The sequence below is a fragment of the Nostoc sp. genome (assembly GCF_036917155.1).
GTDB lineage: Bacteria > Cyanobacteriota > Cyanobacteriia > Cyanobacteriales > Nostocaceae > Nostoc.
Map to the genome: position 1 here is coordinate 1 of NZ_JBALDZ010000218.1, position 57671 is coordinate 57671.

General features: G+C 42.6%; 39 protein-coding genes and 2 pseudogenes (1 of these 41 running past the window's edge). 26 read left to right on the plus strand and 15 right to left on the minus strand.

What is annotated here, in order from left to right; genetic code table 11:
* Positions 1-278: 278 nt before the first annotated feature.
* Positions 279-1550, minus strand: coding sequence for an ABC transporter permease (locus V7K67_RS28845; protein ID WP_334730841.1), 1272 nt, complete (start codon positions 1548-1550; stop codon positions 279-281).
* A gap of 426 nt (positions 1551-1976) precedes the next feature.
* On the opposite strand from V7K67_RS28845, the gene V7K67_RS28850 reads away from it, so the two are divergent.
* On the plus strand, positions 1977-3122 hold the full coding sequence (locus V7K67_RS28850; protein ID WP_335169463.1) for a malic enzyme-like NAD(P)-binding protein: 1146 nt from the start codon (positions 1977-1979) through the stop codon (positions 3120-3122).
* Positions 3123-3366: 244 nt separating this feature from the next.
* Here V7K67_RS28850 and V7K67_RS28855 read toward each other — a convergent pair whose 3' ends face one another.
* The 3 genes from V7K67_RS28855 to V7K67_RS28865 all read right to left on the minus strand — a co-directional run bounded on the left by V7K67_RS28855 (position 3367) and on the right by V7K67_RS28865 (position 6829).
* Positions 3367-4929, minus strand: coding sequence for an efflux RND transporter periplasmic adaptor subunit (locus V7K67_RS28855; RefSeq protein WP_335169465.1), 1563 nt, complete (start codon positions 4927-4929; stop codon positions 3367-3369).
* A gap of 510 nt (positions 4930-5439) precedes the next feature.
* Entirely contained in the window at positions 5440-5976 is a 537-nt protein-coding gene (locus V7K67_RS28860; RefSeq protein WP_334730826.1) for a hypothetical protein, read from the minus strand.
* Positions 5977-6196: 220 nt separating this feature from the next.
* The gene (locus V7K67_RS28865) at positions 6197-6829 is read right to left on the minus strand and encodes a TetR/AcrR family transcriptional regulator (RefSeq protein WP_334730827.1); all 633 of its coding nucleotides are present in this window, start codon (positions 6827-6829) and stop codon (positions 6197-6199) included.
* Between the two features lie 145 nt (positions 6830-6974).
* Here V7K67_RS28865 and V7K67_RS28870 point away from each other — a divergent pair, with 145 nt between their 5' ends.
* The gene (locus tag V7K67_RS28870) at positions 6975-7868 is read left to right on the plus strand and encodes a tetratricopeptide repeat protein (protein WP_334730828.1); all 894 of its coding nucleotides are present in this window, start codon (positions 6975-6977) and stop codon (positions 7866-7868) included.
* A 429-nt stretch (positions 7869-8297) separates the two neighbouring features.
* On the opposite strand, the gene V7K67_RS28875 is transcribed toward V7K67_RS28870, so the two are convergent.
* Positions 8298-8696: a response regulator gene (locus tag V7K67_RS28875; RefSeq protein WP_069073372.1), complete on the minus strand. Its 399-nt coding sequence runs from the start codon at positions 8694-8696 to the stop codon at positions 8298-8300.
* A gap of 283 nt (positions 8697-8979) precedes the next feature.
* Between V7K67_RS28875 and gyrA the strand changes: the two genes are divergently transcribed.
* Positions 8980-11466: a DNA gyrase subunit A gene (gene gyrA, locus V7K67_RS28880; RefSeq protein ID WP_334730829.1), complete on the plus strand. Its 2487-nt coding sequence runs from the start codon at positions 8980-8982 to the stop codon at positions 11464-11466.
* 458 nt (positions 11467-11924) lie between these two features.
* Positions 11925-12110, plus strand: coding sequence for a chlorophyll a/b-binding protein (locus V7K67_RS28885; RefSeq protein ID WP_179067968.1), 186 nt, complete (start codon positions 11925-11927; stop codon positions 12108-12110).
* Positions 12111-12236: 126 nt separating this feature from the next.
* Here V7K67_RS28885 and rpoD read toward each other — a convergent pair whose 3' ends face one another.
* Complete coding sequence (gene rpoD / locus V7K67_RS28890) at positions 12237-13406, minus strand: RNA polymerase sigma factor RpoD (RefSeq protein WP_094353188.1); 1170 nt, start codon at positions 13404-13406, stop codon at positions 12237-12239.
* Positions 13407-14606: 1200 nt separating this feature from the next.
* A complete protein-coding gene (locus V7K67_RS28895; protein ID WP_334730830.1) occupies positions 14607-15794 on the minus strand; it encodes an RNA-guided endonuclease InsQ/TnpB family protein in 1188 nt (395 codons plus the stop codon).
* Between the two features lie 86 nt (positions 15795-15880).
* Here V7K67_RS28895 and V7K67_RS28900 point away from each other — a divergent pair, with 86 nt between their 5' ends.
* Positions 15881-16159 carry a hypothetical protein gene (locus V7K67_RS28900; RefSeq protein WP_335169468.1) on the plus strand — a complete coding sequence of 93 codons (279 nt, stop codon included), beginning with the start codon at positions 15881-15883 and terminating at the stop codon, positions 16157-16159.
* A gap of 56 nt (positions 16160-16215) precedes the next feature.
* The gene (locus tag V7K67_RS34610; RefSeq protein ID WP_442943957.1) at positions 16216-16602 is read left to right on the plus strand and encodes a hypothetical protein; all 387 of its coding nucleotides are present in this window, start codon (positions 16216-16218) and stop codon (positions 16600-16602) included.
* 661 nt (positions 16603-17263) lie between these two features.
* Here V7K67_RS34610 and gyrB read toward each other — a convergent pair.
* Entirely contained in the window at positions 17264-19201 is a 1938-nt protein-coding gene (gene gyrB, locus V7K67_RS28910; RefSeq protein WP_334710415.1) for a DNA topoisomerase (ATP-hydrolyzing) subunit B, read from the minus strand.
* A 320-nt stretch (positions 19202-19521) separates the two neighbouring features.
* On the opposite strand from gyrB, the gene miaA reads away from it, so the two are divergent.
* Complete coding sequence (gene miaA, locus V7K67_RS28915) at positions 19522-20481, plus strand: tRNA (adenosine(37)-N6)-dimethylallyltransferase MiaA (RefSeq protein ID WP_335169471.1); 960 nt, start codon at positions 19522-19524, stop codon at positions 20479-20481.
* A 113-nt stretch (positions 20482-20594) separates the two neighbouring features.
* Here miaA and V7K67_RS28920 read toward each other — a convergent pair whose 3' ends face one another.
* Positions 20595-23807, minus strand: coding sequence for a glycoside hydrolase family 15 protein (locus V7K67_RS28920; protein ID WP_334730833.1), 3213 nt, complete (start codon positions 23805-23807; stop codon positions 20595-20597).
* 305 nt (positions 23808-24112) lie between these two features.
* Here V7K67_RS28920 and V7K67_RS28925 point away from each other — a divergent pair, with 305 nt between their 5' ends.
* From V7K67_RS28925 to mgtE, 4 genes are all read left to right on the plus strand, one after another.
* Positions 24113-24298 (plus strand): ribbon-helix-helix protein, CopG family, encoded by a 186-nt coding sequence (locus V7K67_RS28925; protein ID WP_094328789.1) that lies wholly within the window; start codon positions 24113-24115, stop codon positions 24296-24298.
* On the plus strand, positions 24298-24480 hold the full coding sequence (locus tag V7K67_RS28930; protein ID WP_094328788.1) for a DUF6888 family protein: 183 nt from the start codon (positions 24298-24300) through the stop codon (positions 24478-24480). Before V7K67_RS28925 ends, V7K67_RS28930 begins: the two co-directional genes overlap by 1 nt.
* Complete coding sequence (locus V7K67_RS28935) at positions 24477-24674, plus strand: DUF6887 family protein (protein ID WP_334730834.1); 198 nt, start codon at positions 24477-24479, stop codon at positions 24672-24674. The genes V7K67_RS28930 and V7K67_RS28935 overlap by 4 nt, the downstream gene beginning before the upstream one ends.
* A 237-nt stretch (positions 24675-24911) precedes the next feature.
* Positions 24912-26264 (plus strand): magnesium transporter, encoded by a 1353-nt coding sequence (mgtE, locus tag V7K67_RS28940; protein WP_334730835.1) that lies wholly within the window; start codon positions 24912-24914, stop codon positions 26262-26264.
* Positions 26265-26339: 75 nt separating this feature from the next.
* Here the strand turns inward: mgtE and V7K67_RS28945 are convergent, their stop codons facing one another.
* Positions 26340-27929: an SDR family NAD(P)-dependent oxidoreductase gene (locus tag V7K67_RS28945; RefSeq protein ID WP_335169474.1), complete on the minus strand. Its 1590-nt coding sequence runs from the start codon at positions 27927-27929 to the stop codon at positions 26340-26342.
* Positions 27930-28978: 1049 nt separating this feature from the next.
* Between V7K67_RS28945 and pabB the strand changes: the two genes are divergently transcribed.
* A complete protein-coding gene (pabB, locus tag V7K67_RS28950; protein WP_335169476.1) occupies positions 28979-31267 on the plus strand; it encodes an aminodeoxychorismate synthase component I in 2289 nt (762 codons plus the stop codon).
* 776 nt (positions 31268-32043) lie between these two features.
* Positions 32044-33768 (plus strand): iron uptake porin, encoded by a 1725-nt coding sequence (locus V7K67_RS28955; RefSeq protein ID WP_334730838.1) that lies wholly within the window; start codon positions 32044-32046, stop codon positions 33766-33768.
* Positions 33769-33861: 93 nt separating this feature from the next.
* On the opposite strand, the gene V7K67_RS28960 is transcribed toward V7K67_RS28955, so the two are convergent.
* A complete protein-coding gene (locus V7K67_RS28960; RefSeq protein ID WP_334730842.1) occupies positions 33862-34221 on the minus strand; it encodes a Uma2 family endonuclease in 360 nt (119 codons plus the stop codon).
* Between the two features lie 704 nt (positions 34222-34925).
* Between V7K67_RS28960 and V7K67_RS28965 the strand changes: the two genes are divergently transcribed.
* Positions 34926-40385 (plus strand): trifunctional serine/threonine-protein kinase/ATP-binding protein/sensor histidine kinase, encoded by a 5460-nt coding sequence (locus V7K67_RS28965; protein WP_335169478.1) that lies wholly within the window; start codon positions 34926-34928, stop codon positions 40383-40385.
* A 290-nt stretch (positions 40386-40675) separates the two neighbouring features.
* Entirely contained in the window at positions 40676-45514 is a 4839-nt protein-coding gene (locus V7K67_RS28970; protein ID WP_334729834.1) for a non-ribosomal peptide synthetase, read from the plus strand.
* Positions 45515-45663: 149 nt separating this feature from the next.
* On the opposite strand, the gene V7K67_RS28975 is transcribed toward V7K67_RS28970, so the two are convergent.
* Positions 45664-46131 (minus strand): Crp/Fnr family transcriptional regulator, encoded by a 468-nt coding sequence (locus tag V7K67_RS28975; RefSeq protein WP_334708451.1) that lies wholly within the window; start codon positions 46129-46131, stop codon positions 45664-45666.
* 393 nt (positions 46132-46524) lie between these two features.
* Here V7K67_RS28975 and V7K67_RS28980 point away from each other — a divergent pair, with 393 nt between their 5' ends.
* The 10 genes and pseudogenes from V7K67_RS28980 to V7K67_RS29025 all read left to right on the plus strand — a co-directional run bounded on the left by V7K67_RS28980 (position 46525) and on the right by V7K67_RS29025 (position 55555).
* Positions 46525-47151: a pentapeptide repeat-containing protein gene (locus V7K67_RS28980; protein ID WP_335169480.1), complete on the plus strand. Its 627-nt coding sequence runs from the start codon at positions 46525-46527 to the stop codon at positions 47149-47151.
* Positions 47152-47519: 368 nt separating this feature from the next.
* Positions 47520-48107, plus strand: a complete 588-nt coding sequence (locus V7K67_RS28985; protein WP_334708449.1) for a Uma2 family endonuclease — start codon at positions 47520-47522, stop codon at positions 48105-48107.
* 127 nt (positions 48108-48234) lie between these two features.
* Positions 48235-49098: an alpha/beta fold hydrolase gene (locus V7K67_RS28990; protein ID WP_334729832.1), complete on the plus strand. Its 864-nt coding sequence runs from the start codon at positions 48235-48237 to the stop codon at positions 49096-49098.
* 348 nt (positions 49099-49446) lie between these two features.
* Positions 49447-49821 carry a PspA/IM30 family protein gene (locus V7K67_RS28995; protein WP_334733718.1) on the plus strand — a complete coding sequence of 125 codons (375 nt, stop codon included), beginning with the start codon at positions 49447-49449 and terminating at the stop codon, positions 49819-49821.
* Between the two features lie 188 nt (positions 49822-50009).
* Positions 50010-50228, plus strand: a complete 219-nt coding sequence (locus tag V7K67_RS29000; RefSeq protein ID WP_335169483.1) for a hypothetical protein — start codon at positions 50010-50012, stop codon at positions 50226-50228.
* Positions 50191-50505 (plus strand): J domain-containing protein, encoded by a 315-nt coding sequence (locus V7K67_RS29005; protein ID WP_334733720.1) that lies wholly within the window; start codon positions 50191-50193, stop codon positions 50503-50505. The genes V7K67_RS29000 and V7K67_RS29005 overlap by 38 nt, the downstream gene beginning before the upstream one ends.
* 57 nt (positions 50506-50562) lie before the next feature.
* Positions 50563-51181, plus strand: a pseudogene (locus V7K67_RS29010) (Uma2 family endonuclease).
* Between the two features lie 644 nt (positions 51182-51825).
* Positions 51826-53283, plus strand: coding sequence for a glycoside hydrolase 100 family protein (locus V7K67_RS29015; protein ID WP_334708453.1), 1458 nt, complete (start codon positions 51826-51828; stop codon positions 53281-53283).
* Between the two features lie 283 nt (positions 53284-53566).
* Positions 53567-55075: a 16S rRNA (cytosine(967)-C(5))-methyltransferase gene (locus V7K67_RS29020; protein ID WP_335169485.1), complete on the plus strand. Its 1509-nt coding sequence runs from the start codon at positions 53567-53569 to the stop codon at positions 55073-55075.
* 57 nt (positions 55076-55132) lie between these two features.
* Entirely contained in the window at positions 55133-55555 is a 423-nt protein-coding gene (locus V7K67_RS29025) for a tellurite resistance TerB family protein (protein WP_334708442.1), read from the plus strand.
* Positions 55556-55602: 47 nt separating this feature from the next.
* Here V7K67_RS29025 and psb35 read toward each other — a convergent pair whose 3' ends face one another.
* The 3 genes and pseudogenes from psb35 to V7K67_RS29040 form a co-directional block, all read right to left on the minus strand.
* Positions 55603-55833, minus strand: a complete 231-nt coding sequence (gene psb35, locus V7K67_RS29030; RefSeq protein ID WP_334708441.1) for a photosystem II assembly protein Psb35 — start codon at positions 55831-55833, stop codon at positions 55603-55605.
* Positions 55834-56014: 181 nt separating this feature from the next.
* Complete coding sequence (gene ruvA / locus V7K67_RS29035; protein WP_265269913.1) at positions 56015-56647, minus strand: Holliday junction branch migration protein RuvA; 633 nt, start codon at positions 56645-56647, stop codon at positions 56015-56017.
* Positions 56647-56997, minus strand: a pseudogene (locus V7K67_RS29040) (sucrose-phosphate phosphatase); the annotation flags it as partial. The pseudogene V7K67_RS29040 and the gene ruvA, both read right to left, overlap by 1 nt.
* 21 nt (positions 56998-57018) lie before the next feature.
* On the opposite strand from V7K67_RS29040, the gene V7K67_RS29045 reads away from it, so the two are divergent.
* Positions 57019-57671 carry the 5' portion of a sucrose-phosphate phosphatase gene (locus V7K67_RS29045; RefSeq protein ID WP_334733723.1) on the plus strand. 160 nt of this gene lie beyond the right edge of the window, so 653 of the gene's 813 nt are visible here — the first part of the coding sequence; the start codon lies at positions 57019-57021; its stop codon lies beyond the right edge, outside the window.

Below are 57671 nucleotides of genomic sequence, written 5' to 3' on the forward strand. Positions count from 1 at the left end.
GAGTTAGGAGTTAGGAGTTAGGAGTTAGGAGTTAGAGTTAGGAGTTAGGAGTTAGGAGTTAGGAGTTAGGAGTTTGGAGTTAGGAGTTAGGAGTTAGGAGTTAGGAGTTAGGAGTTAGAGTTAGGAGTTAGGAGTTAGGAGTTAGGAGTTAGGAGTTTGGAGTTAGGAGTTAGGAGTTTGGAGTTTGGAGTTTGGAGTTAGGAGTTTGGAGTTTGGAGTTAGGAGTTAGGAGTTAGGAGTTAGGAGTTTGGAGTTTGGAGTTTGGAGTTTGGAGTTACTCAGTCACTTCTTAAAGCGTTAATTGGATCTAATTTAGATGCGTTCCGTGCTGGAATTACCCCAGCAATTAAGCCAACGGTTAACGAGAGTCCAAAGCCAGCAATGATCGACAAGAAAGAAATTATAAACGGAAATTTGAAAATGCTTGAAGCTATAAAGGCTAATAAAATACCAGCCGTCATACCAATACATCCGCCGACAATGGAAATCACGATCGCTTCGGCTAAAAATTGATTCAGTATTGCCGAATTAGTTGCTCCTACAGCTTTGCGAATCCCGATTTCTCGCGTCCGCTCAACTACGGAAACTAGCATAATATTAGCAATACCAATGCCACCAACCACCAAGGAAATTCCAGCGATCGCTACCACCATTACTGTAAACAAACCCACAACACTGGTGAAGGTACTAACGATATCAGCTTGATTAGTCAGCCGAAAATCATCAGCTTGTGGTGGATAAATATTATGACGCAGCCGTAAGAGATTGGTAACTTGAAACTGAGCGGCTTCTAACTGCTCCTGATTAGCGCCTTTGACTAAAATTCCATTTACAGAAACGCCTACCAGGGCATTGTTCCCAACTAGTCTCTTTGACATAGTAGTGAGAGGGATAAAAATCTGGTCATCTCGATCCATCGGCCCCTGAGAACCTTTAGGTTCCATTACCCCAATTACTTCATAAGCCTCTCCCTGAATGCGAATTTTCTCGCCGATGACATTGGCACCCTGGTCAAAGAGTGTTTTTTGGACTGTGGGACCAAGAATGGCCAGCTGTGCGGCAGTATCTAGTTCTTCCTGAGTAAAATATCTCCCTTGTTGGGGGTGAGTATTTCTGACTTCTGGGTAGTTCAAATCTGTGCCATAAATGGTTGTTGAGGTGTTCTGTCCGGCATAGACAACTTGGGCGCTGCGTTGGAGATAAGCAGAAACCATCTGTGCTGATGGCGCTTGTGTAGCGATCGCCTTAGCGTCTTCCCAAGTCAAGGTACTGCTAGAACCGACTCCTTGACGGACATTCCCACTTCTAGCCGCACCTGCCAAGATTTGGATCACATCTGTACCCAGTGCTTGTATCTGTTGCTCAACCCCCTTTTGCACCCCCTGACCAACAGAAGTAATGGCAATGACTGAGGAAATCCCAATAATTACACCCAACATAGTTAGACTTGTGCGTAATTTGTTACTCCACAGAGTCTCTGCCGCCATTGTCAAGATTTCCAGCAATGGTACTGTGCGGGTATTCTTAGCTTTGTAGAAGCCCTTGAACATCTTAAACATAAGTTTTATTTAAAGAAGAATGCAGAATGCAGAATTCAGAATCAACGCATTCAGGTGTTATTTAGTTATGTTGAGTATGTGAAATTGCTGTAAGAATAACATCAAGATGAGTTGACAAAAGTTTTTTCAATTCTTGTACAGCTTGTTCTTGAGTAGGTGCTTCAACCTGAGTGTTGGGAAATTCCAGAACAGAAGCTATTACATTTCCTTCATTATTACGTTTCAGTAGTATATGTAGTTTTAAACTCTCAGGCTTAAGTATTATTATTTAGAAAAATTGATAACCATATTTGATTTTTTTTGCCAAGGCTTGAACAATTCCACAATTACTACTCTAACTAATCTATAACTGTTGCAACAAATGCCCTCAAAACACTATGAGGGTTTTCTTTATCGAATTTAGCACTACCAATGCTAATGCTTGATCAATCGCGCGGTAACAGCCCAAAGAACGTCTACAAATATACCAACAAGGGTAATCTGGTGGGGGTCATCTCCAACGGCACTGCGATTCTGGGTCTGGGGAACCGTGGTGCTTTGGCTTCCAAACCGGTAATGGAAGGCAAGGCGGTGCTGTTTAAGAAGTTTGCCGATATCGACGTATTTGATATCGAGATTAATGCTCTCGATAGCGAAGACCTGATCAAGATAGTGGCAGCAATAGCCCCTACCTTTGGTGGCATCAACCTCGAAGATATCCGTTCGCCAGAGTGCTTCGTGGTAGAGCAGACATTGCAGGATATGCTTGACATCCCGGTATTTCACGACGACCAGCATGGTACGGCGGTCATTGTGGGGGCTTCGCTGCTCAATGCGCTGGAAATAACGGGGAAGAAGCTCGACCAGATCAAGATCGTATTTTCAGGAGCTGGGGCTGCGGCGATCGCCACAGCTAACCAACTTAGATCGCTAGGAGTGCCGTGCAGTAACATTTGGCTGACCGATATAGAGGGTTTGGTGTACGAGGGGCGGCGTGAGCTAATGTTTCCTGAAAAACTGGTGTATGCCAAAGGCGATCGCCCAGCCAGTCTGTGCGATGTCATTAAAGATGCGGACGTGTTTATCGGACTTTCGGCAGGGAACCTGGTGACACCAGAAATGCTCATGACAATGACCGACAAACCGATAATCTTTGCTATGGCCAATCCTGACCCGGAGATCAAGTACGAACTTGCAAAATCCACCCGACCGAATGCAATTGTGGCGACTGGACGATCAGACTATCCCAACCAAATTAACAACGTGTTATGTTTCCCGTTTATCTTCCGGGGTGCCTTGGATGTACAAGCACGGAAGATAAATCAGGAGATGAAGCTGGCTACCTCAAAAGCCTTGGCTGCCCTAGCCAAAGAGCCAGTACCAGCCGAAATACTGAAGCTTTATGGGTTGGAATCACTGGAATTTGGAATAGACTACATTATTCCCAAACCACTAGACAAACGGATTTGCCAGTGGGTAGCTCCAGAAGTCGCCAAGGCAGCGTTCAATACGGGATTGACGGAGATCCAGATTGACCCAGAAGAATACAAACGTCAGTTGGGGGCACGATTGCAAATAAAATAAGGGACTGACAAATAAAAAAATACTCAACTACTTCTTGTGGGGTGGGCATCCCTGTCCGCCCGATTGTGCAAATTATAATCACAACAGCTAGCCCTTTCAAGGTAGTGTAATTCGGAACGGAAATTGGTTATTTGAACCTTTAAAAAGCTCAAAATCTGAGCGGAGAACTTAGGATGATAGCACTGAAACAACGTATTTTCGTTGAACACCTTGAAAGGCTAGTCCTAACAGCTTAAAACTAACTTTAGGGGGAACCACCACCGGAACGACCGCCACCACCACCACCAGTTCTGCCTCCGCCTCCTAGACCAGGGAAAACTCCTCCTCTTGGTGTTGATTGTGGGCGCGATCCTGGTGGGAAACTGAGTAGTACTCTTTCGTCTCCTGTCAATCCAGATTTAACTTCGGTAAAGTTATTCGCGGTAACGCCAGTCTCAATGCGAGTGAATACAGGTTTGTTATTCTTTCCTGCCACAAACACACCTGTGGAATTTTCTTGGCGCACCACTGAGGCTGTTGGCACTACTAGAACATTTTCAACTTGACCGACTTGAAAATCTACTTCCGCATTCATCCCAGACCGCAGTAGTCTTTGAGGGTCTGAAAGCGATACTCTTACTTCAAAACTGGTAACGTTTTGCTCTACTATTGCTTGGGCAGCAATTTGGCTGACTTTACCTTCAAAGGTCTTTCCTGGGTAAGCATCTGCTTGAATCGAGACTTTTTGATCAAGGCTGATTTTAGAAATATTTGTTTCCGCTAAATTGGCGACAACTTCATTTGTGGAAGCTAGAGACAAGATTGAAGAAGAAGAAGAAGAGGCTACATCACTACTGGCGGTTGTGGGTGTCACGAAAGCACCTGGATCGGCATACTTCTTTGTCACTACACCATCAAAAGGTGCGCGAATCACCGTATCACTGATTTCGGCTTGGATGTTTTGCAAAGAGCCACGAGCAGATGTTACCTGGGCGCGGGCTGCGTCAATATCTTCTTGGCGCGTTCCGGCTTTCACAAGTGCCAAAGCTTGCTGTCTCTGTTTGACTACAGCTTGTGCTTGGTCAATGTCTTCTGGACGTGACCCAGCTTTTTGTAACCCCAGTGCTTGCTGTGCAGCATTTACATTGGCTTGGGCGCTATCACGATCGGCACGGCTTTGGTTGAGAGTCTGAAGGGAAATACCGCCTGCTTTGTAAACTTGTTGATTGCGGAGAAAATTATCTTCTGCTTTACTTAGAGCAGCTTGAGTATTTTGTAACTGTGCCTGTGCTTGGGCAATATCTTGAGAGCGATTACCTGCTTGTACTTTTTGCAGATTGGCCTGGGCTTCGTCTAATACTCCCTGTGCTTGAGCAATATCTTGAGGACGATTACCTGCGATCGCTTTTTGCAAATTTGCCTCAGCTTGTGCCAATTGTCCTTGAGCAGAGGTAAGTTGCCCCCGCAGGTTGGAATCATCCATGTAGGCGACAATCTGTCCTTGTTTGACGAGATCCCCTTCTTTCGCCAGCAGTGTTTTCAAGATCCCGGAATTTTTCGGGCTGAGGTTAATTGCTCGCTCAGGTTTCACCGTTCCGTTCGCTGAAACTGTGATTGTTAAACTCTGCCTTTCTACAGGCTTTGTTAGCACCCGGCGTCTAGCTTCTTGACCGGGAGCAACTGTTACTTGGTAATAAATGGTATAGCCAATTCCACCCAAAAGGCAAAGAGCAATTAACCAAGAGAGCCAATTACGTCTGCCCTTTTTTTTCTTTACCTCTGGAAGTGGAACTGGGGAATCTACGGTATTTGGTGTATCGACTTTCATGTCCATGCTTTCTATAAAGAACGGCTACCGAGCTAGTTATTTACGCCTAAAACTATAGCCTGGTAGCCATATACTGGCAATTCTTTGGAGTTTTTAGTATTTCCACAAAAAAGAATTCAGGAGCGGAGCGTCTGGGGTTTCCCTAAGTAGAGCAACTGGCGTTCAGAATTAAGCATGAATTGGAGTCTGACTGGCTCCCGAATCAAGGATGAAAGGGAGTAGGGAGTAGGGAAACAAATCAGGCTTAACATCGGGCGGGGTTTCAACCAATATGCGATACAAGGATTTTATCGCGCCACTTGCGGGCGTTAGCGTAGCGGGACGAAGTACGGCTTTAAACCTAAATCGAGGGCTAATTTCTTCCCCTACTCCCTACTCCCTACTCCCTACTCCCTACTCCCGCCCGAAGAGGTAGTGAAAAACTATACTAAATCTTGGATTTAGTGGTCAATTCTTGCAGTCGCAGGTCTGACTCCCCAAGGAATTACATTCAGCAATTCTGACTTCTTTTTAGAAAAGGTGTATATTGATTAGCGATGGTCTCTCAACAGGAATGACGTAGCCAGGAGCATAGAATTCCAGTCGGGGGCCAATAATCACCCCGTCGGGAAGTCTGGAGTAACCATTACGAAGTCTAACTACGTCTCTAGCAGGAATAATTCTCCCATTAGCCAATCTGAGATCACCATTACGAAGTCTGGCTGCTCTGCCACTGTATTGGTTGTCACGGTTCCAATTATCCCGATCTCTAAGGTTTCTGACTTCTCTAGAATTGGATCTGCCGTCGCGGTTCCGATCTCTAAAATTGGATCTGCCGTCGCGGTTCCGATCTCCAGAATCGGATCTGCCGTCGTAGTTCCGATCTCCAGGATCGGATCTACCATCACGGTTCCGATCTCCAGGATCGGATCTGCCGTCGCGATCTTGATCCCTTTGAGCAACAACCTGGACTTTCGTCTGGGCATTTGCAGGCGCAGTCAAGAGAGTGGGAACAATGATCAAGGCAGCAGCAGCTAAGACTATCGATACACGGTTTGGTTTCAACATATAATTGACTCCTTATTCACATTAAAGTTCTATTCTGATTAGGTTCCGATTCAGCAATTTAGACAGTTGTTTTTGTTTTGGCATCAAGATGTCTAATATTTACCTCTTCGTATAAATTCATACATATTAATTATTACTCAAAAACTCTAAACCGATGTATGACCAAAGTCATTAGTAATTCCAGACTGGTATATGACTAAAGTCATAAGTTTTCCTAATCCTAACTTGTTGCAATTCCTTGCCAGACAATATCCACAAGACTCAATACAAATACTGATACTTCCGTGGCAGGATCTCTAGAATTTAAGTAAGTTCCTATTGGTGATTCCGCAGTTGGCATACTGACTTGGGACGACATCTGCTCTAAGAAAACGTAGTTCATCAACGATCCTAGTAAGATATGAGCCACTGTCTGGGGATCACAAGAGCGAAGACGATCTTGGTTAATCTCACACTCTAGGAAAGCAGTCAATACTTTCACATCTCGCAGAGGCCTTGGTTCTTTACCTCCAAGTTCTGGGAGGGCATTGCCTCGCGATCGCAGCATCATCACACGAGGCAACACCTCGCGATAAAATTCCATAATCTGGAGGCAAATAGTGATGAGGTTTTCTTTGAGATTGCCTTTGCCACAAAGAGATTCCAACTCGTTTACCCAGAGGGGTTTTTCGGGAATTCCCATCGCCGCAAAAAATAATTCTTCTTTGGTTGAGAATCGTTTGAAAATTGAAGCTTCAGAAATACCTGCTTTTTGAGCAATTTCTAAGGTTGAAGCCCCAAATCCTTGTTGCAGGAAAATTTGACGAGCTGCTTCTAAGATTTGCTGATTGGTGATTCTGGGTATACGAGCCATAAATAAGTATTCACTTACTTATTAATATATTGCTTTTGTGATGGGGATGTCAAGAACTAATGACGTAAGATTTTGCTACCGTCAACAGCGGAGATCGTTTAAGCTAGCTGAAAGATTCTTTGATTAGTGGCTTAAAGGCGGTAGTGTGCCTAAACATGTACGTTTGATTTCTTTTCTAATGATCTGTAGTTTGTGGAGTATGCCAAAAGCCGCTAACGCGCAGGCATTAATACCCCATACACTGCAATTAGATGCGACAAAGTTAGAGAAGCAGGGGTTGAGCCTAGCACAAGAGGCGGCTCAACTAGCTCAGTTTCAACAGGTTGACTTAGCTTTGCCACGAGCGCGGCTGGCTAGTCAGCTGGCTCCTGGCAATGATAAGGTATGGTTGCTGTTAGGTGGATTGCAGTTGCAAACTAAAGAGTTTGACGGGGCGATCGCTAGTCTAAAAAAAGCGCAATCTATCAACCCCAAAAATGGTGATATTTTGTTTGCTTTGGGTTCAGCTAATTTTCAGCAGAAAAATTACCAAGCTGCTGTTGTCAATTACCAAGATGGCTTGAAGTTAAAACCCAACGATCCAGAGGGGTTATTTGATTTGGGTAATGCTTACTATTTGCTGGGTAAATTGCCAGATGCGATCGCCCAGTACGATAAGGCAGTCTCCCAAGATAAAAAATTCTGGCCAGCGCTCAACAATATTGGCTTAATCAACTACGAACAGGGCAATACCCCCGAAGCGATTAAGCGATGGCAATCGGCTGTAACCCTTGATAAACAAGCCGCAGAACCTTTATTAGCCTTGGCAGTAGCACTCTATACTAAAGGCGATCACCAACAAGGACTAAGCTTGGGAGAAGCTGCACTCCGTATCGATTCGCGCTATGCTAATTTGAATTTCCTCAAAGAAAATCTTTGGGGCGATCGCCTCCTGTCTGATACGAAAAAATTCCTAGAATTACCCCGTATTCAAGCAGCCCTACAGCAACGAGAAAACTCATCATCAGTGCCTACGCCTAGAAAACAGCCTACTCAATAGGAGTGCTGAGTTAAAAGTTAGGAGTTATGAGTTAGGAGTTAGGAGTTATGAGTTAGGAGTTAGGAGTTATGAGTTAGGAGTTAGGAGTTATGAGTTAGGAGTTAAAAGTTAAGAGTTAAAAGTTGGGAGTTAAATATTTCAACTCCTCACTCCTCACTCCTCACTCCTCACTCCTCACTCCTCACTCCTCACTCCTCACTCCTCACTCCTCACTCCTCACTCCTCACTCCTCACTCCTCACTCCTAACTCCTAACTCCTCACTCCTAACTCCTAACTCCTAACTCCTCACTCCTCACTCCTAACTCTCTTATCACCACTTGCATAACAGTACCTTTTCGTAGTACATATATACTAACAAAATACAGGAACTATTCGCCCAAAAACATTGGCGGGCGAGTATTCCTGAAATAAGTCGTTAATTCTCAGTGTTAGTCTGTGGGTAGAAGTGCGATGATTTGGTCAACAAACTGTTGATGGTCAACAACTGGCTTAGAAATGTAGCCATCAGCACCGCTTTGCTTGAGAAAGTTCTCGCGATCGCCTTCCATAGCATGTGCCGTCACCAAAATCACAGGTAAGTTTGCTGTTTTTGGATCGGATTTTAACATCTGTGTAATCTTGATTCCATCAACAGACTTACCTTGGTAAACACTTCTGGACAAAGAAACATCCATCAAAATCAGGTCGGCTTCTCCTGATTGGGCAATTTTTATGACTTCTTCGACATTTTCAGTGTGTTTCACACCCAAGCCGCCACGCTTGGACAAAATTTTGGAAAAAACACGAGCATTGATTAGATCGTCTTCGACAATTAAAACAGTTTTCATGAGAATTTTAGTTATAGAGGTGAGGAGATTCAAGAATTCCAGAATTCAAAATTAACAAATGCAATCATTGTAAGTATCATGGCTACTAAGTTTATGTAGATTATACTCGTGTGCATCCTTTTTAATAGTCAATTGCATCTTCGTCATCAAGGATGATACTACTGCTTTTTCTTCTGTGACTATCAAAATTTTGTTATGAATCTCATTTCATCCGTTATGCTGTGGTTGCCACAGTGTTGAGTTCCATCGGCTTTTGTGTAGTTAAATTTCAGGGAAAAAACTCATGGCAAAACAGTTAAACCTTCTCTCAACGGGACAGGTAATTCCAACAGCCCTGCACACCGAGATGCAACGGTCTTATCTAGAATATGCCATGAGCGTAATTGTCGGGCGAGCGCTACCAGACGTGCGTGATGGCTTAAAACCAGTGCATCGCCGCATTTTGTATGCAATGCATGAACTTGGTTTAGTACCAGATAGACCCTATCGAAAATGTGCCCGTGTAGTGGGTGATGTGTTGGGTAAATACCATCCCCACGGCGACCAATCAGTTTACGATGCTTTAGTCAGGCTGGTGCAGGACTTTTCTAGTCGCTATCCCTTGCTAGCAGGACACGGTAACTTTGGCAGCGTCGATAATGACCCGCCAGCGGCGATGCGCTACACAGAAACGCGTCTCGCACCCATCAGCCATGAGGGAATGCTGACAGAAATTGGGGAAGAAACTGTGGAATTTGTCGGGAACTTCGATAATTCCCAGCAAGAACCAACGGTGTTACCTGCTCAGTTGCCGTTTCTGTTGCTTAATGGCTGTTCTGGTATTGCCGTGGGCATGGCAACGAATGTACCACCCCATAATTTGGGGGAAGTTGTCGATGGGTTAATTGCTTTAATCGACAACCCAGATTTAGCAGATGAAAAATTATTTGAGCTAATTCCAGGGCCAGATTTTCCCACTGGTGGGGAAATCATTGGTGAGGCGGGAATTCGGGAAGCATACACCACAGGTAAAGGTGGAATTCTGCTGCGGGGAGTCGCAACTCTGGAAGAAATTCCAGCCAGCAGGGGAAGCAAACGACGGACGGCAATTATCATTACAGAATTGCCTTATCAAGTGAATAAGGCTGCCTGGATTGAGAAGGTAGCGGACTTAGTAAATCAAGGACGCTTGCAAGGAATTTCCGATCTTCGGGATGAGAGCGATCGCGAAGGGATGCGGGTGGTAATTGAACTCAAACGCGATACCAATCCCCAAGAAATTCTCCAGCATTTATATCACCAAACTGCTTTACAGATGACTTTTGGGGCAATTCTCCTCGCAATAGTGGATGGACAACCCCGCCAATTAAGTTTGCGTCAACTGTTGCAGGAGTTTTTGAGTTTCCGGGAAGAGACGCTGAACCGTCGCTACAATTACGAGTTGGGTAAGGCTCAAAGTCGCGTGCATTTGGTAGAAGGTTTGCTGAAAGCGCTGTCTAATTTGGATGAGGTAATTCAAATTTTACGCCAAGCTCCCGATGGCAGTACGGCAAAAATTACTCTTTGTAGCCAACTAGATTTGAGTGAGGTACAAGGAGATGCAATTCTAGCGATGCCGTTGCGTCGCCTCACTAGTTTAGAACAGCAAAATTTGCAGCAAGAATTTGAGCAGATCAGCGGACAAATTAGCTTGTTGGAGCAATTACTCAACGATCGCCGCGAATTACTCAAAGCGCTGAAAAAAGATTTGCGATCGCTCAAGCGCAAGTACAATGATCCCCGGCGGACGAAAATTGGAGAGGAACAAAAGTCTAGGGTAGAGGAGCAGAAGTCTAGAGCAGAGGAGGAAGAAGAACTTAAATCTTCTGAACCAGTAGAAGAAGCGATTTTAGAATTTACCCAACGGGGTTATGTTCGCCGCACTCAACCACCTGGGAGAAAGTCAAAAGCTGAAAATGGTCTGCACGATAATGACTTCATTATCCAAACTGTGTTGACCGACACCGGGAAAGACTTGCTAATACTAACCGCTGGCGGCAAAGTCTATCCGGTGAATGTGGGGGAAATTCCCCCAACTACTGGGCGTTCTCCACGAGGAAAACCTTTGATTACGATGCTGAGTAGTACTGCTCAAGGCGCTCAAGAAGCTGTGGTCAGCCGCTTTTCGCTGCCGGAAAATCTCGAAACTAGGCAGATGATTCTCCTAACAAAACAGGGAAGAATTAAGCGCCTGTCTTTGGGAGAATTTACTAACCTGACTCGGCGCGGAATCACGATTTTGAAGCTCAAAGACGATGATGAATTGTCATTTACCCAGTTCACCGCTCCAGGGGAGCATCTGATTTTAGCTAGTTCTGGTGGGCGAATGTTGCGCTTTGCAGTCAATGATGAACAATTGCCAGTCATGGGACGCACAGCGATGGGTTTACAAGCATTTCGGTTATTGAAAAATCAGCAAATGGTTGGCTGTGTCACTGTCGGTAAAGATGACCAACTGCTGCTAGTTACTCAAGAAGGATATGCCAAGCGGATGGCTGCGAGTCAGTTAAGAGCGGCTAATCGCGGCGATTTAGGCACGCAAGCGCTGAAATTTGCTAGCAAAACTGACAACTTAGCTGGTATGGTCATGGCGATGGCATCTGGCGAGGTAGCTTTAGTGACGAATAAGGAACGGGTAGTGCGAATACCTGTGGAAACAGTGCCGATTTTAGGTAGAGATGTCAAAGGTGAAAGCATCCTCCAACTCAGCCGTGATGAAAAAATTATTACTGTTGCCGAAGTGCGATCGTAAATTATGTAGGGCTGATCTCGTTCCCAGTCTCCGACAGACTGATTATTGTAGAGACGGCGATTCATCGCGTCTCTTGCCATAACCGAATAGTATTAGCCCCGATTTCTTGAAGAAGTCGGGGTTATGGGCAGTATTTTGATTCCAATATCTCCATTAATTATCAATAATTTTTAATTTCAAATAACAAACTCTATTGAAAATCAAGCAATACAAAATATTAATTGATAATTAATCTTAATAAGACTAAAATTATCTATGACAGTAGAAATCTAGATAACATCTCTTCTATCTCAGTAAATCTCACTGAAGGCAGATGCTTAAATCTGTATAAATAGCTATTTCTATTTATGTCAAGCTATGAAGACAAAAGTATAAAAAATGTTGTCTTTCTCAAAATATTTGTTATATTAGTTTACATAAGGCAATAAACCTTAAAAATTAAGTTTGGAGTCTAAACCATGACAAATGCAAGCACAACAAAAGTCACCACTCCTATAATTGAAGACCGCAACGCTTGGCGTTGGGGCTTTACCCCACAAGCAGAAATTTGGAATGGTCGCTTGGCAATGATTGGCTTTTCAGCAGCCATTTTAGTCGAGGTTTTTTCTGGTCAAGGCTTCCTACATTTTTGGGGCATCCTGTAAGTTTTAATATCTAAGATGACCTATAAATAAAAAAACCTGGAGTGCTAATTCACTACCAGGTTTTTTATTTGTTTATCATTTGTCCTTAGTCATTAGTCATTTGTTTATTCACTAATGACTAATTAACTACCGAATATATTCCTTGAGAACGCTGTTACGATTTGGATGGCGTAACTTGCGGAGTGCTTTCGCCTCAATTTGACGAATCCGTTCGCGGGTGACGTTGAAAATCTGGCCGATTTCCTCAAGGGTTTTCATCCGACCATCATCCAAGCCGTAACGTAATCTGAGAACATCACGTTCACGTGGGCTGAGACTGTCGAGGACTTTTTCAAGGTCTTCGCGCAGAAGATTTTTGGAAACTTGGTCTTCTGGTGTCTCACCATCGGATTCAATAAAGTCGCCCAATCGAGAATCTTCTTCTTTACCAATTGGCGTTTCTAGTGAAATTGGTAACTGAGCCGATTTTGCAATGAACCGCAACTTCTCAATGGTCATTTCCATGCGAGTGGCGATTTCTTCTTCAGTGGGTTTGCGACCCATCTCTTGAGATAGTAACTTGGTAGTTTTCTTAATCCGAGAAATGGTTTCGTAAAGGTGAACTGGAAGACGAATGGTGCGGGATTGATCTGCGATCGCACGGGTAATTGCTTGACGAATCCACCATGTAGCATAAGTGGAGAACTTATAACCTTTTTCGTGGTCAAACTTTTCAGCGGCACGAATCAAACCGAGACTGCCTTCCTGAATTAAGTCCTGGAACGACAAACCACGATTCATGTACTTCTTAGCAATTGAAACTACAAGACGGAGGTTAGATTGCACCATCTTGTCTTTCGCTCTGCGACCAACATGGAGGCGATAACGAAAGGCTGGTAGTGGCAGTTGTACTGCTTCTGCCCATTCACTATCTCGAGGATCGCGATCTAACTGTTCACATAGTCTTTCGCGTACCCTCTCTAATTCGAGCAAATCGGCGATTTTACGCGCCAATTCGATTTCTTCGTCTGCCCGCAACAGCCGAATTCTACCAATTTCTTGCAAGTAAAGCCGAATTGAATCTTCTGTGTAATGCTTTTTCTTGCTTTGTGTCCGACGACGCGATTTAGCGGCTTTTCCAGACTTTGCGTCGTCCTCATCAGACTGAGGCTCTAAAAATTCCTCGTCACCTTCATCGATGATCAGCAAGTCCTCTTCATCGTCTATTAAGAGTTCTTCTAACTCGAGCTCAGGCTGATTCATTATTTCTAGGTCAGGCTGATATATGCTTTCGAGTACGTTGTTAGCCTGGTTCATGCCGCGTTCCTCATGCTCCTTGCAGAATCAATTACTCAAGATGTGTTTACTGCTCTTTTAAACGAGCCAATTGCCAACCGAAAATAAGCTTATTGGCAGATTTGCCAGAGATATTTTCGGACGTTTTACTCCTCCGGTAGGAGGGTTTTTACTTTAGTTTCAGCAATTACTAAAGGTGACTTGCTCACTTTCGTAAATGTTATATGTGTTGCTATCACATATTGCTTTCAACTAGCTGGTCAAATAAATACTTGCCTTTTTCAAAAAACTTGCCACTCTATACAAATGAGTTCAGACTGTTGGCAGATTTTCCTATAAAGACTCTTCCGATTGTAGCCTGTTTCACAGAAATTGCACTCTTTTTGTGTATTAATCATGAATTCATTAAGCAACTGTTAGCCACTTTCACCAAAAAGACATTAAAAACGGGATTAATACCCTGAAATTTTTTTTCACTTTTCGGAATTGCAGTGACGTTCTTATTACATTACGAAGTAAGTACGTTTGCTTTTGCCGAATTCAATGTATTTTACACAACATTAATTACTGAGGAAGAGTGCATTTTATGTTAACTCAGACTATTGATCTTAACCTACCCATTTTTACATTTCCTTCATAAATTACGCATCCCTTAGACTCAAGTGGGTCTTGACCTTGGGTAAATACAACAACGGTGGTGGTGCTTGCCTTAAAGCAGTTAACCTTCTGCGTACTAACTACCTTAACTGAGGAGTTAAGGCGGTGACAGAATCGACCCGATTGGAGATCAATTTAGGTTTCACTAATTCGGCCTTATTCACACGTTAGCGCACTGTGGCGATTTCAGCCCTATGAAAGTTGACAAACTCTTCTTATTGTATACAAGGATATTTTAATCAATTCAAAAACATTTTGTCCTGCGAATTCGCCAATATAGTCCTATCTTAGGCAAAAGTACATTAGATACATACGATACAATCGCGATCGCCATGACTCTACATGAAGATATTAACAAGTTTTCAGCCTTCTGGTGTGTACTTCCCACAGCCATCACTCCGAACACACAGAACCCAGAAGATTACTTGATGATTTTAGTTACAAAGCTTTTTTGCGTAACTTAATTGTAAATTTAAATACTTTTATTTCGGTGAGTTTCTGTCATCTTATGATGAGAAATCGTGACATACTCCCCGCGCCGCCCTCCGGGACGGCGGGGGCTTCTCAGTGACTCCCGGCAACCCGTCGGACATTTCCTGAGCTTTGAAGGACGGGATGACCCTCCGCCCTGTATTTTATATTTCGCGCGGCATTATGATCACGGCAATAACTAGCACCACATAAGCAGTTGTGCCACCTATCGGCCAATGTTTTTGGAACAGTCGCGCCACAATCGGAACACTCTTGGCTTGTGCCATTGGGATTTACCGCTACTACCAAACACCCAGCACTTGCAGCCTTGGTATTTAGAATTTGCAGAAATTGACCCCAGCCGGCATCATTTACGGACTTGGCAAGCATGGACTTTGCTAGTCCTTTGATATTTAGGTTTTCATGTGCAATAACTTGGGATTGATTTATTAACCATAAGGCAGTTTTATAGTGAAAATCTTTGCGCTGATTAGCGACTTTTAAATGAGCTTTGGCAACACGTTTAATTGCTTTCTTGCGACGATTTGACCCCTTGTGTTTTCGAGACAGTTGACGTTGCAGCCGCTTTAGTTTTTTCTCGCTTTTACGGTAATGTTGGGGAATTTCTATTTCTTGGTTGTCACTCGTTACCAAGAATGATTTTAATCCCATATCAACGCCCACAGTATTGTCTGGTGTGGGAATGACATCGGAATTGATGCTAGGCACAGCTACATCTTCCAAGCTAAGACTGATGTAATAGCCGTCAGCTTTACGGGTAATCGTGGCAGTTTTGATTTTAAAGCCGTCCGGGATTGGACGATGCAAAATCATCTTGACTTTGCCGATTTTGGGTAACTGGATGAATTTACCCGTTAGGTGTTCTGGTTTGATAGGGTCAGGAAACGCCAATGAATGATAGCGCCCTTTGCCCTTGAACCTGGGACGACCAGAGCGCTTACCATTGCTATCACCTTTTAACCAACGGTCAAACGTTTTTTCAACCCGTGCAATTACGTCCTGTAGCGTATGGGAGGGTAGTTCTTTGTATTCCGGGAAGAAAGCTTTGCTATTAGTTAAATCGCGCTTCTGACTATAGTAATCAGGTTTGTCCTTAAGTGGTGCGATACCGCAAGAAACAATAGAGCATCGATTGATATCACAGCGATTATTTTCCCACCAGTTAAACCGTTCTGCCAACCTGTAGTTATATTGACGGCGACACAATTCTAACCAGTTTTCAAAGGTGGCTATCTGTTGTGATGTAGGGCGTAAAGTCAACTTTCTAATCTAGGTATAGAGAAAGCACCCTGTCTCGCAAACGTAAAGCGCCCTCTCTATCCACATAATTTATGGAGAACTCCATTATGACATTAGCAACGATTGAAGTTCAAGCTGTAGCACAATCCCAGCTAAACCTTTACATCCAGCAGCAATCACAAGAATCCGCCTACTACGAAATAGACTCTGTAGATGATGTGTTCGGCAAGCTCTACCGAGTTTGGGGTAGCGAAAAAGGAATCAACTTACTCGGCACTTTCTACCAAAGCTTAGACGGCTTTTGGATATCCCAACCATGCTGCACCACACAACGCAGTAGTTGGGCAGCTGACGGACAAGCGATAAACGCAATTCTAGCAGCATAAATTTTCTCCTATTCACCTTAGAGCCGCAGTGCGGCTCTAAACAATTTTTTTTAGCTATGAAACTGAAAGCTTTTTTGGCAGATATGCTGGCTGCTTTGTGTAGGCATTTTCGTCCACAACAAAACAAATCACGTCGGTACAGCCGCCTAAGTCACCATCAAAAAGACCGTAAACGTCCACACTTGATAGCCAAGTACGGGATGAAGTGTTTTTGGTGTGGGCATAACCTGAAGCCAGAAACACGTGCTTACTTTGTCGCCTCTTGTGGTGGAGTGACTGTCGAAGTGCTAAAACAATACGTGCAAAACCAAGATTCTCCGAGTAGTGCCGATAAGAGAGTGGCGGTTCCGACGCTCGTTCGCCTTTGGCGTCTCCCCTTGGGAGAAGACTCGCTAACGCTTCGCTATCACCCACCCCACTCACTCCGTCAACCTAGCGGTTGACATCAGTTCGGGGGTGGGATTCGTCAGCGCCCCGACATTCTTCCCATCGCCGCCCTTCGGGACGGCGTGGGGCTGCTGTCGGAAATAGCTCAAAATACTTATTAATTGCTGTTTGATAGACGATATTCAGTTATTTTCTGAGGTATAACAAATGTGTTTCTAGTTGGTAGGCGAAATTAATCAGCGCGTCAGAGTAAAGAGTATTATCTAGACTCTGGCTTCTAACGAAGTTGGTAATTTTGCTAGCGCTCAAACATTAATTTTTGGGAAAATATTGACAATATGCAAATTTTATGTATTTGACTAGCGGAGAAATTTAGAATTTTTGTAGTTATGTAGTGCTGAACTACCACTTGTGTGACAAGTCAACCTAAATAGGACTTACGCAAAAATCGCCAAAAAGCTTAATTTATCGAACCGTCTTCTCTACGAGACGCTGCGCGTTGGCGTCAGCCTCTCGAAGAGAAGACGCCAAGAGCGCCGAGAATTCATAGAGTGTGCGTAAGTCCTACTAAATTTTTTTAATTGTTAGCGTCTAGTTCAAAGTTAGGGTGGCTTTCAAACCTACGCCTAACGGGGCATCACTTCAATGCGACAGATCCCCGACAACTTTTACGAAGTCGGGGATCTTGTTTTTACGAATGATTTAGGAATGCTGGTATTAGATATCTAGATCGGTGAAGTTGAGCTTAGAACCATAGGTTTCGATGAATTCTCGTCTGGGTGCAACCCGATCGCCCATTAAAATTGTGAAGATGCGATCGGCTTCAGCAGCATCCTCAATTTCAACTTGCTTCATTTTGCGAGTTTCTGGGTTCATAGTGGTGTCCCAGAGTTGTTGTGGCATCATTTCACCCAAACCTTTGAAGCGTTGGATGGTGTAGTTGGCGTTAGCAGGAAATTTGGCGATCGCTTGATTTTTTTCGCGATCGCTATAGCAATACTCATGATTACGTCCCCGTTCTACTTTAAACAGTGGGGGACAAGCGATATAAATAAAGCCCTGTTCGATGAGTGCCCGTTGATATCGATAGAAGAATGTTAACAACAAAGTCCGGATGTGCGCTCCATCTACGTCAGCGTCCGTCATGATGACTATCCGGTGATAACGCAGTTGAGTGGAATCAAATTCATCACCTTTAACACCTAAACCAAGTGCTGTAATTAACGATTGAACTTCGTTATTTTTATAGATTTTAGCGTCGTCGGTTTTTTCAATGTTGAGGATTTTACCACGTAGAGGCAAGATTGCTTGAGTGCGGCGATCGCGTCCTTGTTTTGCACTGCCACCTGCTGAGTCCCCTTCCACGATGAATATCTCAGACTCGCTAGGGTCACGAGAACTACAATCAGCCAGTTTACCAGGTAATGGCGAAGATTCTAGTACCGATTTACGCCGAACTAATTCCCGCGCATGACGGGCTGCTTCTGCGGCTTTGAAGGCTTGGATAGCTTTATCTAAAATTGAGTCTGCTATGGCAGGATGAAATTCTAGATACTCAGTGAGGACTTCTCCCACTAAAGAATCAACAATTCCCCGCACTTCGGTATTACCGAGTTTGGTTTTGGTTTGTCCTTCAAATTCTGGGTCTGGGACTTTAACAGAAATTACGGCTGTCAAACCTTCGCGGACGTGTTCGCCACTGAGGTTAGTTTCATTCTCTTTAATTTTATTGCGCTTGCGGGCGATCGCATTTAATGTCCGAGTTAGAACCGCCTTTAACCCTTCTAAGTGCGTACCACCATCCACTGTGCGAATATTGTTAGCAAAACCTAGTACATTATCCGTATAAGCATCAGTACACCATTGCAATGAAACTTCCACTTGTACATTATTTCGTTCCCCCTGCACATAGATAATTTCTTCATGCAGTGGTTGCTTCTCGCGGTTCATGTAGGCGATATATTCTTTAATACCACCCTTGTACTCGTAGGATTCTACCTTAGATGTATCGCTTTTTAGTAATTCCAGACGGTGGTCAGTAAAGGTAATTTTGACACCAGCATTCAGATACGCCAATTCCCGTAGGCGACCTGATAAAGTGATGTAATCAAACTCAATACTGGTAGTAAATATTTGGGTATCTGGTTTAAAAGTAACAGAAGTTCCGGTTCTAGCTTCTTTGTAAGGCTTGACTTGTAGTTCGGTAACTGGTACACCCCGTTCATAGCGCTGGATATGAACTTTTTTATCTCGCCAAACTGTAACTTCTACAACTTCAGAGAGGGCATTAACAACAGAAATACCAACCCCGTGCAATCCTCCCGAAACTTTGTAGCCACCACCGCCAAACTTACCACCAGCGTGCAGTACCGTCATCACGGTTTCCAAAGCCGATTTCCCGGTTCGCGAGTGAGTATCGATGGGAATACCGCGACCATCATCTGTTACAGTAACGGAACCATCAGCGTTAATATCTACCTCTATATGAGTGCAATAACCCGCCAAAGCCTCATCAACTGAATTGTCCACCACCTCGTAAACTAAATGGTGGAGTCCTCGCGGCCCGGTAGTACCAATGTACATTCCTGGTCTTTTGCGGACGGCTTCCAGACCTTCCAGAACTTGAATCTGATCGGCACTGTAACTGCTCGTCATGTAAACTCTCCTGATGTGTGGGGTTGAACTCGCCAAAAGGCAAATAAAAGTAAAAACACTCCAAAATTGTAACACAAAAGCCTTGTTGGCGTCTGTAGGGCATTTTCAAGAGAAGTTTATACAGGGGTTGCAGTCCCATTAGAGAGAGGCAGAGGAGTCGGAAGCAGGGGAGGCAGGGGGAGAGAAACAAGTTAAAAGTTAAAAGTTAAAAGTTAAAAGAAATATTGAATTTATCTTTCTTTTTACTTTTTACTTGGTTCTTTTTACTTGTATGCCCAATGCCCCATGCCCCATAACCAATGACCAATGACTAATGACTAATGACTAAATTAATTGTGATTTGTGGGGCAACTGTGACGGGTAAATCGGGTTTGGCTTTGGCTTTGGCAATGCGCTTGGGTTCTGTAATTATCAGTGCTGATTCTCGTCAAGTTTACCGTGAGTTTGATATCGGGACGGCGAAACCAACTGTGGCGGAACAAAAATTAGTGCCGCACTATTTAATAGATATCTGCGCTCCCACAGACACAATGACGGTAGCAGACTATCAACAACAAGCACAAGCCTTAATTAATTCTCCCCTATCTCCCTCATCTCCCTCATCTCCCTCATCTCCCTCATCTCCCTCATCTCCCTCATCTCCCCCACTTCTACTAGTTGGTGGCACTGGTTTATACATCCGTTCTATTGTTCGAGGGATGAAAATTCCGAGAGTCGCACCACAAATAGAATTGCGATCGCAGCTTGAATCTCTAGGTCAACCACAACTCTACGCCATATTACAACAAGTTGATCCAGTTGCAGCACAAAAGATTCATGGCAATGATTCAGTGCGGACTTTACGAGCATTAGAGGTATTTTATGTAACTGGATATCCAATTTCAGAACAGCAAGGGGAGAATCCACCGAATTATCCGATTTTGCAAATTGGTTTAGATTGCGATGTTGAAAAGTTAGGCGTTCGTATTCAACAGCGTACTGAGCAAATGATAGCAAATGGTTTGGTTGAAGAGGTGGAGAATCTTTGTCAAAAATATGGCGCTGATTTATCTTTGTTGAATACTTTGGGCTATCAAGAAATTAAGCAACATTTGGCTGGGGATATTTCCTTGGATGAAGCGAAAGAATTAACAATTTTGCATACGCGACAATTTGCCAAGCGACAACGCACTTGGTTTCGAGCATATCCACAAATTGAATGGTTTGATGCCGATGATCCTGATTTATTAGAGAAGGTTTGGCATCGGATAAATGAGTTTATAAGTTGCACAAGTTCGTGAGATTTTTTTGCTCATGCAAAGACGCAAAGTTTTTTGCCAAATTTTACCCAGGTTGCCGACATATAGGAATAAACTAGGTTCGCATAGTGTAAGGCAACCTACACCTATGCTAGTTAAGCTATACTAGCTTCACCAAATTTGGTTAAAAAACGGAAGGCTTTCAAAATATAACCAGTGCAATCTCTAGGAGAGGTGTTGTAAAACGATCGCCACGCACTCGCCTTATCTTCATCATAGCGATCGCTGCGTTGACTATGATTCTCTAACCACGCCAATCGTACTGCATGGCCAATTAACACATCTAATACAATATATTCTTCGATTTGCAGGTTGGGATTATTGGCTACGATCGCAGCTAATTCGATTAATGCTTCAATATTAACTTGGCGGTATTCTGGAGCTTCGATTTTATTCAGCAAATGCTCGACTAACAGGGCAAAATTTCTTTCACCTGCCGTCATTTCTGACAACATTATCTCACTATCTAAACGATTGCGGCGCTCTAGTTTATCACCAATTACTAGACCCTTGCAATGCTGCATTAATAGCCAAACTTCTTTGAAAAATTCTTTTGGTACGCGCCCCGTCGCACCCTCGGCTTGGCGAAACCGCCGCCAACCGCCCGGCGGGACTTCTATTCCTTCTGCTATTGCTGGTAACACCACCCAAGCAATATCACTTTCTTTTTGTTTGACATGCAGTGATTCTTGCTGGCGTAACAGGTTACTCATGCCAGTATATCCAGTTAATACCTGACGCAAGCGCATTTTTACATCAAAGGGTGAAAGTTGCATTAAATAGTCATAAGCTTCATCTTGAGTGACGTATAATTCCCGCGCTAGTTCGCTGGTAATCAATAAGATGAGATAGCCGACTCTCAGGGTTAGTAGTCCCTGAAATAGTTCGGGTTCTGAGCGAATTAAGATACCAAGATAGATTAAAATCTCTTGAGTGAGGACGCGATCGCGGATATCTTCACGACAGAAATGATTAATTTTATCGGCAATTTCATCGTGAGGCATGGGTACGGTAATTAAGGACGCTTCACTGTAAGCTTTACCCACAGCAATTTGCTTACCTCGTACCAAAATACTCGTTACTGCATCTGATAAGCTGATATCAACCATCAGCCGTAACCCCGCAGCCCGACGCACTACCGCCCAAATACCTAAATCTCCAGCTTTGGTATAAACTTCATCGAGTAAATCGCCTACGGTGACAGGATATCCTGGGCCACCATACCCCGTATCAAATTCCGTTCCCTGCAAGCGAGTTAGAGTTTGCAATAACTCAATTTGCTCGTAAATATTCTCTGATGAGCGCAAACGAGAAAGTAATAACCCAAAGTTGGTTTCACACTCCATTTGAAATTCTTGGCTATGTCCTAAGCGCCAGTTTTTCTCAGGATGATAAGCTAGATAATAGCAACGTGGGCTAGCATTTTTTACTGGTGATCGCAAAAATTCTGCATTGGGGAGAAAATCAATTCTTTGGATTCCAGCTGTTAGCATTAGCTGATTTAGTCGCCCTAATTTCACCCGCACGCCGTTACAAACACCATCTTTCAGTTCTTGCATCAGTTCTAGTAATGCTTCCGAACCGACTTCTAACATAGTGTGCGTCAACATTAAAGTCAAGGTAGGACGCCCTAAATCGCCCCAATATTTTTGAATATAAGCAAGTTCGCTTCTAATTTGGTCTAGCAGAAAATGGTAATCAAGGGTTAAATAAAACTGTTGAGAATCTGAAAATGAAGGTAAAAAGACAATTGTTTCACCACTAATCCGAAAAATTCTAGATGTTGTTAAACTCCGCAGCCGCCGGACTGGACGCCCAGTTAAACCAAGTTTATCGTTACGTCCAATTTGGGTATAAATAGCTGAAAATTCTCCAGCCTTTCTCACTTGAATCGGTTCTACTTGGGTAGGCGTTTGTGCTTCAATTCCGTGAACTTCTAATTTCTTCTGTAAATCTTCATCTTCTGCTAATAAAGCAATTTGTACCAATGACTCTCGCTGTTTACCCACACACAAATGTCTTCCCAAAGGGTCAATATCACCAACTGCCAGTAACCCTTCGCTCAACATTTCACTGAGAAAATACAAACTCTGTGCCCACACCAAGGGAATATTTTCATTAGGTAAACGTGGTTGCGTTTGGGGTGCTAACTTTTCTGCTTCTATATTTTCGGCGGGAACATAATAAAGTTCTGGCAATAAACGCAAACCATCTTGCTCCATAAATAATGATTCTAAAAGACTTTGGTATTTTTTAACTTGTTCTTGTTTGCCGCGAAATAATCCATCTAGAACTAAATAAGTGAAAAATAACGGCCATTCGCATTCGATATGCTCAAATTGCTTAAGTTCTAACGGTTCGTAGTGCAAGCGCTGATGATCTTCTAAAACGGTTTGGTGTCCATCACGCAGAAAGCGTTTGCAGCCGTATTTACCTGCGAGTTTATTGATAATATCGTTTAAAGTGCGATCGCGTAACTCCAAATCTTCTACTGCAAAGGCAGGATAACTAATAATACTTAACAGCGCCGCATCAATTTCTTTGGAACCAGATTCCCTCGGTAATAAGGATTCTAAGGTAATCCGGGCGCGGGCGATTTCATCTGGTAGCACATGAATTACCGATGCTTGACTACCACGCACACCAAACAAATCCAGTCCGTTGATAGCTTCTAAAGCAGCTTTTGCCATGCCTACGGAACTGGCATTTAACTCTGCACTACCACGATTAATTTTATTACCACGTTCCCAAATGCCGTAATCTGGAGTGCGATAAGCTCGTCCAATGTAGTAAACCAAATTTTGGACGAAATTCACTTCATCAATGGTATAAATTATTTGCAATCCCGCAGCCGTCATTTGCCCCAACATCAGTAAAAATATAGATGTGGCATCAAGTTGCAAATGTCCCCATTCATCATCACCAACAACAATGTCACCAGTTGCGGTATTATATTTGGCGTGCAGTCCATCTAGTAGCGACTGAGTATGTTTAAATGTCTCTACTTTATGAGCCTGTCGCATCATCGCAAATAGCAACCCGCGCATCAGTTTGATGACACTGTGTTCTAGTTCATAAGTGCGTCCTTCATCGTCGTCAATTTTGCGGTATGCAAGTCCTAAACCCCAAACTGCCAAAATGCTGTAAACGTTGTCTCGCACCCAGGCATCAGTATAATCGCCGTGGGCTGTAATCGCTGTACTAGCAGGTAATAAACCAGTAATCGGATTTTGCCGAGTCAGGATGATCGTTTTGATTTGCTGGTAGTAATAGTCCAGGCGAGCTAGCAATTTGGTAGATGTTTTCATGGTTTGGTTCAGAACAACTTGCAAAATTTGACCCTGTGACTGTCAAGTGAATTACCTAAACCAAGCCAGAATAAATTCTGTAATGGTTGATGGGACAACAGATGAGGGTGGTGTGAGTTTATTATTATCTCGTGTTAGTAGATTTCTGGGTACTTAATTTTAGCGATTTTATTTCGGCGTAGCACTGGCGAAATAGTGAAAAATTGGGGAGATTTTTGGGTGTGGTCAGAATTACGTGCTATGGAGTGCAATCTGGGAGATATGAGCTAGTATGCTAGCATAACAGCAGATTAACTTTTTTCATCATGGAAACTCGAATTAACAAACGCACCCACAGCGATTACACCCAAAGTGCTGCCTATCTGCCCAAGGATTTAGTTAAAATTTTCAAACAGCTAGCTCTTGAGTTAGAAATAGGACACAGTGAGGCAATGGAAGAAGCTGTCAGAATGTGGTGTGATGCGGCAATCAAAAAGGTAAGTCAACCTTGATGAGGTATCCTACACCCAAACAAAATCTGATTTGTTTTATTCTCTGTCAAAACCTCACAACATTTCTACTACCTATCTTTATAGTCAGATTAGATGAACGAACAGGAGACATCTATATCTTGGCTGGTGATGAAACTGGTATTGTAATTAACCCTAATGGTAAATGGAGATACGACGAATGACCAAGCCTAAGTTTGCTGCAATGAGTAAAATAGAGTTAAAACGTTATTTATTAGAGAATCAGAATGATACAGAAGCTTTTCACGCTCTAATGGATAAAATTAACGCTGAACCTAACCCGAAGTTTTATACCATAGATGAAATTGGTGAACTGGAAAAACTAATAGAAGCAAAACGGACACGAGAAAATCTCTAAAAATTACCTTAAGTCATTCAAGAGTGATAAATATCACAAATATTAAATACTGATGCCTCAGTATGTACCTGAGAGTGCTATTCCGGGTTAGGATGATGAACAGCGATGCCTTGATTTAGATATCGATATTGAATTGTTGAAATTTTATGGGCAATAGTCCACCAGATGGCAGTATCAACCTCCTCTGAGTTGGTGAGGAAGTCTCCCAGCGCGGGGGAGACTTAGGAGATATATATCATGCTTACACAAGATATTCGTGATTTGCTGACTGATACTACCGATTTGAACCAGTTGAAATGGGATTTAAATCGCTTGCAACCTGTGGATGTGGGAGACTACATTACACAATTGCCTGAAAAACAACGGGCGATCGCATTCCGTTTACTCAACAAAGCTCAGGCAATTGATGTATTTGAATATCTGCCTACAGTGGTGCAGGAAGAACTAATTAATTCTCTGCATGATGTCCAGGTAGTGCAACTTGTAGAAGCCATGAGTCCCGACGAACGGGCAGAATTGTTTGATGAACTACCGGCTGGAGTCATCAAACGGCTATTGCAAGAACTGAGTCCAGAACAAAGGCAAGCAACAGCAACGATTCTCGGCTATCCAGAAGGCACTGCTGGGCGGGTAATGACAACCGAATATGTCCGGTTGCGTCAAGGATTGACTGTCGGTGAAGCCCTGAGCAAGATCCGCCGTCAGGACGAAGACAAGGAATCGATTTACTACGCCTACGTCACAGACGACAACCGGACGCTGGTGAGAGTAGTTTCACTGCGCCAATTGCTGTTTACCTTTCCCGATGTTTTCATCAAAGATATTGCTAGCGATCGCGTCATTAAGGTGACAACTGAAACCCCACAAGAAGAAGTGGCGCGAATCATGCAGCGCTATGACTTAATCGCTATCCCCGTAGTTGACCGGGAAGACCGATTGGTGGGCATTGTCACCATTGATGATGTCATGGATATTTTAGAAGAGGAAGCCACAGAAGATATCCAAAAACTGGGGGGTGTGAGTGGTGATGAAGCAGCTTTATCCTCTCCCCTGTTAACTATCCGTAACCGCTTGCCTTGGCTGTTGGGCATCATGGCCCTGTATATTGGTGCAGCCAGTGCGATCGCGCCTTTCCAATCTGTAATTGCCGCAGTGCCAGTTTTAGCAGTAATTATGCCGATTTTTTCAAACACAGGTGGTACTGTTGGTATTCAATCATTAACGGTGACAATCCGTGGCTTGGGAGTAGGAGAGGTAACACCCAAAGATACCTTAAAAATTCTCCGCAAGGAACTTTGTGCTGGTTTAGGTACAGCCCTAGCTTTAGCCACAACGATGATCCTGCTTTCCTTAATTTGGGCGCGACCCCAAGAGCGATGGGTGGCTTTAATTGCCGGCATGGTAATGGCAACTAATACAATTGTGGCTGTTACACTGGGCACCTTACTACCAATGGGTTTGAAACGCTTGAAACTTGACCCTGCTTTGGTTAGTGGCCCATTAGTGACTACAATGCTAGATACAATTGGGTTTTTAACGTTCCTTACCCTGATTTCGTTTGCTTTGCAGGTATTACATTTACCAACTTAATCGTAAGTTTTCAGATTTCCCCGCTAAAAATAAATTAAGAAGCCAGAGGAATGGGTGAATATTTAATACCCTCAGCTATTTTTGTGATTGTAAAATTATAGGTTCCTGACAATTAGAAGTATAACCCGGTAAAACTTTTACCTCTGGCTGAGTCAACCGCAGCGTTAAAGAAAGTCGGACTTTACCGCTATTATTACGTATTGAACGATGTAATAATCTATCACTAAATAGTACAAATTCACCAGGACGTAACACCACAGGAATAGCTTTTTGTGCGACTTCATCAGTGATTTCAAAAAAGTGATTACCACTAAAAGGATCGGTTCCTTTTATCTGGCAATCTTTTAAGTAAATATTAGGTATATACTCAAATCCATTATATTCGTTAACTTCTGTTAGAGCTATATAAGCATGGATAGTTTTACCATCTCCTTTCAGCAGTTTAGGATAACAGTCTTGATGCCAAAAAGGAATTAATTGCTGGGCGGGATAATTTACCCACAATTCTGATCGCCATAATACTAAATTTTCTCCTAAATAAGCACTAAGCCTTTCTAATAAATTTTGATCTTGACATAATTGCAAAATTACAGGTGAATCTAAATGTCTTTCCATGTAAAAAGATTTAGTAAAAACTTGAAGCAGTATAATGAACAATGACCCAATATCAAATCTAATAAATGATATAACTACCTGTTTTAGTAATATCTTTATTGGTATTTTTATTAAAACTTTATCAAAAATATATTGGGTAATATCAGCTATTTCATTACTGGTTAAAAGGAGAGAGTTTGGCCCCCAAATTTCATCAGTACCATCATAATTAATTTTCTTTGTATTCTGCTGTTGGTTGCAACCAGCCCATAATAAACTACGTTCCCATAATTGCTCTGATAATTCTTGATTTTGTGCTACTTTCGGTAATAGAATTTCTTGAGTATGACTATCTAAAAATTTTCCACTAACATTTTGATAATCTGGGGAAGTAGCACAAATAAGAGTGCTATATGCTCCGGCTTCCGAGGAAATACCTAAACCTAAATATTTACTGAGACGATGCCATCTAGTAATATTTGATTGCACAAAGCCTGGATGTATTGCGTTAACAGTGACTTGAGAATTATTTAATCGCTGAGAAAGTTCTCTTGTTAAAAGCAATAAAGAGAGTTTAGAAACGGCATATAATTTTATAAAATTTAACGGTGTTCTTTTAACTAATAAATTCCAGTCAATGCCACTTGGAGATAATGCGAAATCTGACGCTAACATGATAATGCGACTAGGGGCAGATTCTTGCAATTTTTCTAGTAATAAATAAGTGAGCAAAAAATGACCTAAATAGTTAGTCCCCCAAATCAGTTCAAAACCTTCTTTCGTTGTGCCTCTGCGGTTGAATATACCTGCATTATTGACTAATATATCTAATGGTAAATTTTTGTCATTAAATAGTTTTACACAGTTACGAACTGAATCTAAAGAAGCTAGATCAAGAGGTAAAAATGTCACATTTTGATTTCCGGTAGTTTGGCGGATATAGTCTATAGCTTTTGCGGCTTTATTTGCCGAACGACAGGCAATAAATACATGATTGCCTAATTTGGCTAAACCTACAGCCGTCATTAAACCTACACCAGAGTTACCACCTGTAACCAGACACACTTGCATAATTTACGCTCTCTCAGTATTTATTTCCAACCAATTGCAAGAAACTATTATAGCGGTTCTCGTTCACGTGAGTGAGGTACACCCGTAGGGGCAATACCCTGCGGGAAGCCGCTTTGCATCTACATGAATTGCCCCTACACCTTGCGATATGATTTTGTACCGCATCTGAGTGGGAACCGCTATACCCGCATTTCTCACAAGGAGAGAAGGGATTGAACTTGGCAGATTGAACTCTCCCCTGCTCCCCTCACGGGCGAAGTAATAAGTAATAAGTAATAAGTAAGATTCATTACTCATTACTCATTACTTATTTAATTATTGAGATGTGGTGAGAAATCCGGGTATAGTATTGGTAAAAATGGGAGCATCCCAATTTGGCAAAAATAAAAGAATAAAGATCATTCACGATGTACACTCGCAAATAATTTGGGGATTCAATTTTGTAGTTATTTTGATTCTTGTTCCGATCCAGAACTAATGTCTAGCAGACAATCATCAAGGGTATGAATTATTTTCTGTATTTTCTCCCCAAATTAACGTCTAAAAACAGACAATAATGCACTATTACTGGCATTAGTATCAGCTTTATCCAAGTGTCGGCATTTACTTAATTTTTCAGATGTCACGCATTGGAAGTATAGCTCGGTTCCTTGCCATTTTTGCAATTTGTACCCTGAAAAGATGCGCCAAGGGCAAAAGTAGCCAGTAAGAGTGGATACTAGAATCAAAATACTCTGTTCATAAAATTAAGAACTTCAAAATTAGACTTGGATAAGAGGATGTTTGTAAAGTCTCAATTCATACTAGCCCTGGTGACTAGAAGTCGCGGCTACACGAGACTTTACCTGCCTACACAGGTTAAAAACCCTTAATTTTTCTTAGTCCACGGAGGTGGACTACCCTGCGGGAAACCGCAAAGCGTCTATGTTTGTGTAGTAGCGAATTCTATTCACCCAATACTTTTAAAACATCCTCTAAAAGCCAGCCCAAAGTATCATTAATTAGAGAGAAATGAAATGCACTTCTATGTGGTAGCTAATTAACTATATATGCGAACATTAATTATTGATAACTATGACTCTTATACCTTTAATCTTTACCAGATGATTGCCGAGGTAAATGGGGAACTACCTCTAGTAATTTATAACGATCAGCTTAACTGGGATGAATTGAAAGAAATTGCATTTGACAACATTGTGATTTCACCTGGCCCCGGTCGTCCAGAAAGGTCAGAAGATTTTGGAGTTTGCCAACAAATAATTGAGAATGTAGATGTGCCTTTGCTAGGAGTTTGTCTGGGGCATCAAGGACTTGGCTACCTACATGGTGGAAGAGTGATTCATGCACCGGAAGTTCGACACGGCAGACTCAGTAAAATTTATCATAATAATTCAAAATTATTCCAAGGCATTCCTAGTAATTTTTCTGTGGTGCGCTATCACTCGTTGTTAGTTGCTGATGAACTACCTGAGTGTTTAGAAAAAATTGCTTGGTCTGAAGAAGGATTGGTGATGGGATTGCGTCATCGGCATTTACCTTTTTGGGGTGTGCAGTTTCATCCAGAGTCTATCTGTACAGAATATGGGCAAAGATTACTAGAAAACTTTCGAGATATTACGCTGCAATTTACAGAAAAATTGTCAAGGAGGCAGGATAGCGCAGCGGTAGTGAGTCCGCAAGCATCGGCAGGAGGCAGGAGGGGGAAGAAACCACAAGGGGCGGGGCTTGAAAGCCTCTTGGCAGAGTCAAAAAGTCCAGAAAAGCAGTACTGGATTGGATATGAATCTGTTACTCCTGTTATGGATCAACCCTGTCAAGAACAGGAAGACAAGTTTGAATTGTATACGCGCAAGTTAGATATCTGCCCAAATACAGAACAAATATTTGTACAGCTGTTTGAGGATGCACCGAACGCTTTTTGGCTAGATAGCAGCCGTGTAGAAATTGGTCTATCTCGCTTTTCGTTTATGGGTGATGGAAGTGGGGTAAACAGTCTATTGGTGCGGTATCATACCCAAACGCAAGAACTCGTCATTACACAGTCAGATACCGTGACTCGTTGCACCGAAAGTATTTTTGAATATTTGAAGCGGGAAATAGACTGCCGATTTTGTCAATCTGATGAGTTACCTTTTGATTTTAACTGTGGATTTGTTGGCTATTTTGGCTATGAACTCAAGGCAGAGTGTGGATCTTCATTGGTGCATTCTTCACCATTACCCGATGCAATTTTCTTACTTGCCGATCGCATAATTGCTATCGATCATCAAGAACAGTGTGTTTATTTGTTGCAATTAATCAAAAAAGGACAAACAGAACAGCTAGAAACTTGGTTTGATACTATCCAACAACAACTCGAAACTTTAAATCCTCTTTCTTCCCTTGTACCCCAAGAAAATTGTCAGCCAGTTAAGTTTTGTTTGAGTCGCAGTTATCAAAATTATATCCAAGATATTCGCCAATGCTTGGACGAAATTCACGAAGGGGAAACCTATCAAGTTTGTCTGACGAATCAGCTTCACACAAATGCAACCCCCGATCCATTGACCTTCTATCGCACATTACGTAAAATCAATCCGGCTCCTTACTCTGCATTTTTGCACTTTGGTGACATTGCGATGCCTGCGGCGAGCGTAGCTATCGCCTGCTCATCTCCAGAACGCTTTCTAAGCATTGATCGCCAAGGATGGGTAGAAACTAAGCCCATCAAGGGAACCCTACCACGAGGAGAAACCCCCGAAGCTGATTTCGTCCTCCGTGAGAAGCTACGCAACAGCGAAAAAGACCGATCTGAAAATCTGATGATTGTCGATTTGTTACGCAATGATTTGGGACGAGTCTGTGAAGTTGGTAGCATCCACGTACCAAAATTAATGGATGTGGAAACGTACCCAACAGTACATCAGTTGGTGACAACGGTACGCGGGCGGTTACGTTCAGATTTACAAGCGGTGGATTGCGTGCGGGCTGCATTTCCCGGAGGGTCGATGACCGGTGCGCCCAAAATCCGCACTATGCAAATTATCGATCGCCTAGAACAAGAGGCGCGGGGAGTGTATTCAGGTGCGATCGGCTTTTTGGGCTTAAATGGTTCAGCCGATTTGAATATTGTGATTCGGACTGCTGTTTTGACTCCCGATCAAACCTCCATTGGTATCGGTGGCGGAATTATAGCCCTTTCTGAGCCGGAGATGGAGTTTCAGGAAACGCTGCTGAAAGCCAAAGCCTTAATCGACGCTCTAGTTCTGACGATGCACGGAACATCTGAGCCAAATAATTATCATATCTTGGGATTAGAAACAACAACTGCTGATAGTTATGAAAAATTAACTGCTTGACACTCTCAGATCTAAAGACACTGAAGCTCTACGCTTACCGGCTAACTTGTAAATCAGGAGTTTAAGGGACTTCCAACAAATAAATTATCCAATCTTGTGGGGTGGGCAACACGAGCGCGTAGCCAAAGGCGCTCCTGACTTTTCACGTTATGTGGAAAAGCCAACGATTGACCTAACCCCCTTCCCTCGCAAGGAAGGGGGAAAATTCAAAGTCTCTCTCCTAAAAGGAGAGAGATTTAGAGAGAGGTTTTCCAGATACCGTGAAAAGTCAGAAAGGCGCTCATGTTGCTATTGGTGTCAACTAAGGATTTTTGGTACTGATTTTAGATCTGTAGAGACACAAAGTTTCGCATCTCTACCAAGGATTTTCGGCTGAACTGAACGGTATTGATTCATATCCCACATTCCGCCAGGTGGAGGGTGAAAATAATTAATAATCAATAATTACTAATTTATAATCTAAACCCCATGTATAAATGCACTTTCTTGATTAAGGAAGAAATTTAAAGAGAAAAATTATCTACCACAAACCAGGGTTAAAAACAAGAAGACAAAGTCAATAAATTGCACAAAAACAAGCAAAATTCCCGGATAACGCTACCTTTGGTAAATAAGTCATCTGCAAGACTTTACGATTCTTCATCCGAGAAAATTTTCTTAGACATAGCTGAGGTAACAGCAATCTGATAAGATTTTCAACAAGTAGAATAATTGCTTGTTCTCTTTTTCTTGAACCCACTGATTTCGGGTATTTTTTAGGAAAGGAAAATAAAAAAATGTCTCATCTATTGTGGAAAACTCTGGTACTAAGTCCAGTAGTTTTGGGAGTGACGGTGTTGGTTTCCGCTAGAGCTATGGCTACTGAAGTAGCAAGCTTGTCTGAAGATACAAAGGCAAAATCTGCTCAGACAGAAGCACCAATAGCTATTCAAACAGAGCAACCAAAAGCTAATCAGCAATTGGTTGCCCAAAAAACTGATGATAAACAGGTTTTAGAAGAGGTTAACAGCTACAGCAGCGAAGGCAATAACCAGAATTCACTGTCTCAAGTCACATCAGTTTCTCAATTTTCTGATGTACAGCCGACTGATTGGGCATTCCAAGCTTTACAATCCCTAGTTGAGCGCTACGGTTGTATCGCGGGATATCCCAATAGTACTTATCGGGGCAATCGGGCACTGACTCGTTATGAGTTTGCCGCAGGTTTGAATGCTTGTTTAGATCGGGTTAATGAACTGATTGCCACAGCAACTGCTGACTTGGTGACAAAACAGGATTTGGCTACTCTCCAGCGTTTGCAAGAGGAATTCTCGGCAGAACTAGCAACTCTGCGTGGTCGAGTAGATTCTCTAGAAACACGGACTGCTGAACTGGAAGCACATCAGTTTTCCACTACAACCAAGCTAGTTGGTGAAGCAATTTTTGCCGTCACCAACAACTTTGGCAACAACAGCAACAGCAACACTGTTTTCCAAGACAGGGTGCGTTTAGACTTGCAAACCAGCTTCACCGGTCAAGATACTTTGCATACTAGGCTTGCAGCTGGTAATGCAACTCCCTTGAATTTACGAAATGGCACATTTGAAGGGACTCAAACTTTTAACCTGTCCCCTTCCACCAACAATAACAACGCTGTTTCTATAGACTGGTTGGCCTATTACTTCCCCCTTGGCAAATCCCAAGTTTACATAGCTGCTAGTGGAGGTATTCAGAGCGATTACGTTCCTACCGTCAACCCATACTTTCAGGATTTTGATGGCGGTAACGGTGCTTTGTCTACCTTTGCCTCCGAAAGCCCCATCTATCGGATTGGTGGCGGTTCTGGTGCTGGTGTTAACTTAGTCTTTGGTAAAGGCAGTGGTGGTTTCCAACCTTCATTAACCTTGGGTTACTTGGGATCTCAAGCGAATAGCCCTAACCCAGGTAACGGTTTATTCGATGGTAACTATGCTGCTTTAGGACAGTTGAACTTAAATGTAGGCAATCACTTCTCTTTAGCTGCAACCTACGTCAACGCTTATAATGGTAGTGGTACTCTTTTATTCGATGGAGGCTCCGCCAATACAACTGCTGTAGTCGGTACTGCACAAGCTAACTTTTTAGGTGGTACCAATCCATATATAAGTAATTCCTACGGTTTGGAGGCTGCTTTTAAACCTAGTGACAAACTGTCGATTAGTGGCTTTGTACTTTACAGCGACATCACAGGCTTTGGTAATCGTGCTAATAATGGCTCTGAAGTTTGGAGTTATGGAGCTGGGATAGCTCTACCAGACTTAGGTAAAAAAGGCAACGTTTTAGGAATTTTCGCAGGTGTTGAACCTTATGTTGGAGGTACCCCTGGTGATAAGCCATACCACTTTGAAGGTTTCTATAAGTATCGTGTGAGTGACAACATTTCTATTACTCCTGGGGTAATTTGGTTAACTAATCCTGGTCAACTTAATGGCAACAACGATGATGCGATCATTGGTACGCTGAGAACTACCTTCACCTTCTAAAGATTTACAGCAATTTGCTGTAGGGTAGTACAGTTAGAGGCTGTAAATACTCTTTAGACATCTGGTGAAAATGAATGTAGAGACGTAGCACTGCTACGTCTCTACAAGGTTTATGGATAACGCATATTTAATATCTGAGGAATGCCACAAAAAAGTTATTCTGGTATTGTCATATATTATACCTATCCAACCGTCAATACTTGATCTGCGGTCAAATTCAGCATTGGAAAAGTCAGTGACCGAATAATGTCTGTTCCTTGACAATACAGCTTCATCATACAGTCCATCTACCAGAGTCAACAGGGTAATTCTGGCTCGATCAGCATCAACAATCCAGTATTCAGAGATACCCCGTGCTGCGTACTCAGAACGCTTATAGCGGTAGTCTCTATCCTCATTTACCTTTCCTGGGGAGACAACCTCAACTAAGTAAGTCGGTGCTAATATTTCCAGCTATGTTAAGGAATTTTAATGTAGGGTGTGTTGTTGCCAAGCGCCGCACCGTCAACAATCTCAGGTGCGTTGCTATAAGGCATAACACACCCTACAGCCATTTGTGAGAGGTTAAGGTCAGATACAATTTGTCAATAAGCAATAGTACTTAAAATATTGCTGAAATCGGGGTTAGAAACAGAATTTTTGATTGGGCGATGCCTAGGTTGGGCTTTGCCTACGCGTCATCTTGATACGCATCATTTATTCTTAACCCATAATTTCAGTACAACAGTTAACTTCATACCTCGGCTCTTTCCAAATTTTAAGCATAATTTCTAATTGACAAAAGTAAGATTATCTTAACCTCTCACCGATGCCCTACAGCTAATTTATCGGCACTTGCTCCCACTGCAACTTCATAATAGAGTTTACAATCGCCAATGTTAGAAAGTCTAACCTCTGTCAGAAATAATCTCTTCTACTGGTAACACCCCCTGTTAATTCGCCAACAACATCATTTATTTATGGGGATTATCTTTTTACTTTTTACTTTTTACTTCTTAAAACCTTCGTGCAAGCAGCATTGAATTCCGTTATCTCGTAGCATTCTTGCCTAGTTGTGACTAATTAATTATGTATACAAGTTACGGAATGTTTATTCTGCCAAATTCTTGGGAAATATTAAAGTTATAAACTTCTTCTAAAGATTTTAACTTGACGCTATGACGACACTGGCAGCAATCCCCGATTCAAATCTATTGCCGTATATCCCTGGTTATGCCATTGTTGAGCATCTCTATGCAGGTTCTCAGACAATAGTTTATCGAGCAGTGCAGGAGTCAAGTCAGCGTCCAGTGGTGATTAAACTATTACGGCAAGACTACCCCACCTTTAGCGAATTATTACAGTTTCGCAACCAGTATACAATTACCAAAAATCTTAACATTCCTGGCATAATCCATCCATTAAGCCTAGAAGCATACGGTAACAGCTATGCCTTAGTGATGGAAGACTTTGGCGGCATTTCCCTACGGGATTATACGCAAAATTATTCCCTATCTTTACGGGAAATTTTAGAAATAGCCCGACAAATTGCTGATATTCTCCATGATGTCTGCCAGCATCGAGTCATTCACAAAGATATCAAACCTGCTAACATGCTGATTCATCTAGAATCGCACCAAGTCAAGCTAATTGACTTCAGCATTGCCTCTCTCCTCCCGCGCGAAAACCAGGAAATCCAAAATCCCAATGTTTTGGAAGGAACCCTTGCCTATCTTTCCCCAGAGCAAACCGGACGAATGAATCGTGGTATTGATTACCGCAGTGATTTCTATGCTTTAGGTGTGACATTGTACGAACTTTTGACTGGACAATTACCCTTTCAGTCCCATGACCCGATGGAGTTAATACACTGTCATTTAGCCAAGCTTCCACTCGCCCCACACAGCATTAATCCAAAAATTCCCACAATCGCCTCAGAGATAGTATTGAAGTTGATGGCAAAAAATGCCGAAGATCGGTATCAGAGCGCCTTGGGTTTGAAGCATGACTTAGAATGCTGTCTCAATCAATGGAAAGCAACGGGGAGAATAGAAACCTTTGTCTTGGGACAACGGGATGTGTGCGATCGCTTCATGATCCCCGAAAAACTCTATGGGCGAGAAACAGAAGTTGCAACCTTGCTCAAAGCTTTTGAGCGCGTCGCTAATGGCAGTTCAGAAATGATGCTAGTAGCAGGATTTTCCGGGATTGGTAAAACTGCGGTGATCAATGAAGTCCATAAACCGATTGTCAGACAACACGGTTACTTCATCAAAGGCAAATACGATCAGTTCGGGCGGAATATTCCGTTCAGTGCCTTGATGCAAGCCTTTCGTGATTTGATGGGACAACTACTGAGTGAGAGTAATGTCCAATTGGCGGCGTGGAAAGCGAAAATTTTGGCGGCTGTGGGTGAAAACGGACAAGTGATCGTTGATGTGATTCCTGAACTAGAGCAAATTATCGGTCAACAGATGCCAGTCCCGGAACTATCTGGTAGTGCTGTCCAAAATCGTTTCAATTTGCTCTTTCAGAAATTTATCCAGGTTTTCACCACCACTGAGCATCCGCTGGTGATGTTTCTAGATGACTTGCAATGGGCAGATTCGGCTTCTCTGAACTTGCTGCAATTATTGATGAGTGAAGGCAGTTCTGGATCTTTACTGATTTTGGGTGCCTATCGAGATAATGAAGTGTTTCCGACTCATCCCTTGATGCTAATGCTGGAACAAATTCACCAAGCCCAAGCTACTGTCAATACGATTACCCTAGAACCCTTGGTGGAAATAACGGTGAATCAGTTGGTGTTAGACACCTTGAGTTGTCCTGATGAACTGGCTCAACCCTTGACGCAGTTGGTATATCAGAAAACTCAAGGGAATCCCTTTTTTACAACCCAGTTTCTCAAAGCACTGCACGAGGAGGGTAGGATTCAGTTCCACCCAGAACTGGGTTACTGGCAATGTGACCTGGTTTCGGTGCGGCAGTTGGCATTGACCGATGGAGTGGTAGAGTTCATGGCATTGCAGTTGCAGAAACTTCCGGTGGAGACACAGGAGATTTTGAAACTGGCGGCTTGTATTGGCAACCAATTTGATTTGAATACCTTGGCAATGGTCTCTGGAAAATCACCTATTGATACAGCGATCAACTTATGGAAGGCATTACAAGAAGGGCTGATTCTCCCCATTAGCGAAACCTACAAGTTCTTCCAATCAAATAACTCAGACAACATCGATCGCGGTGGTCAGATTGCCGTTCCTTATAAATTCTTGCACGATCGCGTCCAACAAGCTGCCTACGGTCTGATTCCAGAAGATCAAAAACAGTCAACCCACTTCAAAATCGGGCAACAACTGTGGGCAAATACGCCTGAAACAGAGCGGGAAGGGAAAATTTTTGAAATTGTCAATCAATTGAATTACGGGCTGAGATTGACATCTCAAAAAAGTTCTCCCGGATTGTTGAATGTACAAAACTCTGGTGACGAAATCTCCAGGCTGCAAGAATTGGATCAAGCTCAACGGAATCAACTGGCTCAACTGAACCTGCAAGCAGGACAAAAAGCTCAGGCTGCAACCGCCTATGAAACGGCAAGTAAATACTTCACAGCAGGGCTGACAGTGCTTCCAGAAAACGGTTGGGAAGATAGTTACGACCTGACCCTTGCCCTTCATACAGAAGCGGCTGAAATTGAGTACTTAACTGCCCATTTCGAGCAGGCAGAACGGCTTTCAGAAATTGTTCTTCAGCACGCCCAGGATTTGCTGCAAAAGGTCAAGATATATGAAATTAGGATCTATTTCTACATTGCTCAGAATCAAATGCTGGCAGCGATCGACACCTCTCTACAAGTGCTGGAGTTTTTGGGTGAACCGCTGTTTAAGGAACCCCCACTGGAGTTAGCGATCGAGGATTTAATTAACCTGCCGGAGATGCTCGATCCGCACAAGTTAGCAGCCATGCGAATTGTGATCACAATGGTCACTCCCAGCCTGAACGCTAAGCCAGATATGTTACCACTGATTGCTTACACATTAGTGAACCTATCGATTCAATTTGGCAACTCGGCATTTTCAGCATTTGGCTACACCTTTTATGGCCTGGTTTTATGTGGTAGCCCAACCGGAATTGAAAGAGGCTATCGGTTTGGACAATTAGGATTAAAATTGCTGGAGCTATTCAACGACAGGAAATTGTATGCAAAAGTGATTAACATTTTTGATGTGTTTGTGCGGCACTGGCGGGAACCCGCTCGCAAAACGATCGCTCCCCTATGTGAAGCTATTCAGGTGGGATTAGAAGCGGGTGATGTCGAGTATGCCTGCTACAACGCCTCCTCCTACTGTAACTATCTTTTCTTCGTTGGTGAAACACTGGAGCAGGTGAATCAGCAACAGCAAAAATACATTGATATGTTGTTGAAATTCAAACAAGAGTATCAAATTTACTTCGGGCAGATTTGTCGTCAGCTAGTGTTGAATTTGATGGGAGCAGCAGAAGATTCTCTAATACTCGTTGGGGAGAGTTTCGATGAGCGGAAAATGCTGCCGATTTTAATTGAAACTCAAAACGGAACTCTCTTGTTCCTGCTTCATCTGGCAAAGACGATTCTTCTATTCATCTTTCAGGACTATCAGCAGGCACTTATCCATGCTAAAGAAGCCGAAAAATACCTGGGAAACATGGTTGGCTTCTTGCAGTTTGCGGAACATAATTTCTACTACTCCCTCGCACTCCTGGCTAGCTGTTCAAATGGCAATCAGGCAGAGCAACAATGGGCACTAGAAAAAGTTGCACAAAACCAGAAATTGATGATTCAGTGGGCGTTCCATGCTCCTACCAATCATCAACACAAATACGATTTAGTGGAAGCAGAGCGGGCAAAAATTTTGGGTCATTTAGACGCAATGACCTACTATGACAAAGCCATTCAGGGGGCAAAAGAAAACGGCTATATCCAAGAAGAAGCACTCAGCAATGAGCTGGCTGCCAAATTCTACCTTGCTTGGGGCAAACAGAAGGTGGCCGCAGACTATATGCAACAAGCCTATTACTGCTACGCCCATTGGGGTGCAAAGGCGAAAATCGCCCATTTAGAACAAGAATATCCGCAACTACTAACAGCCCTTCTCCCACCGACTAATTTTGCCATCAAATCTGCGGAGACCATCGCCTCAACTTTGATGAGAAGTGTAACTAAAAGCTCTAATAACCAAAATTTATACTTAGATTTGCAAGCGGTGATGAAAGCTGGACAAGCCATCTCTCAAGAAATTGAATTAGAGAAACTGTTGGCAACCTTGATGCAGATCGCGATCGCCAATGCTGGCGCACAAATCGGTCATTTAGTTCTTTGCCAAGAGGAACAATGGTTAGTTGTAGCTCAAGGCGATCAACAACTGGTAAAAACCTTAGAAATTCCCCTGGAGGAATACCCAGAAATTCCCCAAAGTTTGATTTATACAGTAGCAAGAACTCAAGAGACGGCTGTGTTTGAAGACTTGAGTGATTCAGTGCAATTTGCCAGTGATCGCTACATGATCACTCACCAGCCTAAATCAGTTTTATGTACTCCCATTAGTCGCCAAGGAAAACTCAGCGGTATTTTGTACCTAGAGAACAACTTAACTTTAGGCGCTTTTACCAGCGATCGCATCGAGATTCTCCAACTCCTAACTAGTCAAGCCGCTATCTCTGTGGAAAATGCCCGTCTGTATCAACAAACCGAAAACTATTCTTACACCCTAGAAGCAGAGGTAGAACACAAAACCCAAGCTCTCAACCAAAAAGCCCAAGATTTAGAGCAGACTTTGAAAAAATTGCAACAAACTCAAGGACTATTAATTCATAGCGAGAAAATGTCATCCCTCGGTCAATTGGTAGCTGGTATTGCTCACGAAATTAACAATCCAGTTAATTTTATTAAGGGTAATCTCATCCATACAGAAAATTACATTCAAGATATGATGCGTTTGCTGATGCTTTATGAGCAGAAATATCCCCAACCTAGTCCAGCTATTCAAGCGATGAAGGAAGAAATTGAGCTTGATTTTCTGTTTGAAGATGCCAATCAAACCTTAGAATCTATGAAAGTTGGTAGCGAGCGCATCAGCAAAATTGTCCAGAGTTTACGCAACTTTGCTCGCTTAGATGAAGCCGAAATCAAAGCTGTAGATTTACACAGTGGTATTGAAAGCACGCTGTTAATTTTGCAACATCGCTTCCAAGCTTCTGAAAATCAACCCGAAGTGCGCGTCATTAAGGAGTATGGTGATCTACCTTTAGTTACTTGCTATCCTAGCCAGTTGAATCAAGTCTTCCTGAATATTATTAACAATGCCATTGATGCGATTCGAGATAATCTTCAAAGCAGCGAACATCCAGAAATTCGGATTCGTACTGGAGTGATAGATCGTGAATGGTTACGAATTGCGATCGCTAATACAGATAGTACGATTCCTGTAAGTCTGCAAGAGCGGATTTTTGAACCGTTTTTTACCACAAAGCCCGTTGGTCGTGGTCAAGGTTTGGGGTTATTTGTTAGCTACTCTATTATCCAACAACATCGCGGTACCTTAACTGTGCGTTCTCAGCCCACTGAGGGAACTGAATTTGAGATTGTTCTCCCTATCTAGTAAACTACTCCCACCTGCCTAACGGCTGTTAGCCGAAGGCGGCGCGTCAGCACGGTGGGAGCGCCTCAGTTGCCCTAGAAATATCAAAGGGGATGGGGTAGTCGCTTTTGATGAAGTACACACGTAGGGGCACAGCAGTGCTGTGCCCTTCAGATCATCTGTACCTCACGCCTGTTACAATCTGCTGTAATTCTTACAAAATAACCACTCTGCTTTCATTCTTCTAAACTCATGCTTGCCACTTTAAGTATTGATGAATAAAATAATAGTATTAAAAAATACTATTTGCAATGAAAAATTCTACTGGCAGTTCTCAACAAGACCTCAGTCTATCCAAGATAGAAGTAGACCAGCTGCTTCTGGAATGGCAAGAAAATCCAGCAGTTTACGTAAATGATATATGCATCCATCAGTTGTTTGAATATCAAGTAGAAAAAACACCTGAGCAAATTGCGGTCATTTTTGAAGACAAACAAGTTTCTTATCAAGAACTTAACCAGCGAGCTAATCAACTAGCACACTATCTACAGACCCTGAATGTCAAACCTGAGGTTCTAGTTGGCATTTGCCTGGAGCGATCGCTGGAAATGATTGTGGGACTATTAGCCATCCTCAAAGCAGGCGGAGCTTATGTCCCCTTAGACCCAGCCTATCCCTCAGAGCGCCTGGCTTTAATGCTAGAGGACTCACAGTTATCGATACTACTGACAAAACAAAATTTACTTTCAAAGCTTCCAGAGTATCAGGCCCATATAGTTTGTCTAGATCGTGATAGTGAGGCAATTTCTCAACAAAACCAGGAGAATCTGACCAGCCTAGTTACAGATAAAAACCTGTCTTATGTCATTTACACCTCCGGTTCGACTGGTAAACCGAAAGGGGTAGCTATTGAACATCACAGCACAGTCGCTCTGTTGTATTGGGCAAGAGAAGTTTTTACAACAGAGGATCTAGCTGGAGTGCTGGCTGCAACATCTATTTGCTTCGATCTCTCAGTTTTTGAAATATTTGTTCCCCTCAGTTGGGGTGGTAAGGTGATTTTGGCAGAAAATGCCTTGTATTTACCTACCTTACTTGCCGCTCAAGAAGTCACTCTCATCAATACAGTGCCATCTGCGATCGCAGAGTTACTGAGAATTCAAGGTATACCCGCTTCTGTTCGCATCGTTAACTTAGCAGGTGAACCTCTGCAAAATCGTTTGGTACAGCAGATATATACGTTGGACAATATTCAAAAAGTCTTTAATCTATACGGCCCTACGGAAGATACGACCTATTCCACATTTGCCTTGGTAAAGAAAGGTGACAGCATCGTGACCATTGGTCGTGCGATCGCCAACACATACTGTCTTCTGTTGGACGAACAAATGCAGATAGTACCCACAGGCGTTTCTGGAGAACTATACATTGGCGGTGAGGGACTAGCCAGAGGCTATCTCAACCGTCCAGAACTGACAGATCAGCGATTCATCCCCAACCCATTCATTAGTGAGCCTGGTGGAGACACCAAGCAAATGGTCAAAGAACAACGCCTCTACAAAACAGGCGACTTAGCTCGCTACTTACCAGACGGTAACATTGAGTATATTGGGCGCATTGACCAACAAGTAAAGATTCGCGGCTTCCGTATTGAGCTAGGAGAAATTGAAACTGCACTGTGGCAACATCCTGATGTGCAAGAAGTTGTAGTGATTGCTAAAGAATTTTCCTCTAGTGACCAACGCCTAATAGCTTACGTAGTTCTCAAGCCCGAATCATCAGACACGAATGTTGGTAATTTACGCCATTTTCTCAAACAGAAATTGCCTGACTACATGATCCCTTCTCGCTTTGTGCAATTGAGTGCTTTACCCTTAACAGCTAACGGAAAAGTTGATCGTCAGGCGCTCCCAGCACCCGTTCAAACTTTGAATGCAAATGAGAAGTTTGTTGCTCCTCGCACTCCTATTGAGGAACGAATAGCAGAAATTTGGTCTCATGTATTGGGTCTAAAAAACATTGGCGTTTATGACAATTTCTTAGCGTTGGGAGGACATTCCTTACTAGCCTTTCAGATCCTCTACCGTATCCGCGATATCTTTCAAGTTGAGTTGCCAATGCGGCATTTCTTTGCAGCGCCCACCATCTCTGAAATAGCTGACAGCATTATACAAGCACAACAGGAAGACAGAGGATGTTCTGTTGTGCCAATACAATCTATTGGGCGCGATGGTAATTTACCGCTTTCCTTTGGGCAAGAACGGTTGTGGTTTCTTAACGAGTTAGTACCCAACCATGCTTTTTACAATGTTTCCGAAGCCTTTCGCCTCAGAGGTGTACTCAACTCCACAATATTAGAACAGAGTTTGAATGAAATTATCAATCGCCATGAAATCCTCCGAACTACCTATTCCAGTTTGAAGGGACAACCCATACAGATCATCCACTCAACTTTTCCCATCAAACTCTTAGTTGTGAATCTCCAAGGGCTGTCTCCAGACGATCAGGAATCTCAAGTCCGCCAGATCATCCTTGAAGAAGCCCAACGTCCTTTCGATTTAGTTCAAGGACCATTGCTGCGAACAACATTGCTGCAATTGAGTTCAGAGGAACATATATTCCTCCTCAACCTACACCATATTCTTTGTGATGATTGGTCTTTAAGTGTTCTTTTCGAGGAACTGTCAACTCTGTATCCAGCTTTTTCCACTGGCAACCCCTCTCCTCTTTCTGACTTAGCTATTCAGTATGCAGACTTTGCAGCTTGGCAACGGCAGTGGCTACAAGGTGAAATTTTAGATAATCAGCTTGCCTATTGGCAGCAACATTTGAGTGGCAGTCTACCTATATTAGAATTGCCCACCGATTATCCACGACCATTGGAGCCAAGATATCAGGGGTCTCGCCAATCGGTTCTGATCCCAAAATCCGTAACAGATGCCCTCAATGTTCTCTCGCGCCAAGAGGGTACTACCTTGTTTATGACCTTGTTGGCAGCATTCCAGACACTCCTATTTCGCTACACAGGGCAAGAAGACATTTTAGTAGCTGCTCCGATTAGCAACCGCCACCGTTCTGAATTAGAAGGACTAATTGGGTTTTTGCTCAATACTTTGGTATTGCGAACGAACTTGTCTGATTCCCCAAGTTTCCGGCAGTTGTTAGGCCGAGTCAGGGAAGTAGCTTTATGGGGTTATAGCTACCAAGACCTACCGTTTGAGAAGCTAGTTGATGCCCTACAGATCGAGCGGGACTTGAACCAGAATCCACTGATTTCAGTGATGTTTCATCTTCAGAATACCCCAAAGCCTAAGCTGACTGTTCCCGGATTGACAATGAACCGTCTGGAAATTGATAACGGGACATCCAAGTTCGATCTATACCTCGAACTGCGCGAGACAGCAGCAGGGATATCGGGCAACTTGGAATATAATACTGACCTATTTAAAGCTGAGACGATCGCTCTGATGGTGGAAAATTTTTCTACTCTATTACAGAGTATTGTCTCTAACCCAGACCAGACAATTTCCAACTTACCCCTGTTAACCTTCCCTGGCGATCGGCAAACTCAGCGAATATACAACGGCAATATAGATATTCGCAGTCTACCAGAGCCTGAAATGGATAGAAGCGATTTGCAAGCAGCATTTGTTGCACCTCGTACTCCAATTGAGGAACAAATGGCTGAAATTTGGAGCAGAGTTCTGGCAATCAAAGAAGTTGGGATTCACGATAATTTCTTTGAGCTTGGCGGTAATTCCCTACTAGTATCTCAGTTGATTTTTTTTGTGAGAGAAACCTTTCAAGTAGATTTACCTCTAAAAAGCTTGTTTGAAAAATCCACTATAGAAGCGCTGGCTCAGGTAATAGAGAGAGTGCGTCGAGGAGATGGCGTTTCTGCTTTAACCAGTGCCATCGATCTAAAATCCGAGGTAGTACTCGATCCCGCCATCGATGCTCAAGGAAGGCCTGCTGCTCAGATCAATGAATTGCGTCATGTTTTTCTCACAGGAGCTACAGGCTTTTTGGGGGCTTTTTTAATTGATGAACTGCTACATCAAACTCAAGCAAAAATATACTGCCTGGTGCGCTCCCCGAACGAGCATGAAGGGTTAAAAAAGATTCAACAAAACCTAGAAAAATATTCCCTTCATCACCCAAATTTTAGCTCTCATGTAATTGCGATTCCGGGAGACTTAGAACAGCCATATTTAGGTCTTCCTAGCAAACAGTTTGAAAAACTGGCTCTGCAAATTGATGCTATTTATCATAGTGCTGCCCAAGTCAATTTTGCTAAACCATACTCTGCAATCAAGGCATCCAATGTTCTCGGAACTCAAGAAGTTCTCAGATTAGCTTGTCTGGGCAAAATTAAACCAATGCATTACATTTCTACTGTTGCTGTTTTTGGTGCAATCAACCATTTTACAGGGCTACAAGTAGTTTATGAAGATGACGATATCGAGCTTTCTAAAGACTATGTTGCTCTGGATCTTGGCTATTCTCAAACCAAATGGGTAGCCGAAAATCTTGTATGGGTTGCCAAGTCTAGGGGAATACCTGTTAGCATCTTCAGAACAGGATTTCTTATGGGAGATAGCAGTACGGGTGTTGCTCATACAAAAGATGCTTATGTGCCTAGAGTTATTAAAGGATGCATACAGCTTGGTAGTTATCCGGAACTCATAGATCAAAAAGAAGAATTGATTCCTGTGGATTATGCCGCTAGAGCAATTGTCCATTTATCCCAAAAGCAAGAATCTCTAGGAAAAGCTTTCCATATAGTACCCCCACCAGACCAAAATATTCCAATCATCGAGCTTTTTGAGTTTATTTGTTCTTATGGTTACCAACTCAAAAAGTTACCATATACTCAGTGGAAAGATGAGCTAATTGCAAGTTTCAGGCACTCTCAGGAAAATGTTTTACATCCGCTTTTACCGATGATGTCTGAAAAAGTCTATCAAAATTCTTTGACAATTATGGAGTTGTATCAAAATACAGTTGATTATGACTATCAGAATACCCTCAATGGATTGGCAGATTCGGCAATTGTTTGTCCAGCAATGGATGTTAAACTCCTAGATAAATACTTATCATATTTCGTTAGTAGTGGTTTCTTAAATTCACCACCTTTAAGACAGGAGTAAATGTTCACGCTATAATTTTCAGCTTAACATTCCTTGATCTAACTCACTCCCAGGAACAAAGATTAGTCAGATTAACCCTTTTCTGTCATTCTCCGTAATTTCTATTTACGGAGAGTGATAAATTATGGGTTCGGAAATGAGTGCTGAACTTACTCTCTGTTAAAAACCCCCGGATTTGTTCGTGGGGGATTCGTTACACTCATGTCGTCATTCAATCTGCGAATCAGACGAGATAACTCACGAATGATATTTACGGCAATTTCGGGAGTTTCTTCGATCGCATCATAAAGTTGCTCTTGCGTCAGTTCTAAAAATTCACAAGGTTCCAAAGTCGTTGCAGTGGCGGAACGAGGTTGAGTATCAAATACTGCCATCTCACCAAAGTATTTTCCCTGTTCCACCTCTGCCAACTGTTTGTTCCCAATGTGAACTTTAACTCGACCTGACACCACAATATAGAGCGATCGCCCTTCCTCTCCCTGCCTAAAAATGGTGTAATTAGCTGGAAATGACAATTCGTTCATCACTGAAGTGAGCCGCACAATAAAATCATCCCGCAATTCCTTAAAAATCGGGACTCGCCGGACAAATAATAAACGGTCAACACTGGTTAGCATAATTACAAGTTAAACATCAAACATTACTGTAAATTTTCAAACCGAAGCCAGAGCGCAATTAGTCATATTAACCGATGTTGAACGCTAGTAGCCAAAAATATCTCAAAGTTTACCGACAGAAAACTACTTATACCGTTTCTTTGTGAAGCTGTATAGAATTCACCCCCCAGCGATCGCCCGCCGTCCCCCCGATGCCTTGGGCAGGGCTGATTCATTCCACAAAAAGCTTTAAAAATCATCCAAAAAGATTCATTAATCACTTTAATTTATCAATATGAATACAAATAATATTTGCTCTTATCAATCAAGTTATCTAAAGTGAGAATAAAGCACATTATCGATGGCTCTTATAAAAGCAAGCCCACCATTACAAACCATAATAGGAAGGAACTAATGAATCAATCAAACTCTAAAAAATTAACTCAGTGGTTCGTAACAGCAGTATTCCTGGTAGTTGTAGCGGGATTTACCCTGCTTATCCAGCCCAGCGCTAGAGCGCAAACACTAACACCATCCATATCCACGGAATCTGAACTAGCTCCAGTTGAATCGCCAATGGAGTCTGTAACAGCACCAGTAATATCTCCGGTTGTATACCCAATAGTGTCTGTGGCGACAAACGTTAGACATTTATTACAAACCAATGAATGTGTTGGCTGTAACCTAACTGGGGCAATGTTAAAGGATGCAAACCTGCAAGCAGCAAACTTAGAGGGTGCTAACTTGCAAAATGCAGACTTAGAAAGGGCTAATTTACAGCAAACAAACTTACAAGGGGCTAACTTTCAAGGAGCAGATTTAGGCAAAGTAAACCTTTTGGGAGCGAATTTGGTGGGAGCAAACCTATTTGATGCAGACCTAGAAAAAGCCAATCTCCTGGGAGCAAATCTGCAAACGGCTAACTTACAAAACGCAGATTTAGAAAATACAAATCTGACAAATGCAAACATCCAGGGAGCTAACCTGATGGGCGTTGATTTGCAAGATGCAATCAGACCGGAAGGATTCGCTATTCAGTAATTAAACTGAAGTTATCTGTGCAAATTTAATAATAAACATCAAAAGCCTGATTCAGCCATGAATACAGGCTTTAACTAATAGATATCTCCAGAAATTAAATATGCGTTATCCAGAATCCTTGTAGAGACGTAGCAGTGCTACGTCTCTACATTCATTTTCACCAGATGTCTAATAGATATCTCCAGAAATTAAATATGCGTTGCCAAAAGCCTTTGTAGGAGCGTTCCTGTAGGGTATGTCTATTGTGAGTGTATTGTAAATTAAGATGTCTCACCCGTTTTACAAGAAAATTTAGTGGAAGATGGGCAACAGCAATGGATACAGATGGTAAGCTAGAAAGTACATAACAGTTAAATCAGTGATGTCCCATGAACGTTGTCACACCAAAGCGATTCACGATTGACGAATATCATCGGCTGATTGAACTGGAATTTCTAAAGGAGAACGACCGCATCGAGTTGATTTGCGGAGAACTAATTCAAATGGTAGCGAAGGGTACGCCTCATACAGTCTGCGGCTCTATCTTATGCCGTCAATTGGATCGATTGTTGGGCGATCGCGCTGTGATTCGTGGACAAGATCCGATTACTTTGTCAAATCAAAGTGAACCTGAACCAGATGTGGCGATCGCACGGGGCAAAGATGAAGATTATCTCGCCCATCATCCCTATCCCGAAGATATTTTTTTAGTGATTGAAATTTCAGACTCAACCTTAGATTACGACCAAACAACAAAGTTAAAAATCTACGCAGAAGCCGGAATTTCTGATTATTGGATTGTCAATTTAAATGTTCGCCAACTTGAGCGTTACAGCCAACCATATCAAAATGCTCAAGGTGAATTCAATTATCTCACCAAGCAGATATCTTTGCCACATCAATCAGTTGCGGTTCCTGGATTTGAAGATGTCTTATTAGACTTGAGTCGGATTTTTCCCACGGTTGTAGGTAGCTAGTACAAGAAGGCAAAAGTAAAAAGAAAGAATGCTTATTTTGTAAGCTTTCTGGCTATTTTAAATGGGTGGTTTATTTACGCCGTGTTGTACTAGTCGTAATGAATAAAGATTTAAGTCTTTTCTCAAAATGAATTCATACACTGAAACAGAATTCTTTGTTGGTGCTATTCCGTACCAAATGTACGTTCAATATTACCGGCCGAATCAAGACCAAAATTCAGTTCCTATTGTGCTTTTACATGGTGCCTTTCATACAGGTACTTGCTTTGTCAAAACACCCGATAATCGTCAAGGCTGGGCAGCATATCTGGCAGAACTTGGCTACCCAACCTATATTGTTGACTGGCCAGGGCATGGTCGGTCGGGCTGTGTGCCAGACTTCCCTGTGATGTCATATCAACGGGTAATCAATGCTACAGTTGCGCTACTCCAACGGATTGGCCCAGCTGTGATTCTTACCCACAGTATGTCTGGTGTCGTTAGTTGGCAGACGGCACAAACTCATCCCAAACTTGTTAAAGCTATTATCGGCATTGCACCAAGTTCACCAGCCGATTTATTACCAGTTATCACAAAAAACTCTTCTTTGGCTTTTCCCGAAGACCGTCCACGTATCCAGTCGCGTGAAGATGCTAAAAAGTACTTCACCAACTCAGATACTTTTCCGCAAGAGGCATTTGAGAATTACTTTTGCAGTTTGACCGCTGAGAGTGCGCGGATGAGCAACGAACTCAGAAATGTTGAAGGACAAGGGCTTTATATTGGCGACCCTCAGATACTATATAGTATTCCCATCTGTGTGATTACGGGCGACCAAGACCCGCGCCATCCTCGTGAGACAGATGCAAAAACTGCAAAATACTTTCGGGGTGATTTCATTTGGCTTCCTGAAGTTGGCCTCCCTGGTCACGGTCATCTGCCAATGCTTGAACACGGTAACTTAGCGATTGCTGACCTGTTTATCAATTGGCTGCATACCAAAGGGTTATAGTTAAAAGCAAAAGTCAAGGCTTAAGTAATTTTTACGAAGACGCAACAGTATAAATTAGTCTACGCTCTGGGTAATAAGGTTACTCAGATAAGTTTATGGGACTTTACGACCAAAATCAATCATCACAGGATGCGCTACGAAAGTTACCAAGCCCCTTCGGGGCGGGAACAGGGAACTCTTAACAGGGAACAGAAAAAAAATTAGCCCCGAATACAGGGTTTAAAGCCCCTAAATTTATTTATGAAAAGAGATAAAAATATTTGAAACGAGATGGCGTCAGCCACGATGTTTCAATGTGTCCTTGTACAAATCCCCTGATTTTAATTATGGGGATTTCCCTGTTGCCTGTTGCCCGTTCCCTGTTCCCTTTTAAGCGAAGGAGTAAGCCACTCCAGAGTAGCCCAAGAAATTGCCCAACGAGACTATGCAAAAGCTCAAGCCGAAGCTGATAAATGGGAACAAGAATATCAACTTGCTTTGAAAGGAAGTAATCAGGATTTAATTAGTCAAGCAAAATTCCAAAAGGAACGATACCAAGCAATTGCTAGTAGACTAAAAAAACTTGTAGGGGAACAACAACCACAAGTAGACGCAATTAAAAGTAGTTTGAAATCTTGGGAACAAAAGGTTTCAGAAGCACAGAATAAAGTATTAAGTAGCAAGGGAGCATCCTGTTTTGGCGGATCGCCCTGCGCTAAGGCGCACGCTACGCGAACAGACTAGAAGTCTGGGGCTATACAAACAAAACCCGCCTACGCGGGTTTCAGAGAGTCCGCGCAGGCGCAATACGGTTCGGATAAGGTTTTTTGATGACAAGCCTGATTATTAGACATCTCCAGAAATTAAATATGCTTTACCCATAACCCTTGTAGAGACGTAGCAGTGCTACGTCTCTACATTGTTTTTCGGAGATGTCTATTGTAGAGACGGCGATTTATCGCGTCTCTTGCCTTAACCGAACCGTATTGGGCGGGATGGGACTAGCCGGCGGATTTGGCGCTGTTGGCATTATTGGTACAGCTCCTGTCGTTGGTGCTGGCGCTGTGGCTGGTGCAGCTGCTTATGGCGCTTTTAAAGCCATAGCAGAGGGAGATGCAGCGGCTTTCGTTACAATATCTTTCTGGGTGTAATCCCGTTGCTTTCAGCCCTGATGGTAAAACGCTGGTAAGTGGCGGTAATGGCGGAAGCATCAAGATTTGGAATGAATTTACTCTCGACTCTGGATTATTTGGGGAATGGTGGGAAGTCTTGGGTGTAAATCAGAGCGATCGCCCCAATGTTGTTAAACTTGCATACCGCCGATTAGCAAGATTGTATCATCCTGATGTCAATAGTTCTACAATTGCAAAAGCCTCAATGCAAGCAATTAATCAAGCTTATAAAGAATTCCAGGAGCAGAGAATATAAAGTTAGTAGTTTATCGATACTAGTCAAAATATGAATAATGTTTGAGGAAATAGTGTTATGTTTCAACATTTAGTAGAGTCGATAAAATTTGAAGAATTCGTCGAATGGAAACCGGAGAATGGCAGATATGAATTGCATAAAGGAGTCATAGTTGAAATGCAGCCGACAGGAGAACATGAGTTAATCAGAGCATTTCTAATTAGAGAACTAAATTTTGAGATTCGGAGGTTTAATCTAGCTTATTCTATTCCGGCTCAAGCATTAGTCAAATCTGTTGATAAAAAATCTGGTTATATTCCAGATGTGCTGGTATTGAATATCCCGAACTTAATTAATGAACCACTTTGGAAAAAATCATCAACAGTTACTCAAGCAGCATCAATTCCATTGGTAGTAGAAGTTGTGAGTACAAATTGGCGAGATGATTACTTTCTCAAATTCGGGGAGTATGAGGAAATTAGGATTTCAGAATATTGGATTGTTGACTATGCCACTCTTGGTGGAAAACGGTTTATTGACAATCCTAAACAACCAACAATATTCAGTTTGCAGATTTGTGGAAGGCGAATACCAAGTCACTCGGTTTCGTGGTAATGACCGAATTCAATCGCCAACTTTAGGAGAGCTAAATCTAACTGCTGAACAAGTATTTAAGGCTGCTTCGGGAGAACAGTAGCCCTGTCAAGGTGACACGATCTCGTTACCATACAGAGCATGGGAATGCCCATAAGCGAGGCTCTGCTTATAAGCTGTACTTCCTATAAACACCCCCATTTCATCTGTCAGCAGGGTAATATATTTAACCCTTGAGAAGTATTGACATATTAAGTTTTTCGAGCGTCATCTTGCATATTCTAAAAAAAAGTTATAAATTATTAGATAATAGGGGAATAATCTGACTTCTTAGTGTCAAAAACTAATCCTGCTCAAGTAAATATACTGTAACTAGTTTTAACTTCACACAAACCCGAAACAGCACTGAAGATATGTTTTTGTTTGGTAAAGCAAAAATTCTAGGTATACAACGAAACAATAAATAATCTAAAAATATATCTTATGTGACTGTTTTTCAGAATCATGTTACTACTTGCGGTGGAGAGCAACAACGATAATTAACCAAAAGAGTAATAGATGATCAGCAATTAACTAACAATAAAGCTGCATAAATGTCAGCAGATTGATTCATTGTTAGTTGATTAATATTTCTCCAAATTATATTTTCTATTCCCAGAATACTTTTTGTTATGCTGAGAATAGCAAAAATAATAAATGAAGACGCATCTACCACAAATTCACAACCAAAATGGAGTTATTCTGGCGATGCACCTAAACGAATTGGAAACTACTGAAAATTTAAAAGAAGTGGAAGAAGCTTGGCAAGCACTAGAAAAATCAATTCTCTACTATCAAGGCCGCCCTGTTGGGACAGTAGCGGCTTATGATGCCTCTGTAGAGGCGCTCAATTACGATCAGTGCTTTGTCCGGGATTTTGTCTCTTCTGCTCTAATTTTTCTGATTAAAGGTAGAACAGATATTGTTCGTAATTTCTTAGAAGAAACCTTAAAGTTACAGCCTAAAGAAAAGGCATTAGATGCCTATAAGCCAGGACGAGGATTAATCCCAGCTAGCTTTAAAGTGATCTCAGAAAATGGGCAAGAATCTTTAGAAGCAGACTTTGGTGAACATGCGATCGCTAGAGTTACACCTGTAGATTCTTGCCTATGGTGGATTATTTTGTTGCGTGCTTATGTAGTAGCCACAGAAGATTTTTCTCTCGCCTATCAACCTGAGTTTCAAAATGGGATCAGGTTAATCATGGAAATCTGCTTGGCCAATCGTTTTGATATGTACCCAACACTGTTGGTTCCAGATGGTGCTTGTATGATTGACCGTCGTATGGGCATTTATGGGCATCCTCTAGAACTACAAGTTCTTTTCTACACAGCATTACGTGCATCTCGTGAACTGCTAATTTGTCAAGGAAATTATGATATTGTTGCAGCCATTGATAATCGATTGCCTCTTTTATGCGCTCATATCCGCCAGCATTATTGGATAGATATTAATCGCTTGAATGCAATTTATCGTTTCAAAAGTGAAGAATATGGCAAGGCTGCTGTTAATTTGTTCAACATATATGTAGATTCTGTTCCCTATTATGAATTAGATAAGTGGTTGCCTAAAAAAGGTGGTTATCTAGCAGGTAATGTTGGTCCGTCGCAGCTAGATACTCGTTTCTTTTCACTCGGAAACTTAATGGCAATCATTTCCGACTTAGCCACCGAAGAACAGTCACAAGCGATTATGACTCTCATTGAGGAACGATGGGATGACTTGGTGGGAGATATGCCAATGAAAATTTGTTTCCCAGCTTTAGAACATGAAGAATACAGGATTGTAACTGGATGTGACCCAAAAAATATTCCTTGGTCGTACCATAATGCTGGTAGTTGGCCAGTTTTAATGTGGATGTTGGCAGCGGCGGCGGTGAAAACTAACAAAACAAGTCTTGCACAAAAAGCGATTGAAATTGCCCAACCACGCCTCATTGAAGATGAATGGCCAGAATATTACGACGGGAAGAAAGGGCGACTAATTGGGAAACAAGCTAGGAAATATCAAACTTGGACAATTACTGGGTTCTTATTAGCAAAAGAACTGATGGCAAACCCCACATATTTACCATTAATTAGCTTTGGAAAATTACCGGCAGAACAGGTTTCTAGAGCGTGTGAGTTTGAAATTGCCAGTGTAGTAGACCCGTATATGTCTCGATAGGGAAGTTAGGAGTTAGGAGTTAGGAGTTGGGAGTTAGGAGTTAGGAGTTGGGAGTTAGGAGTTGGGAGTTAGGAGTTGGGAGTTAGGAGTTGGGAGTTAGGAGTTGGGAGTTAGGAGTTAGGAGTTGGGAGTTAGGAGTTGGGAGTTAGGAGTTGGGAGTTGGGAGTTAGGAGTTAGGAGTTAGGAGTTGGGAGTTAGGAGTTAGCAGTTAGGAGTTAGGGGTTAGGAGTTAGGGGTTAGGAGTTAGAATACAAAAGCCTTCTGACTCCTGAATCATTTTTTCATGAAAAACCCCCGTCAACTAGCTTTTATCGCCTTACGAGATGTTCATAAGGGGGCTTATGCTGATGTTGCCCTAGATAGAGTACTGCAAAAAATTGATTTGGCTGATTGCGATCGCCGCTTGGTGACAGAATTGGTTTACGGGAGCGTCAGAAGGCAACGCACCCTCGATACTCTCATCGATCAACTCGCTAAAAAGAAATCTCATCAACAACCACAAGACCTTCGCACTATCTTACATCTGGGTTTTTACCAGCTGCGTTATCAAGAGCGTATTCCCGCCTCAGCTGCCGTTAATACCACAGTCCAACTCGCTAAAGAAAACGGTTTTTCTGGACTTACAGGTTTTGTTAACGGTCTATTACGCCAGTATCTCAGAAAAGTAGGGGAGCAAAGGGGCAGAGGGGCAGAGGAGCAGGGGGGCAGGGGGGCAGAGGAGAAAGATTCTTTGTCACTTCCCCAATCCCCATTACCCCTTATCCCCAGAGGGGGCCCCACCTTCCCCAATCCCCAGTCCCCAGTCCCCAGTCCCCAGTCCCCAGTCCCCCATTTTGATCCGTTACAACTTCCAGAAAACTCAGTGGAACGCTTGGGCATTTTACACAGTTTTCCTAACTGGATTATTCAAGTTTGGTTAGAACAACTGGGTTTGACGGATACAGAACAGCTGTGTGAATGGATGAACCAATCACCAACAATCGACTTGCGTATTAACCCGCTTCGCACTTCCATTGAAGAAGTTGAGACGGCGTTGCTATCTGCTGGTGTTTTGGTGAGACGGATTCCTCATTTACCCCAAGCTTTAAGATTAATTGGTAGTGCTGGGTCAATTCAAAAACTACCGGGTTTTAAAGAGGGTTGGTGGACTGTACAAGATAGTAGCGCCCAATTAGTAGGGCATTTGCTTGACCCTCAACCAGGTGAGGTGGTAATTGATGTTTGTGCTGCACCAGGGGGTAAAACAACCCACATCGCCGAGTTAATGGGGGATAGTGGTAAAATTTGGGCTTGCGATCGCACTTCTTCTCGTCTTCGCAAACTCCAAGAAAATTCTCAACGGCTGAATTTACAATCTATTCAAATTTACACTGGCGACAGTCGCCACTTCAACCAATTTCAAAACAACGCAGACCGCCTATTACTTGATGCTCCATGTTCCGGTTTGGGAACCATGCACCGTCATGCTGATGCGCGTTGGCGACAGACACCAGAATCCGTCCGGGAACTTTCGGTACTACAACAAGAATTGATAACACATACATCAAATTTTGTCAAGCCTGGTGGTGTACTAGTTTATGCCACCTGTACATTGCATCCAGCAGAAAATGAACAAGTAATTTCGGCATTTTTAGCTAAGTCACCTAATTGGCAAATTGAGTCTCCCAAAGGTCTTGAGTTACCTGATTCTGCCCAGATTGCGCCACAAGGATGGTTTAAAGTCTGGCCCCATCGTCAGGACATGGATGGCTTTTTTATGGTGCGCTTAAGAAAAACCAATAATTCCGAATGAATACTGTTTGGGATTGTACGATTTGGTTGAGGCCTGAATCTACCAGAGGAGGCAGCAATGGTTTCCCCTTCCAATGTGAAAAACTTAGTTAAAATCCTGATTGGAGCAGCCTGGATCGATGGCAGAATCCAGCCAGAAGAACGGCAATATCTCCGCGAAATAGCTCAAGCAAAAGGTTTAGCTAACGACCCAGAAATTAAACCTTGGCTGTACGAATTAGTTCCTGTGCAGCCAAAAGAATGCTACGACTGGGTGCGGGAGTATTTAGGCGATCGCCCCAGCCTTGAAGATTGTGAAAATCTAATTGAAGCCATTAGTGGCTTAATTTATAGCGATGGTGAAGTAGCCGTCGAGGAAGCCAGACTCCTGACAGAATTGCAGGATATAGCGAAGCCGAATGAGTCAACTCAACCGGCTCATACTGCGCTTCTCAAACAAATTCAAAAGCTTTACCGTCGTTGGGTTGAGGTGCAAAACTAATCATAGTCAAAAGTCTATAGTCTAATAACTAATGACTAATAACTAAATTATGACTTCGGTTCACCCAGACCCGGAGTTTCTTCTTTATCAATTTTAGGCACAAAATCAGGACGCTCTTTGCTTTCCCAACCTGCGGGGCGTTTCGAGTTGTACCAAGCTATTGACCCAATAGTGACAGCAGCAATAAAACCAACGACATACACCAAGGTAAAAGCCACAGGAAAATGGGGAGCAGCATCTATAGCTGGTGCTGCTGTTTGCATAAAAAATAAATGCATGAGTATATTCTCCAACGTTAGGTAACACTACTTAACACAATATAAGATGAGCGTATCACCTAACATCCCTCCGAAGTTTAGTTTGAGCAACTTGATATTGCATCAGAAAGGGTAGGGGCAGAGGGCAGAGGATGAGGGAGATGAGGGAGATGAGGGAGATGAGGGAGATGACCAATGACAATTAAACTTGTTCGCTGCTGAGATGAGCGATCGCTTGTTTAATCCAATCTTCAACATAAGCATCTTTGGGTAGTCCGATGTCTTCGCTGACTACATGCAGGGCGTGACTGACCTCATGGGCAGTGTATCCCAAGGCGAAGAGGGTCATTTGCACCTCTTCGAGAATTCCTGGTGCTGGCCCGCCTGTGGCGACGAAGAAGCCGGCTGATTTACGCCATTCGACTAATTTGCTTTTCAATTCCAAACAGATGCGTTCAGCGATTTTTTTACCGACACCAGGAGCCTGAATTAAGATTTGTGTATTGCCAGCGATTATTGCTTGGACTAAATCTGGTAGTTCCAGAGTGTCCAGGAGGGCGATCGCTAAGGCTGCACCAATACCTGTGACAGTCAGTAAGTGGCGAAATAAATCGCGTTCGGCTGGGGAAGCAAAGCCATATAGAAACGGCACTTCTTCACGAATTTGGAAATGGGTAAAAATTTGCGCCACTCCTCCCGACTCTGGTAACTGGTTTGCTAGGCGTTGGGGAACTTGCAAATCATACCCCAAGCCATTTACTTCCAGAGTCAGAATCACGCGATTAGCGCCAATTGTTTGGATACCAGCGACTATACCTTTTAAATAACTAATCATTACAAGAGACCAAAATAATTTAAGCCTTCGATAATTCCACCTGCACAAAAACATGAAGCCAGGTAGCGGTAGTCTGCGGGATACTCATTGTGCCATTGGAGTAACTCTTTGCGGGCATTCCCCACAATGATGCCCCGTTCGTTGCCTACAGCAAATAAAGCAATATCATTACCTGAATCACCACAGACAACTGTTTGTTCTGCTGCAAATTTCCACCTTTGGCGTAAAAATTGCATTGCTTGACCTTTATCGCTGGTGCGGGGTATAATGTCAAGGTCTATATCGCTACTGTAGATTAACTTTACATTTAATTTAGATTTCTGCAACTCTGCTTCAAGTTGTGGTATGACCTATATAGTAAGGTATGCAGTGTGAAACAATTCCTTATAGTTAGCGACCTCGACTATACGCTGGTGGGTGATGATCAAGCAATGGCAAGGTTAAATCAACGGCTAGAACAGCATCGTCAACAGTACAAGACAAAAATTGTTTATTCAACTGGGCGATCGCTTTTTCTTTACAAAAAGCTTACAGATAAAAAAGCACTTTTAGAACCAGATTTACTTATATGTGCTGTAGGTACGGAAATTTATTACAGTAGCAGTAATACTCTAGATTCTAAGTGGTCAGATCATCTCTCTGAAGGTTGGGATAGAGACTTAATTGTAGAGATATCTAAAGATTTTCCTGAATTAAAGCCCCAGCCAGAGAGTGAGCAAAGACCTTTTAAAGTTAGCTATTTTAATGAAAAAGAAATCTCTGGAAATTGTTTATCAGACCTAGAGTCTCGTTTGCTAAAGAAAGGATTAGATATTCAAGTTATCTGTAGCTTTGGTAGCTCTACTCATATCAACAACCTTGGTAATAACTACAAAGATGGTAAAGATGTAGAGATTCAAGTTCTAGATATTCTGCCACGTAAGGCTAATAAAGGTATGGCAATGACCTTTGTACGCGAAAATTTAGAAATAGATGTAGAACAAACTGTTGCTTGTGGCGATTCTGGTAACGATATTGCCCTGTT

Bases quoted from the DNA above. Each gene is read 5' to 3' on its own strand.
- V7K67_RS29020 (WP_335169485.1), top strand. From the start codon at position 53,567: ATGAAAAACCCCCGTCAACTAGCTTTTATCGCCTTACGAGATGTTCAT.
- V7K67_RS28975 (WP_334708451.1), bottom strand. From the start codon at position 46,131: ATGCTAACCAGTGTTGACCGTTTATTATTTGTCCGGCGAGTCCCGATT.
- V7K67_RS28920 (WP_334730833.1), bottom strand. From the start codon at position 23,807: ATGAAAACATCTACCAAATTGCTAGCTCGCCTGGACTATTACTACCAG.
- rpoD (WP_094353188.1), bottom strand. From the start codon at position 13,406: ATGAACCAGGCTAACAACGTACTCGAAAGCATATATCAGCCTGACCTA.
- V7K67_RS28935 (WP_334730834.1), top strand. From the start codon at position 24,477: ATGACCAAGCCTAAGTTTGCTGCAATGAGTAAAATAGAGTTAAAACGT.
- V7K67_RS28965 (WP_335169478.1), top strand. From the start codon at position 34,926: ATGACGACACTGGCAGCAATCCCCGATTCAAATCTATTGCCGTATATC.
- V7K67_RS28980 (WP_335169480.1), top strand. From the start codon at position 46,525: ATGAATCAATCAAACTCTAAAAAATTAACTCAGTGGTTCGTAACAGCA.
- V7K67_RS29015 (WP_334708453.1), top strand. From the start codon at position 51,826: ATGCACCTAAACGAATTGGAAACTACTGAAAATTTAAAAGAAGTGGAA.
- psb35 (WP_334708441.1), bottom strand. From the start codon at position 55,833: ATGCATTTATTTTTTATGCAAACAGCAGCACCAGCTATAGATGCTGCT.
- gyrA (WP_334730829.1), top strand. From the start codon at position 8,980: ATGGCAAAACAGTTAAACCTTCTCTCAACGGGACAGGTAATTCCAACA.
- V7K67_RS29000 (WP_335169483.1), top strand. From the start codon at position 50,010: ATGTCTATTGTAGAGACGGCGATTTATCGCGTCTCTTGCCTTAACCGA.
- V7K67_RS28930 (WP_094328788.1), top strand. From the start codon at position 24,298: ATGAGGTATCCTACACCCAAACAAAATCTGATTTGTTTTATTCTCTGT.
- V7K67_RS28855 (WP_335169465.1), bottom strand. From the start codon at position 4,929: ATGAAAGTCGATACACCAAATACCGTAGATTCCCCAGTTCCACTTCCA.
- mgtE (WP_334730835.1), top strand. From the start codon at position 24,912: ATGCTTACACAAGATATTCGTGATTTGCTGACTGATACTACCGATTTG.
- V7K67_RS34610 (WP_442943957.1), top strand. From the start codon at position 16,216: ATGAAACTGAAAGCTTTTTTGGCAGATATGCTGGCTGCTTTGTGTAGG.
- V7K67_RS28925 (WP_094328789.1), top strand. From the start codon at position 24,113: ATGGAAACTCGAATTAACAAACGCACCCACAGCGATTACACCCAAAGT.
- V7K67_RS28885 (WP_179067968.1), top strand. From the start codon at position 11,925: ATGACAAATGCAAGCACAACAAAAGTCACCACTCCTATAATTGAAGAC.
- V7K67_RS28875 (WP_069073372.1), bottom strand. From the start codon at position 8,696: ATGAAAACTGTTTTAATTGTCGAAGACGATCTAATCAATGCTCGTGTT.
- V7K67_RS29025 (WP_334708442.1), top strand. From the start codon at position 55,133: ATGGTTTCCCCTTCCAATGTGAAAAACTTAGTTAAAATCCTGATTGGA.
- V7K67_RS28845 (WP_334730841.1), bottom strand. From the start codon at position 1,550: ATGTTCAAGGGCTTCTACAAAGCTAAGAATACCCGCACAGTACCATTG.
- V7K67_RS28990 (WP_334729832.1), top strand. From the start codon at position 48,235: ATGAATTCATACACTGAAACAGAATTCTTTGTTGGTGCTATTCCGTAC.
- V7K67_RS28860 (WP_334730826.1), bottom strand. From the start codon at position 5,976: ATGTTGAAACCAAACCGTGTATCGATAGTCTTAGCTGCTGCTGCCTTG.
- V7K67_RS28985 (WP_334708449.1), top strand. From the start codon at position 47,520: ATGAACGTTGTCACACCAAAGCGATTCACGATTGACGAATATCATCGG.
- V7K67_RS28970 (WP_334729834.1), top strand. From the start codon at position 40,676: ATGAAAAATTCTACTGGCAGTTCTCAACAAGACCTCAGTCTATCCAAG.
- V7K67_RS28900 (WP_335169468.1), top strand. From the start codon at position 15,881: ATGACATTAGCAACGATTGAAGTTCAAGCTGTAGCACAATCCCAGCTA.
- V7K67_RS28865 (WP_334730827.1), bottom strand. From the start codon at position 6,829: ATGGCTCGTATACCCAGAATCACCAATCAGCAAATCTTAGAAGCAGCT.
- V7K67_RS28955 (WP_334730838.1), top strand. From the start codon at position 32,044: ATGTCTCATCTATTGTGGAAAACTCTGGTACTAAGTCCAGTAGTTTTG.
- V7K67_RS29005 (WP_334733720.1), top strand. From the start codon at position 50,191: ATGCAGCGGCTTTCGTTACAATATCTTTCTGGGTGTAATCCCGTTGCT.
- V7K67_RS28945 (WP_335169474.1), bottom strand. From the start codon at position 27,929: ATGCAAGTGTGTCTGGTTACAGGTGGTAACTCTGGTGTAGGTTTAATG.
- V7K67_RS28850 (WP_335169463.1), top strand. From the start codon at position 1,977: ATGCTTGATCAATCGCGCGGTAACAGCCCAAAGAACGTCTACAAATAT.
- pabB (WP_335169476.1), top strand. From the start codon at position 28,979: ATGCGAACATTAATTATTGATAACTATGACTCTTATACCTTTAATCTT.
- ruvA (WP_265269913.1), bottom strand. From the start codon at position 56,647: ATGATTAGTTATTTAAAAGGTATAGTCGCTGGTATCCAAACAATTGGC.
- miaA (WP_335169471.1), top strand. From the start codon at position 19,522: ATGACTAAATTAATTGTGATTTGTGGGGCAACTGTGACGGGTAAATCG.
- gyrB (WP_334710415.1), bottom strand. From the start codon at position 19,201: ATGACGAGCAGTTACAGTGCCGATCAGATTCAAGTTCTGGAAGGTCTG.